Annotated in this window: 47 protein-coding genes and 1 tRNA gene (2 of these 48 only partly in view); 4 read left to right on the forward strand and 44 right to left on the reverse strand. The window is 53.6% G+C overall.

Annotated features, from left to right (window positions below):
- The 4 genes from HF945_RS09675 to HF945_RS09690 all read left to right on the forward strand — a co-directional run.
- Positions 1-121 carry the final stretch of a pyridoxal phosphate-dependent aminotransferase gene (locus tag HF945_RS09675; protein WP_290522408.1) on the forward strand. 1,070 nt of this gene lie to the left of the window's left edge, so the window shows 121 of its 1,191 coding nt (coding positions 1,071-1,191); its start codon lies beyond the left edge, outside the window; it ends in the stop codon at positions 119-121.
- Between the two features lie 68 nt (positions 122-189).
- Positions 190-265: transfer RNA gene (locus HF945_RS09680), tRNA-Asn, on the forward strand.
- 328 nt (positions 266-593) lie between these two features.
- Positions 594-1,880 carry an exopolysaccharide biosynthesis polyprenyl glycosylphosphotransferase gene (locus tag HF945_RS09685; protein WP_290522409.1) on the forward strand — a complete coding sequence of 429 codons (1,287 nt, stop codon included), beginning with the start codon at positions 594-596 and terminating at the stop codon, positions 1,878-1,880.
- A gap of 89 nt (positions 1,881-1,969) precedes the next feature.
- Positions 1,970-2,788, forward strand: coding sequence for a glycosyltransferase (locus tag HF945_RS09690; RefSeq protein WP_290522410.1), 819 nt, complete (start codon positions 1,970-1,972; stop codon positions 2,786-2,788).
- A gap of 52 nt (positions 2,789-2,840) precedes the next feature.
- On the opposite strand, the gene HF945_RS09695 is transcribed toward HF945_RS09690, so the two are convergent.
- The 44 genes from HF945_RS09695 to pbpC form a co-directional block, all read right to left on the reverse strand.
- Positions 2,841-3,701: a hypothetical protein gene (locus HF945_RS09695; protein WP_290522411.1), complete on the reverse strand. Its 861-nt coding sequence runs from the start codon at positions 3,699-3,701 to the stop codon at positions 2,841-2,843.
- The gene (locus tag HF945_RS09700; RefSeq protein WP_290522412.1) at positions 3,698-4,435 is read right to left on the reverse strand and encodes a glycosyltransferase; all 738 of its coding nucleotides are present in this window, start codon (positions 4,433-4,435) and stop codon (positions 3,698-3,700) included. Before HF945_RS09700 ends, HF945_RS09695 begins: the two co-directional genes overlap by 4 nt.
- A 178-nt stretch (positions 4,436-4,613) precedes the next feature.
- On the reverse strand, positions 4,614-5,624 hold the full coding sequence (galE, locus tag HF945_RS09705) for a UDP-glucose 4-epimerase GalE (protein ID WP_290522413.1): 1,011 nt from the start codon (positions 5,622-5,624) through the stop codon (positions 4,614-4,616).
- 125 nt (positions 5,625-5,749) lie between these two features.
- Positions 5,750-7,123, reverse strand: a complete 1,374-nt coding sequence (locus tag HF945_RS09710) for a phosphomannomutase/phosphoglucomutase (RefSeq protein WP_290522414.1) — start codon at positions 7,121-7,123, stop codon at positions 5,750-5,752.
- Positions 7,124-7,888: 765 nt separating this feature from the next.
- Positions 7,889-8,338 carry a transposase gene (locus HF945_RS09715; RefSeq protein WP_290522415.1) on the reverse strand — a complete coding sequence of 150 codons (450 nt, stop codon included), beginning with the start codon at positions 8,336-8,338 and terminating at the stop codon, positions 7,889-7,891.
- Between the two features lie 206 nt (positions 8,339-8,544).
- Complete coding sequence (gene pgi / locus HF945_RS09720) at positions 8,545-10,185, reverse strand: glucose-6-phosphate isomerase (protein ID WP_290522416.1); 1,641 nt, start codon at positions 10,183-10,185, stop codon at positions 8,545-8,547.
- A gap of 2 nt (positions 10,186-10,187) precedes the next feature.
- Positions 10,188-11,465: a nucleotide sugar dehydrogenase gene (locus HF945_RS09725; protein ID WP_290522417.1), complete on the reverse strand. Its 1,278-nt coding sequence runs from the start codon at positions 11,463-11,465 to the stop codon at positions 10,188-10,190.
- Positions 11,466-11,963: 498 nt separating this feature from the next.
- Positions 11,964-12,857, reverse strand: a complete 894-nt coding sequence (gene galU, locus HF945_RS09730) for a UTP--glucose-1-phosphate uridylyltransferase GalU (RefSeq protein WP_290522418.1) — start codon at positions 12,855-12,857, stop codon at positions 11,964-11,966.
- Positions 12,850-13,218, reverse strand: coding sequence for a VanZ family protein (locus HF945_RS09735; protein WP_290522419.1), 369 nt, complete (start codon positions 13,216-13,218; stop codon positions 12,850-12,852). Before HF945_RS09735 ends, galU begins: the two co-directional genes overlap by 8 nt.
- 494 nt (positions 13,219-13,712) lie before the next feature.
- Complete coding sequence (gene cysC, locus HF945_RS09740) at positions 13,713-14,330, reverse strand: adenylyl-sulfate kinase (protein WP_290522420.1); 618 nt, start codon at positions 14,328-14,330, stop codon at positions 13,713-13,715.
- Between the two features lie 52 nt (positions 14,331-14,382).
- A complete protein-coding gene (locus tag HF945_RS09745) occupies positions 14,383-14,742 on the reverse strand; it encodes a four helix bundle protein (RefSeq protein ID WP_290522421.1) in 360 nt (119 codons plus the stop codon).
- Positions 14,743-14,856: 114 nt separating this feature from the next.
- A complete protein-coding gene (locus tag HF945_RS09750; protein WP_290522422.1) occupies positions 14,857-16,629 on the reverse strand; it encodes an SLC13 family permease in 1,773 nt (590 codons plus the stop codon).
- 779 nt (positions 16,630-17,408) lie between these two features.
- Positions 17,409-19,367: a nucleoside-diphosphate sugar epimerase/dehydratase gene (locus tag HF945_RS09755; RefSeq protein WP_290522423.1), complete on the reverse strand. Its 1,959-nt coding sequence runs from the start codon at positions 19,365-19,367 to the stop codon at positions 17,409-17,411.
- A 997-nt stretch (positions 19,368-20,364) separates the two neighbouring features.
- Positions 20,365-21,792, reverse strand: coding sequence for an MBL fold metallo-hydrolase (locus tag HF945_RS09760; RefSeq protein WP_290522424.1), 1,428 nt, complete (start codon positions 21,790-21,792; stop codon positions 20,365-20,367).
- A gap of 891 nt (positions 21,793-22,683) precedes the next feature.
- A complete protein-coding gene (locus tag HF945_RS09765) occupies positions 22,684-24,036 on the reverse strand; it encodes an oligosaccharide flippase family protein (protein ID WP_290522425.1) in 1,353 nt (450 codons plus the stop codon).
- 1 nt (position 24,037) lies between these two features.
- Entirely contained in the window at positions 24,038-25,234 is a 1,197-nt protein-coding gene (locus HF945_RS09770) for a DegT/DnrJ/EryC1/StrS aminotransferase family protein (RefSeq protein ID WP_290522426.1), read from the reverse strand.
- Positions 25,235-25,237: 3 nt separating this feature from the next.
- A complete protein-coding gene (locus HF945_RS09775) occupies positions 25,238-25,870 on the reverse strand; it encodes an acetyltransferase (protein WP_290522427.1) in 633 nt (210 codons plus the stop codon).
- Between the two features lie 12 nt (positions 25,871-25,882).
- Positions 25,883-26,494: a sugar transferase gene (locus HF945_RS09780; protein ID WP_366491823.1), complete on the reverse strand. Its 612-nt coding sequence runs from the start codon at positions 26,492-26,494 to the stop codon at positions 25,883-25,885.
- Complete coding sequence (locus tag HF945_RS09785) at positions 26,494-27,621, reverse strand: glycosyltransferase family 4 protein (protein WP_290522429.1); 1,128 nt, start codon at positions 27,619-27,621, stop codon at positions 26,494-26,496. Before HF945_RS09785 ends, HF945_RS09780 begins: the two co-directional genes overlap by 1 nt.
- A complete protein-coding gene (locus tag HF945_RS09790) occupies positions 27,618-28,799 on the reverse strand; it encodes a hypothetical protein (protein WP_290522430.1) in 1,182 nt (393 codons plus the stop codon). Before HF945_RS09790 ends, HF945_RS09785 begins: the two co-directional genes overlap by 4 nt.
- 9 nt (positions 28,800-28,808) lie before the next feature.
- Positions 28,809-29,879, reverse strand: a complete 1,071-nt coding sequence (locus HF945_RS09795; protein ID WP_290522431.1) for a glycosyltransferase family 4 protein — start codon at positions 29,877-29,879, stop codon at positions 28,809-28,811.
- A gap of 17 nt (positions 29,880-29,896) precedes the next feature.
- A complete protein-coding gene (locus HF945_RS09800) occupies positions 29,897-30,532 on the reverse strand; it encodes a sulfotransferase family 2 domain-containing protein (protein ID WP_290522432.1) in 636 nt (211 codons plus the stop codon).
- The gene (locus HF945_RS09805) at positions 30,526-31,623 is read right to left on the reverse strand and encodes a glycosyltransferase (protein WP_290522433.1); all 1,098 of its coding nucleotides are present in this window, start codon (positions 31,621-31,623) and stop codon (positions 30,526-30,528) included. The genes HF945_RS09800 and HF945_RS09805 overlap by 7 nt, the downstream gene beginning before the upstream one ends.
- Entirely contained in the window at positions 31,620-32,603 is a 984-nt protein-coding gene (locus HF945_RS09810) for a glycosyltransferase (RefSeq protein ID WP_290522434.1), read from the reverse strand. The genes HF945_RS09805 and HF945_RS09810 overlap by 4 nt, the downstream gene beginning before the upstream one ends.
- A gap of 13 nt (positions 32,604-32,616) precedes the next feature.
- Entirely contained in the window at positions 32,617-33,576 is a 960-nt protein-coding gene (locus HF945_RS09815) for a glycosyltransferase family 2 protein (protein ID WP_290522435.1), read from the reverse strand.
- Positions 33,577-33,604: 28 nt separating this feature from the next.
- Complete coding sequence (locus HF945_RS09820; protein WP_290522436.1) at positions 33,605-34,603, reverse strand: glycosyltransferase; 999 nt, start codon at positions 34,601-34,603, stop codon at positions 33,605-33,607.
- A 6-nt stretch (positions 34,604-34,609) separates the two neighbouring features.
- On the reverse strand, positions 34,610-36,061 hold the full coding sequence (locus HF945_RS09825) for a lipopolysaccharide biosynthesis protein (protein ID WP_290522437.1): 1,452 nt from the start codon (positions 36,059-36,061) through the stop codon (positions 34,610-34,612).
- Positions 36,062-36,730, reverse strand: a complete 669-nt coding sequence (locus HF945_RS09830; RefSeq protein WP_366492908.1) for a sulfotransferase — start codon at positions 36,728-36,730, stop codon at positions 36,062-36,064.
- A gap of 40 nt (positions 36,731-36,770) precedes the next feature.
- Positions 36,771-37,790: a sulfotransferase gene (locus tag HF945_RS09835; RefSeq protein ID WP_290522438.1), complete on the reverse strand. Its 1,020-nt coding sequence runs from the start codon at positions 37,788-37,790 to the stop codon at positions 36,771-36,773.
- A gap of 12 nt (positions 37,791-37,802) precedes the next feature.
- Positions 37,803-38,789 (reverse strand): hypothetical protein, encoded by a 987-nt coding sequence (locus HF945_RS09840; RefSeq protein ID WP_290522439.1) that lies wholly within the window; start codon positions 38,787-38,789, stop codon positions 37,803-37,805.
- Positions 38,764-39,057: a hypothetical protein gene (locus tag HF945_RS09845; protein WP_290522440.1), complete on the reverse strand. Its 294-nt coding sequence runs from the start codon at positions 39,055-39,057 to the stop codon at positions 38,764-38,766. The genes HF945_RS09840 and HF945_RS09845 overlap by 26 nt, the downstream gene beginning before the upstream one ends.
- A 43-nt stretch (positions 39,058-39,100) precedes the next feature.
- Complete coding sequence (locus HF945_RS09850; RefSeq protein WP_290522441.1) at positions 39,101-39,868, reverse strand: WbqC family protein; 768 nt, start codon at positions 39,866-39,868, stop codon at positions 39,101-39,103.
- A gap of 94 nt (positions 39,869-39,962) precedes the next feature.
- Positions 39,963-40,886, reverse strand: a complete 924-nt coding sequence (locus HF945_RS09855; RefSeq protein WP_290522442.1) for a DegT/DnrJ/EryC1/StrS family aminotransferase — start codon at positions 40,884-40,886, stop codon at positions 39,963-39,965.
- Positions 40,883-41,755 carry a glucose-1-phosphate thymidylyltransferase RfbA gene (gene rfbA / locus HF945_RS09860; RefSeq protein ID WP_290522443.1) on the reverse strand — a complete coding sequence of 291 codons (873 nt, stop codon included), beginning with the start codon at positions 41,753-41,755 and terminating at the stop codon, positions 40,883-40,885. Before rfbA ends, HF945_RS09855 begins: the two co-directional genes overlap by 4 nt.
- Positions 41,756-41,757: 2 nt before the next feature.
- The gene (gene rfbB, locus HF945_RS09865; protein ID WP_290522444.1) at positions 41,758-42,822 is read right to left on the reverse strand and encodes a dTDP-glucose 4,6-dehydratase; all 1,065 of its coding nucleotides are present in this window, start codon (positions 42,820-42,822) and stop codon (positions 41,758-41,760) included.
- 8 nt (positions 42,823-42,830) lie between these two features.
- Complete coding sequence (locus HF945_RS09870) at positions 42,831-43,859, reverse strand: NAD-dependent epimerase/dehydratase family protein (protein WP_290522445.1); 1,029 nt, start codon at positions 43,857-43,859, stop codon at positions 42,831-42,833.
- A 373-nt stretch (positions 43,860-44,232) separates the two neighbouring features.
- Positions 44,233-45,507 (reverse strand): Vi polysaccharide biosynthesis UDP-N-acetylglucosamine C-6 dehydrogenase TviB, encoded by a 1,275-nt coding sequence (gene tviB / locus HF945_RS09875; RefSeq protein ID WP_290522446.1) that lies wholly within the window; start codon positions 45,505-45,507, stop codon positions 44,233-44,235.
- A 687-nt stretch (positions 45,508-46,194) separates the two neighbouring features.
- On the reverse strand, positions 46,195-48,411 hold the full coding sequence (locus HF945_RS09880) for a polysaccharide biosynthesis tyrosine autokinase (protein WP_290522447.1): 2,217 nt from the start codon (positions 48,409-48,411) through the stop codon (positions 46,195-46,197).
- A gap of 449 nt (positions 48,412-48,860) precedes the next feature.
- On the reverse strand, positions 48,861-49,289 hold the full coding sequence (locus HF945_RS09885) for a low molecular weight protein-tyrosine-phosphatase (RefSeq protein WP_290522448.1): 429 nt from the start codon (positions 49,287-49,289) through the stop codon (positions 48,861-48,863).
- Between the two features lie 2 nt (positions 49,290-49,291).
- Positions 49,292-50,419 carry a polysaccharide export protein gene (locus HF945_RS09890; RefSeq protein WP_290522449.1) on the reverse strand — a complete coding sequence of 376 codons (1,128 nt, stop codon included), beginning with the start codon at positions 50,417-50,419 and terminating at the stop codon, positions 49,292-49,294.
- A 24-nt stretch (positions 50,420-50,443) separates the two neighbouring features.
- Entirely contained in the window at positions 50,444-51,961 is a 1,518-nt protein-coding gene (locus HF945_RS09895) for a capsule assembly Wzi family protein (protein WP_290522450.1), read from the reverse strand.
- A gap of 839 nt (positions 51,962-52,800) precedes the next feature.
- Entirely contained in the window at positions 52,801-53,298 is a 498-nt protein-coding gene (locus HF945_RS09900) for a lipocalin family protein (RefSeq protein ID WP_290522451.1), read from the reverse strand.
- Between the two features lie 390 nt (positions 53,299-53,688).
- Entirely contained in the window at positions 53,689-55,962 is a 2,274-nt protein-coding gene (locus HF945_RS09905; RefSeq protein WP_290522452.1) for a molybdopterin-dependent oxidoreductase, read from the reverse strand.
- A 1,525-nt stretch (positions 55,963-57,487) separates the two neighbouring features.
- Positions 57,488-57,671, reverse strand: the 3' end of a protein-coding gene (gene pbpC / locus HF945_RS09910) for a penicillin-binding protein 1C (RefSeq protein WP_290522453.1). It continues 2,144 nt past the right edge of the window; the window shows 184 of its 2,328 coding nt (coding positions 2,145-2,328); the start codon falls outside the window, past its right edge — the gene reads right to left on this strand; its stop codon occupies positions 57,488-57,490.

Raw genomic sequence — 57,671 nt, forward strand, 5'->3', positions numbered from 1 at the left:
AGTGGCCCTGGTACCCGGTTCCGCCTTCGGCGCCCCCGGCTGCATGCGCCTGTCTTTTGCTGTCGGCATGGACACCCTGAAGGAAGCCGTAAGCCGAATTGAGAAAGCGCTGGCTAAATAATCGGCAAACGCACCACGGGGGTGTTGACGACCCCCGGGTGCGTCACTAATATACGCGCCTCAAGACATTCCGCCTTAGCTCAGTTGGTAGAGCAAATGACTGTTAATCATTGGGTCGCTGGTTCGAGCCCAGCAGGCGGAGCCAAATAAGAAAAGGGCTTATCCATCGGGTAAGCCCTTTTTCTTTGTCCAATGATTGGTCGCCCTGCGGTCGACTGTTAATCAAACGCAATAGTGGCGACACCGAAGGTGGGGCCAGATAGATAAAACTTCTACCTCAGCGAGCAAAACCTTCGCTTTAGAAGCGCCCCCCCTCAGGGACGCTCCACCCACTCTCCAACCTGACTTAAACGACTTGCCGTACCCATCGCTCAAAATTGTGGATAGCCTGTGACGTGGTAGAATCACATCCGGCCTAACAGTTACCCAACACGGAGACAGGCCTTGTCACTGCCCACCAAAATGAGCTGAGCATGCATCAGGATCCGATCACCCTATCCCCCTCACGCCACAACCGCTGGTATGAACGCTTGCTGTTAAACTCAGCGCTTGGCCACCTGATGGCACTGGCAAGCATAATCCTGGGCGCGCAGTTCATCAGTTATCAGGCCTGGGTACAAAACGATAACCAGGCGATCACGCTCGGCTTGCTGGGCATGACCTATCTGATCTGCGTCTATCTGGGCAAGAACATCTCAAAATTTGCCGGCGGGAAAGCCATGTCCCATATCTTGGGGACATGCCTGGTTTCTGTAGCACTGGTTATTGCCATCGTTCTACTGTTGAGGCTGGAATATGCCCGTAGCTCACTGGTGGTTGGCGTCGGCGTCCTGCTCAGCACCCAGGTGCTGGCAGTGGTAATTAACCGCCGTTTCAAAAATCTGAAACTGGCGTTTGTTCCTTCCGATAATATTGAGATTCTTCTGCCCCGCAACGCCAGAAACCTTGAATGTCGCCTCCTGCAGACCCCCGATCTTGGTGATAGCCGCTTTGACGGAATTGCGGTAGACATGGACGCAAAACTCACAGCGGAATGGATTCGCTTCATCAGTCACTGCAACATTTCAGGCATTCCGGTTTTCAACGCCCGAAAAGTAACCGAAACTCTGGACGGCAAGGTGAACCTTTCCAGCCTGCAGAGCACAGACCTTGCTAACCTCCAACCACAACCCGTGTACCTTGCCGCCAAGCGCGCATTCGACATAATGTTAACGCTGGTTATTGCTCCACTTTTACTACCTGCGTGCCTGCTAGTAGCCATCCTGATTCGGCTCGACTCACCAGGCCCTGCGATTTTCGTTCAGCACCGTATCGGCAAGGGAAACACCGTCTTTCGCATGTACAAATTTCGCTCCATGCGCCCCCAAAGCGATGACAACCACGGCCCACAATTTGCGGACCAGGACGCACACAGGATTACTCGCCTGGGAGCGTTTATACGCAAATTTCGTATCGATGAACTCCCTCAGTTCTTTAACGTAATAAAGGGCGACATGAGCCTTATAGGCCCACGCCCAGAGCAACCGGGTTTCGTGGAAAAGTTTGAGGAAGAGGTCCCCTACTACAGCTACCGACATATCGTACGCCCGGGCATTACTGGCTGGGCACAGGTAAACCATGGCTATGCCGCGGACACAGAAACTACCAGGGAAAAAGTCGAGCATGACTTTTACTATATCAAGAACCTTTCACCTGCTTTGGACTTCCTGGTAATCATTCGCACAATGAAAACCATAGCAACAGGATTTGGTGCGATGTAGTTCCACTAGACAGACAGTCCGCAATGTTTACTCATGGAGATCATTTCTCTCTCATTTCAGTCCTGTCAGCACATAACCCGGATTATTGAATGCAATCTGATTTTTGTTTCTCTGTATTGATGTCGCTCTACGCCAAAGAAAACCCAGTGTCGTTCAGGAACGCATTCAAATCCATTTATCACCAACAAACAACCAAGCCCAATCAGATTGTACTTGTTCTGGACGGCCCACTCACGCCCGAGCTTTATGCAGAGATAGAATCATTTCAGCAGCAACTTGGTTCTGTACTGACACGGGTAGAACTACCTATCAACAAAGGCTTAGCCCACGCACTCAACACTGGGCTTGAATATTGTCGCCATGAATGGGTATTCAGAATGGACACCGATGATCTTTCGCTAAAGACAAGATTTGAAAGTCAGGCTGGATTTCTCAAACAACACAGAGATGTGGATGTCCTGGGCGCACTTATTCAGGAGTTCGACCCCGACGACGAGAGCTACCAGGTAATCAGGAACGTACCGGAGCAACACGATGACATCGTCCAGTTTGCAAAATCACGAAACCCCATCAATCACCCTGTATCCTGCTTCAGAAAAGCTGCCGTTATTGATTTGGGAGGCTACCCTCCGGTTTATCCTGAAGACTACTTACTATGGGTGAAAATGATCCAGTCAGGCAAAAAGTTCCACAACCAACAAACCGTTTTGCTAAAAATGCGAACAGGAAGCGACTTTATAAAACGGCGGGGGAGAGGGTTTCTAAAAGGAGAAATCAACACCTATCGGCATATGCTAAATAGCGGATTCATATCACTCCCGGAATTCGTTAAGACCGTAGTGCTAAGGTCGGCGGTGAGGCTAGCACCGGCGTCATTAAAGGTTCTTGCATATCGTCATTTGCGATAGCCTAATCAAGAAATCGTCACAGGATATGCATCTTATGCAGGGGTCTAGTGGACTATTTTTTCAGAAAACCAGCCCCCCACAAGTAGAGGCGAAGCACCAAACAACGAACTCGATAACGGACGCCTTTTGAATATCTTTCAACCTTAATATCCTTATAGCCAAGATCTCCAGACTCAGAATAATACGCGCAACTTAACACTCTCGGCTCAACACTTACGCGCCTCACTCTCCAATAGCGCTTGAATATATCGAGCCTGTTAGATTCCTCCCCCTTGCTGGAGTACGAGTTGACATGATTGGCCCCAAGCACAGATTCAACCTGTGAAGCATCCTCCATAAGGGAACCAATCCTCTGGTAAATATCCCCATAGGGCAGCATATCAATCTTGATACGCCCCTGTTCCTTCAAAGCATGAAGCTTTTCAATGGACGCTGATTTTCTTTGATAAAAGTCATAGGGATCAAACAGAATCTTCGCGCCCTGATTGGAATAAACCTCCTTCAAGTGAGACTCATAGAGAGCCTCCACTTCCCGATTAGTAAATACAATGACGGGATCATATCTCGCTTTATTCTTCTCAAGAAAAGAGATAAGGCGCTCCAACCCCAAGGTGCTATTTGGATGAAGGAGATTTTCGGCCGACACCAGGACCGTCTTGATGCTTCTACCCTCCCGCTCAATGCGTTCGCATTCTGAATCAAGTTCTGCAAAAAAAATTGTCGGCGCAGCCACTACACCAGAGTGGCCAGACGTCGCCATCCCCTTGTGACTCTCCCATTCGTCATAGCCGGCCTCAGGAAACAATACGCCCAGCTCAATCAGTTCTTGACGCCCTCTTGCAGCAGATAATTGCAGAGAGGTACTTCCTGTTTTATGAAACCCAGCATGAATGACAATTCTGCGCTTGTTCATTTCTTCACAAGTCTCTTCAAGTGAATAATCGCAGCCCCCCACACGAAACCGGCAAAAGAAGAAAAAAAACGAGGCGGCGAATCGAATTTCAGGACCTCAAACTCGTCGCTGTCTACAAAGTACCAACCCTTATTCTGGAATAGCAGAGGCTCATAACCATGGTTCCTGCCAAAAACGTCAATAATCTTGAGTTTCACCACAGGTAACTGCTTATTGATTTTTCTTTCAATGATCTCTTTCTTGGCAGGAAGAAAAAGGTAATGAGCATCCATCTTCATCAAATAAGCCTGATTACCGTGAGAAAACGCAAACTCATAGAACTCCGACAATGGCGGAAAACCGGCATTCAAATCAGCAAGGTAATTCTCACCCGCTCTAGCGTATGTTACATCATGTTGCACATATTGAAATTTGACATCTGGAAAAGAATTCGCCACCGTTTCAAAAATTTCACGTGTTCGGTCTTCAGAGCCATTGTCTATGAGGACAATTTCCTTCGCGAAATAAGCAACAGACTCAAGTGAAAGCCTCAGATAAGCCCCCCCATTTTTGACCCGATAAATCACCGATATAGGCAAACGGTGGATTTCACTTTGATTTCGGAATTGGTCAATCTGCCTGTCAAATTCATCTCTAGTAAGGTTCACTTCCCCAACGGCGCGCAAATTCACATAACGTGAATAAAGCAATATCTTAATTATTTTTTTGAGGAAATGAGTGACCTTCTTCTTCATACTTTTGTACCAATACCAGCGCCAGAAGATTGACAGAGAATAACCTGTGACACTTTCTGCGTTTTTAATGAAATTGAGGAGTAGCTTGAATCAAATCAAGGAGTGTTCGGCTCATAATTGCATGATCAGAGCCAGGTTATATAGCCGCGGGGAGGGTCTGTCATTATTCTGGCACAGTTTAGAATCCGTTAGGGTTATTCTTCTGCCATCGCCAATGATCCATGCACATATCATTCAAATCACGAACCGCTTTCCATCCAAGTTTGTTGCGGGCCTCAATCGGGTCGGCATAACACACAGCCACATCACCGGGTCGACGCTGAACTATCTCGAAATTGACAGAGCAGCCAGAAGCCGATTCGAAAGCCTTCACCATATCCAACACAGAATAGCCATTTCCGGTCCCTAGATTTACCGTAATCAATCCGTTCGCCTTCGATAAAACATCAACCGCTCTGATATGACCCTCAGCAAGATCCATCACGTGGATATAATCACGGACTCCAGTGCCATCCGGTGTCGGGTAGTCCCCCCCGAACACACTTAGCTTGTCTCGCTTTCCAACAGCCACTTGGGCGATGTACGGCATCAGGTTATTAGGGATCCCCGAAGGATCTTCTCCGATTTCACCGCTTTCGTGCGCGCCAACAGGGTTGAAGTAACGAAGCAAGGCGATACGCCACTGCTGATCCGCCTGGTGCAGATCCCGGAGCATATCCTCAATATGGAGTTTGGTAGCCCCATATGGATTTGTTGCGCCAAGAGGGAAATCCTCCTTGATTGGTACAGAGGCCGGGTCGCCATAAACCGTAGCAGAGGAGCTGAAAACCAACTGTTTTACACCCGCTCGTTCCATGGCCTCAAGCAAACGGATAGTCCCCACCACATTGAAGTCATAATATCGCAGCGGCTGAGCCACCGACTCTCCCACCGCTTTCAAGCCGGCAAAATGAATCACAGAGGCAATCTCGTGGTTCCCAAACAACCGATTCAGACAATCAACGTCACGAATATCCCCGTTGATAAATGTCAGGCTTTTACCGGTCAGCTTCTGTACACGGCGCAAGCTCTCCTCACTGCTGTTACAGAGGTTATCCAGTACAACAACGTCGCACCCCGCCTCCAGGAGAAGCAGGACGGTGTGAGAACCGATATAGCCGGCACCGCCGGTGACAAGCACTTTTTTCATTGATGACATCCTGATCTACAGCTCATTCCTGGCCAGCTCAAACTTTAACGCAGGCGCTTGCCGGCAAGCGATTAACCATCCGTGTTTGGGAATTGGGTTTCGCCTGCAGGCAAGCTTCCACGGCATCAGCCCACCGCCGTCATCGCCCTGGCCACATTGTCCTCAAACAGGGTGCGGATTCGGCCCAGCGCCGCCTCGTTATCCGCCTCGAAGCGCAGCACCAGTTTCGGGGAGGTATTCGATGCCCGGCACAGGCCCCAGCCATCGGAGTAGTCCATACGAATGCCATCAATCACTCGGCGTTCGCCCTCACCAAAATCTGCCTGATTCTGCAGATACTCCACAATGGCAAACTTGTTTTCTTCGGTAACCTCGATATTGATCTCGGGAGTGGTGCACAGCGACGGGAAACGCCCGAACAGGGCATCCGCGTCTCCATCAGAGCGACTGATGATACCGAGGATACGGGCTGCCGCCACAAGGGCATCATCAAACCCATACCAGTCCTCCGCGAAGAAGATATGCCCGCTCATCTCGCCCGCCAACAAGGCACCGGTTTCTTTCATGCGCGCCTTGATCAGGGAGTGACCTGTCTGCCACATCTCCGGCTCGCCGCCAGCCCCACGGATCACATCAAACAGGGTACCGGTGCATTTCACGTCGAAGATCACCTTCGCACCGGGGTTGCGGCTCACCATATCCTCCGCCAAGGCCATCAGCAGAATATCCGGAAATACCACCTCGCCGGAGGGCGTCACCACCCCTACCCGATCGCCATCGCCATCAAAAGCCAGCCCAAGGTCCGCCTTTTCGGACTTCACTGCGGCAATCAGGTCCACCAGATTCTTCATATCGCCAGGATCCGGGTGATGATTGGGGAAGGTCCCATCCACCTCAGTGAACAGGGGCACCACCTCACAGCCCAGTGCCGCCAGTACCTGCGGGGCTTGCAGGCCAGTGATGCCGTTCCCGCAGTCCACCACCACCTTCAAGGATCTGGGAAGAGTGTGATTCTTGAGAAAGGCCTGCTGGTAGCTATCGAGAATCTCCTGCTCCCGGTAATCACCCTCGCCTTCGGCGAGATCGCCATTAATGATGCGTTCCCGCAGCGCCACGATACGCTCGCCGGACAGGGTCACGCCGTTGATCACAATCTTGAAGCCGTTGTAGTTGCCCGGGTTGTGGCTACCGGTGAGCATCACGCCGGAATTGAGACCTTCAATGTTGTAGGTGGCGTAATACAGCGTCGGCGTGGGCACCATCCCCACATTCACCACGTCACAGCCGGTCGCTCTGACCCCGTCACTCAACGCCTGCACCAGTGCCGGTCCAGACAAACGACCATCGCGCCCGATCGCTATCGCACTCTGCCCCTGTGCCAGCACCTCGGAGCCAATGGCCCGCCCCACCAGAAAAGCCGTTTCATCAGAAAGCGTATCGCCATAAATACCGCGAATGTCATAGGCACGAAAAATGGAGGCGGGAACGGGGTTACTCATTGGGGACTCATCCTGATAGTCAGCCAGATGCTAAAGGGGAAATCATACGTGAAAACAGGCGTAATCGCAGGTACCAGAGCGCAGAGGGATCGCGGTGGAACCACCGCTCCTACAAAAACACACCCAACTCCACCGTAGGAGCGGTCGTCCGACCGCGAAAAGCCTCACCAACCCTCAACCACCATCGCGGTGGAACCACCGCTCCTACAAAAACACACTCAACTCCACCGTAGGAGCGGTCGTCCGACCGCGAAAGCCTCGCCAACCCGCAACCTCATCGCGGTGGAACCACCGCTCCTACAAAAACACACCCAACCCCGCCGTAGGAGCGGTCGTTCGACCGCGAAAGCCTCGCCAACCCGCAACCTCATCGCGGTGGAACCACCGCTCCTACAAAAACACACCCACCCCCACGTAGGAGCGGTCGTTCGACCGCGAAAAGCCTCACCAACCCGCAACAACCATCGCGGTGGAACCACCGCTCCTACAAAAACACACCCAACCCCGCCGTAGGAGCGGTCGTTCGACCGCGAAAGCCTCGCCAACCCGCAACCACATCGCGGTGGAACCACCGCTCCTACAAAAACACACCCAACCCCGCCGTAGAAGCGGTCGTTCGACCGCGAAAGCCTCGCCAAGCCGCCACCACATCGCGATGGAACCACCGCTCCTACAAAAACACACCCAACTCCACCGTAGGAGCGGTCGTCCGACCGCGAAAAGCCTCACCAACCCGCAACAACCATCGCGGTGGAACCACCGCTCCTACAACCAAACGGCATCCCAGAAAGGGTAATCCCGGACACTCTCGACCAAACCTGCTCTCAGCGGGTTGGCCACGATATACCGGGCTGCAGGCAACACATCTCCTTCTCTGCGAATAGCCCGGTCATGAAAGCCCGGCTGCCAGATTGACTTACCCAATGCCCGGGCACTGTTATTCTTTGCCAAACGCACCACCGCAGACAGCTCCCGCTTGCCCCCCAGAGAAAACAGCCAATGCAGATGATCCGGCATCACCACAAAACAGAGATTACGAACCAGCTCCAGCTCATCCAGCCGGGATAACGTCTGACAAAGGGAACAACCCGCCTCGAAATCATCAAAATATCGGTAACGATCACGGGTGGTGGTGGTCACCAGATAGATCTGACCAGGAATCGAAACCCGGCCCTTCCTGAGGCGGGCATTACCGGGGGGATAAGGTAAAGTCATGCACAGGATAGTGGGACACAACCCGAAACGGAGCTATCAGCGGCTTGACATTGATTCTGTCAGCCATCGCCGATCGCGGCCGAACGACCGCTCCTACGGTGGAGGTGGGTGCGGCGCTGTAGGAGCGGTGGTTCCACCGCGAAAAGCCCCTGACCCTACCCGCCCAACATCGCGGTGGAACCACCGCTCCTACGGGTTATTGAGGCTCATTTCTGCTTTTCAGCCACGTGCCGGGCCAGCGCCAGAGAAGAGGCATCCAGCCCTTCAGCGCTGTCCGGGTCCGCCAGCACCGCAAGCATATCCGTAGCAATCACCTTGCCCATCTCCACGCCCCACTGATCAAAGGGATTAATCCCCCAGATCACCGCCTGTACGAACACCTTGTGCTCATACATGGCCAACAGGGCACCGAGCACACGCGGGCTCAGCGCTTCCAGCACCAATGTGGTGCTGGGCTGGTTGCCGTGATATCGCTTGTAAGAAGGCAGTGCCACTTTCGGATCCAGTGCCCGTTCGCCCAGCGCCAGCAGGCGCGACTGGGCCAGGCAATTGGCATTGGAAAGCGCATGCTGCGCCTCCAGCTCGGCCGCCGCCTCAGAATGCATGTCCTCGGTATAGCGCCGTGCAGTCATCAGGAATTCACAGGCAATAGGCTGGGTGCCCTGGTGCAACAGCTGAAAGAAGGCGTGCTGGGCATTGGGGCCCACTTCCCCCCAAATCACCGGGCAGGTGTCATAGTCCACCGGCTCGCCCGCCCGCGACACACTCTTGCCATTGGACTCCATCTCCAATTGCTCAAGATAGGCGGGAAGATGCTTCAGACGACCATCGTAAGGCAGTACCGCCCGGGCCCGAATATCCAGAAAGTTGATATTCCACACATCCACCAGCGCCAACATCACCGGCAGATTGTCCTGCCAGGGTTGCAAACGGCAGTGCTGATCCATGTCATGGGCCCCGGCCAGCAGCTCCCGAAATCCGTCCATGCCGACGGTCAGCGCAATAGGCAACCCGATGGCCGACCACAGCGAATAACGGCCGCCCACCCATTCCCAGAACTGCAGCTGATTGGTCGGCGTGATACCCCACGCCGACATGCGCTCGGCATTCGCCGAAATACCGATGAAATGACAACGCAACAGCGAGGCATCGTCATAATCCAGCCCCAACCCCCGTGCCAGCCACTGGCGGGCGGTTTTGGCATTATGCAGGGTGTCTACCGTGGTAAACGACTTGGAAGACACCAGAAACAGCGTGGTGCGAGGATTCAGCTCCTGCAGTACCTGAGAAACCTGGCTGCCGTCCATGGACGAGGCAAAATGAATCCGCGGGCGGGTCTGGCCTGCCGGCGGGAGGCTGGATTGCAGCGCAAACGCGGCCATCAAGGGCCCCAGGTCAGAGCCCCCCACCCCCACATTCACCACATCGGTAATGGCATCACCCAGCACGCCCCGCCAGTGGCCTTTGAGAATCCGCTCCACCATCCCTTCCATGGCATCCAGCTGCTCATGGACCTGCGGTGCCTGGTCGTCAGGCTCACGCAAACACCAGTGTTTGGCCGCCCGTCCTTCCGTGCAGTTCACTTCTGCACCGGTAAACAAGGCATCCAGCCAATGGCGCAGCTGACGCTCATCCGCCAGCTTCACCAGTAAGTCCCGGCTCTCGTCACTCATGCGCTGCTTGCTGAAATCCGCCAGCAGCCCGCAGGCATCCAGGCTGAAGCGCTCAAAGCGCGTCTGATCCGCCGCAAACCAGTCCGCCAGATGCCGTGATTTTTCCTGTCCGGCACGCTGTGCCAGTTGAGACCAGATCGTACTGATAGTGAGAACGTCCTGTTCCGGTACCATGTTTAGCGCCCTATTCCTCTATACACCAGCCCCTGTTCCCTGACAAAGGCAGGCTCATAAATATTGCGGCCATCCAGGATCAGCGGCTCGCGCATCACCCGCTTCAGTCGCTGCCAGTCCGGGCTCCAGTAGGGCTTCCACTCCGTGATCAGCATCAGCGCATCCGCGCCTTCTGCGGCTTCATAGGGGTCGTCACACAGGGTCAATGCACCCCGCCCCTGCGCCCACTGGCCAAGATCCGCCAGCGCCTTGGGATCATGGGCCGTCACCTTAACCCCCTGAGCCCACAAGGCCTCAATCACTTTCAGGGCCGGGGCATTGTCTACCCGGTGCGTCCCCGGCTTGAAAGCAACGCCCCAGAGTGCCACCTTCTTGCCCGCCACATTACCCTGATGAAACTGCCAGAACTTGCGGAACAGCACTTCCTTCTGGCGCTCGTTGGTCTGCAACACACGTTCCAGCAAGCCAGGCTCGGCGGCGCGTTCATTCAAGGCATCCACCAGCGCCAGCACGTTGCTGCTCAGGCCCGGGCCACCAAAACCACAGCCGGGGTACAGGTAAGCCTCACCAATACGCGGATCCGCGCCCATGGCCACCCGCACCACATCAATATCGACCCCCAGGGATTCAGACAGGCTGGCCATGTCATTCATGTAACTGATACGGGTTGCCAGAATCCCGCTGATCGCCAACTTGGCGAATTCAGCCTCACGCAGGCTCATTACCTGGATCACGTCCTTGCGACGATTAAAGGGGCGCAGCAGCTCACGCACCAGCGCCTCACCTTCGCCCTCTTCGCACCCCAGCAGAATGCTGTCCGGGCGGGTAAAGGTCTGGAAGGCGTTCCCTTCCTGGATCAAATCCGGCAACGCCACCAGCACCGCGCGGGCATCGATCTCTTTAACGATGTTGCGCAACAGCTCGGCGGAACCCACCGGTCCCACAGTCTGATTCACAATCACGCCACAGCCGGTGGAAGACGCCAGGCGCCGTACCAGCGCCTCTGCTACGCCCTGCTCACCAGGCTGCAAGGCCAGAAACACCGCATCCGGAATCTCCTGCGGTACATCCTCCCAGAACCCCGGCATCAAACGGCCGCTTTCCAGCTGGTCCGCAAAGAGACGATCCAGGCCCTGCTCCCGGAACAACGGCCGGCCATCCGCCAACCGCTCTCGAGACAGCGGCTCCACCACACACCAGTGCACCTGATGCCCCGTCTGGGCCAACGCCGTCGCCGTCACCTGGGCACACAAAGTGTCGCCATAAACCGTTATTTGCATAAAACCTCAGCTGTGAACTGCAAGCTGCAAGCTACAAGCTTCAAGCTGCAAGGAAAACCAAACCGGACTTCTGGCCCGGCATCACTATTCAATCACTGCATTTCTCGGATGAGGAGACCTGCGTATCACAAGGAACCCATGCGTGCTTGGCCATCTAGCCTTCCCCAGTAGGAGAGCCAACTTGTTGGCCGAATGGGGCCTGGACCATTCTGCAGTGGCAGCAGCAACCTGAAAGCCCTTCGGCCAACAAGTTGGCTTTATTCGCTGCGCTCCCCCCTTCGGGGCCGCACTGAGTCCGTTACTCCGCTGCGCTACTTTCCCAGACCTACAGGTCAAACAGCGTTTCTGGAATCCATACCTCGCTTAGGCTCGGATCGCTTGCAGGCAAGCTCCTACAGCGGCTTTCGTAGCTCCGTGAGACTCGGAACTTTTTGGATTTTCCCATCCAATCAAGCGTAGCTCGTGCTTGCCTTTGACTTCCCTTTCAACTTTAAACTTTCAACTTTCAACTGCTTTTCCGATTTCCGCCGCCATCATCGCTTTCGCCTGCTCGCCCAAATCGGGGTGTCGCGCGGCGAAGTGAAGAATCGCCTGCAGATAACCGGCCTTGTTGCCACAATCGAAAGTCTGCCCACGCATGGCATAGGCTTCCACTGGTGCGCGCTCCATCAGGGTGGCAATGGCATCAGTGAGCTGGATTTCGTTCCCCGCCCCGGGCGGGGTCTCAGCCAGAATGCCCATGATCTCTCCGGGCAGCACATAACGCCCCACCACAGAAAGGCGTGATGGTGCATCTTCAACCGCGGGCTTCTCGACCACCGCGGTCATGGGCGCACTCTCACCAGGGGGCGGCACGTCACCCTTCAGGGCCACAATACCGTATTGGTCCACACGCGCTTCCGGCACTTCCTCCACCATGATCTGGGCTGCACCACGGGCATGGTATTTCTCCACCATGACACCGAGATCCTCGTCCTGACCAGCACAGTCAACCAACACATCCGGCAACAGCACCGCAAAAGGCTCATCGCCGACCACGGGGGCGGCACAGGCCACCGCATGCCCCAGGCCCAGCGCCCGATGCTGACGTACAGAAATCACACTCACATCCGCGGGCAGAATATCGCGCACCTCGGCGAGCAGCGCATCCTTGCCCTTGGCTTCCAGCTGGTGCTCCAGCTCGAACTGGGTATCAAAGTAGTCTTCAATGGCCGTCTTGGCAGAATGGGAAACCAGAATAATGTCCTTGATCCCTGCCCTCACCGCTTCCTTCACGACATATTCAATGGCGGGCCGGTCCACAATGGGCAGCATTTCCTTGGGAATGGACTTGGACGCCGGCAACATACGCGAACCGAAGCCCGCCACCGGTAAAACCGCTTTTTTAACCATCACTCCCTCTTTTCAACAGCTGTTTACCCAGCCACAAAATTAACAGTCCAATAATCGTGCCAACCGCGTTGCCGGCCACGTCATTCCAGCTGGTTGAGCGATAGGGAATCCATAGCTGGGCCAGCTCAATCAGACCACCCAGCACCATCACCAGCGCAAAGGTCCATATGGCAGCCACCCCGTTCCAGCCTAGCAACAGGGCAATCAAGGCACAAAAGAACAGATGCGCGTACACATCAATCCCGCCCAGCGAAAGAGCCTTGCTGACCGTTTCCCTCATCTCACCCGGCAACATGGCACCACAGACAAACAACAGGGTGATGACAGACAACAGAGACATTCGCCAAACGCTATTCATCATTCACTTAACCGTTTTAACGCACGCCTCAACGCCCAAACCATACAACGCAGGCATACTCATCTATCCACGCAGGATTCAGTCCGTCAGTATACTGCCCTGCAGTCTCAACCAACACCGCCATACGCCACGCCAACCCCATCGCGGTAGAACCACCGCTCCTACAAAACACCAAGCCCCGGCTGCGGCTCATTGTGGGAGCGTGCTTGCACGCGAATAGCCAAAACCTTCGTCTGCAAGCAGACTCCCACAAAATGCCCCCCTAGACGGCCCCTCCCGCTTTGGCCTTTGATCTTCCTTGCAACTTGAAACTTGCCCCTGATCTTCCGCCTTTCCTTGCAGCTTGTAGCTCTCATACGCCTTTACCTAGAAGCTAGCCACCCCCATCGCGGTGGACGGCTGAGTCTCAGACCACAAAAAAAGCCGCCCCCGACACCGGGAGCGGCTTGGTTCTGGCTCCTCGCGTGTTGCGTGGAGCGTGCAGCCTGTTGCGTTACTTACACAATCGCGGCGATCAGCTGCTTCACACAGGCTTCGATATCATTCTCAGCGGTATTCACCACCACCTCCGGCTTTTCCGGGGCCTCGTAGGGGCTGTCGATACCGGTGAATTCCTTGATGATGCCCTGGCGCGCCTTCTGGTACAGACCCTTGGGATCACGCTTCTCGCACTCTTCCAGCGGCGCATCCACAAACACTTCCACGAACTCGCCGTCCTCAAACAGCTCACGGGCCGCATCGCGATCCGCACGGAAGGGGCTGATAAACGCCGTCACAACGATCAGGCCGGCATCGACCATCAGCTTGGCTACTTCGGATACACGACGAATGTTCTCGGTGCGGTCCTCGTCGCTCATGCCCAGGTTCTTGTTCAGGCCATGACGCACGTTATCGCCATCCAGCAGATAGGTGTGCTTACCCTGCTCGGTCAGCGCCACTTCCAGCGCATTCGCCAGGGTAGACTTGCCAGAGCCAGACAGCCCGGTCAGCCAGATACACTTCGGCTTCTGGTCCTTCACCTTGGCACGATCCGCCTTGGAGATATTGGACTCATGCCACACGACGTGGGCTTTGGATTCGTTGGCTTTTTCCTGGTAGGGAGACTTGTCAGACATGCGAGATTCCTTCAGTTGAAAGTTCAAAGTTGAAAGTTGAAAAGGACAACCCTCAACCCCGGGTTTCAGTGTGCTGAATACCTTTGATCATGGACGCCAGCATCTTTGAAAGCTGCTCAGACTCAGAGAGCCAGCGACCGGCTTTTTCCTCGGCTATATAGCCGATCTCCTGGCCTATGTAGATCTGCGTTCTCAACTCGCCCACAGACCCTTTCGCATAGCTCCAGAAGCGCGCTCTTTCCTTTGTGGAAAAGCGCTCAAATCCCTCTGCGATATTGCTAGGCACAGACAGGGCTGAACGGGTGATCTGATCCCGAAACCCAAAGTCCTTGTGCCCGTAAAAATACCGGTACATTTCTACACAAAGCGCAGATCCACGCTTCCATACATCCAGATTTTCAAATCGAAGCATCCATGCTCTCCTTGCGGTTGTTGTGCTTCATCCTTGAAGCACCTAATTGTTTTGCTCTTCCTTTCAACTTTGAACTTTAAACTTTCAACTCAAAGCCAACCGGGAAGGCCGCGGCTAAAACCCCCAAACCACCGGAATCACCGCCAAACTAATCCCCCCCACCACCAAACTCATCGGCAACCCGATCCGTACATAATCCCGGAAGGTATAGCCGCCGGGGCCCATGACCATCAGATTGGTCTGGTATCCCAGTGGGGTCATGAAGCTCGCGGAGGCGGCAAACATCACGGCGACGATAAACGGCATGGGGCTCACGCCCAGCTGTTCCGCCACACCGAGAGCAATGGGGAACACCAGCACCGCGGCGGCGTTGTTGGTGATCATCTCGGTGAAGGCCGCCGTCAGCAGGTACACGATGACCAGCGCCATGAACGGCGACACGCCATTGTCCGGAAAGGCTTCCTGCACAATCCAGGCAGCGGCACCACTGGCCTCCATGGCCTTGCCCAGCGCAAACGAGGCGCCAATCACCACCAGCACGGGCAGGTTCACACTCACGTTCATACGCGAACGGTTCACCGTCACACAGCGAAAGGCCAGCATCAGCCCGGCCGCCACCATAGCGGCTTCCAGCGTGGACGCAACCCCCGCCACATTGGCCAACACCATGGCCACCAGAATACCCACCGCAATGGGCGCCCGGCGGAAGTCTGGCGGGGTGGAATCCTTCAACGGGCTCACCAGCATGAAATCGCGACGGTAGCGATATTGCTCCACAAACTGTTCGCTGGTTTCCAGCAACAGGGTATCGCCCACCCGCAGCATCTGCTCCCCCACCTTGCCGGCCATGCGCTGACCATTGCGGCTGATACTGAGAATCGCCGCCTGGTAACGGGTGCGGAAGCCGGTTTCCTTGACGGTTTTGCCAATGCCCGGGAATTCCGGGCTCAGCACCACCTCCACCAGATGGCGTTGATGATTGTTCAGGCCCAGCTTGTGCACAGCCCCATGGGCCGACTGCAGCCCACTGATACGCTGCAACTCACGGGCGCACTCGGGCACCCCAACAAAGGCCAGCAGATCGCCCTCTTGCAGGGTCATCTCCGGCCCCACCGCGGTAAACAGCTTCTCGCCCCGCTGGATTTCGGTGAGGTAGCCGTAGGTGAGATTACGCAAGCCAGCATCCTGGATAGTCCGCCCCGCCAGATTACTGCCCTTGGCCACGATCATTTCCACATGGTATTCACGGGCATGCTCCCACTGGGCCACCATGCCCTCACGCTCCGGCAGCAGATAACGGCCCACCAACAGCATGAACAGCCCGCCACCCAACAGCACCGGAATGCCCACCCAGGCCACATCGAAAATGCCGAATGCCGGCAGGCCTTTCTCCTGCACCAACCCATCCACCACCAGGTTGGTACTGGTGCCAATCAGGGTACAGGTACCGCCCAGAATCGCCGCATAGCTCAACGGCAACAGCAACTTGGACGCCGACAGCTTCAATCGCTGGGCCCACTCCTGCACCGCCGGAATCATCATCGCTACTACGGTAGTGTTATTGAGGAAGGCACTGAGCAGAGAGGCAGGCGCAATCAGCCGCAGCTGGCTGGAAAACACGGATTTGGGCTGCCCGAGCAAACGATGAGCTACCCAGTAAATCGCCCCGGTATCCCGCAGCGCGGCGGCCACCACATACAGGGCGGCAATGGTCATCAAACCCGGGTTGGCAAAGCCGGACAGTGCCTCCCCAGGGGTAATGATCCCCGCCACCAGCACTGCCACCAGCGCGGCCATCATGGTGAGATCCGCCGGCACACGATTGGTCGCCAGCGCGCCCAACACAGAGGCCACAATCAGCAGGGTTATCAGAATATCCAGGCTCACTCAGCGAATCCTTCCGGCGAAGCACATAAAAGAATGATTGCCGCATTTTACAGCGAAAAAGAGATATAAGAAGGGGTTATTGATTCGATATTGATATAAGGAAAGAGCGCGACCATCCCATCCACCGGGCCATTGTGGGCGTGCTTGCACGCGAATAGCCCAAACTTTCGCCTGCAAGCAGACTCCCACAAAAGCCCTCCTCTGGACGGCAACGCCATCGCGGTGGAACCACCGCTCCTACAAAAGCACGCCAGCCCCTTGTCGGAACGTAGCGCAGCAGAGTAACGCACGAAGTGCGACCCCGAAGGGGTGAGCGGAGCGAATAGCGGTGGTTCCACCGCGAAAAAAGGGTTCAACGCGGATTAACGGGAAGTTACTGCTACCAAGACCTTCCCGTAGGAGCGTCGCTCGCGGCGCGATTCCAGAGCAGGATAAAAAAGATCTCATCACAGAGGTCTGAGAGGAAACCCATTGTTTTAACTCAGTGATCTCTGCGAGCTCCGTGGTAAAACTGGCTTTGCTGCTTGTGTGGGAAGTTCAGCTTGCTGAACGAATGCGGCTATCGACCAGGGCATGCTACCAGATTCTTCGTTCAGCAAGCTGAATCTCCCACCAGAGATCGATTTTACCGAAGGCGCAGTAAAGCGCTGGAATCGCGCCGCGAGCGACGCTCCTACGGGACAGGCTTTGTGTAAAGCATTCCCTCAATTCCGCGATGAACCGAAAAAAAGGCGCTTCACGCCTTTGCATTGACCTTCCTTGTAGCTTGTAACTGCTTTTCAATCCGGCAGTGACAGAGCACCCACCGCACGGCGCGGTAATTCACGGGTAGGCATGGTGGCGGTCTGTTCGCTACCCACAGACCCGGGGGCATAGCCAGCCACATAGCTACGCAGCAATGCCTTCATGGCATCATTGTCACCACGCTCAAGCGCCTTGCGGAACGCCTCAAGGGCAAAGTGGATTTCATCCCAGCTCAACGTCTCCTCGCTGGCCTGCATGATCATGTCATGCTCGGTGCGGACGCTGCATTCACCGATGATCAACTCTTCGTACAGCTTCTCGCCCGGTCGCAGACCGGTGAACTCCAGCGCGATATCCCCATGAGGGTTAGCCTCATCCTTCACAGACATTCCCATCAGATGGATCATGGTGCTTGCCAGGTCCACAATTCGCACCGGCTCGCCCATATCCAGCACGAACACTTCCCCGCCTTTTGCCATGGCCCCTGCCTGGATTACCAACTGGGACGCCTCCGGGATGGTCATGAAATACCGGATCACATCCGGATGGGTCACCGTTACCGGCCCACCACGGCGAATCTGATCGCGAAACAGTGGCACCACGGAGCCGGACGAGCCCAGCACATTGCCAAACCGCACCATGGAAAACACCGTGCCGGATTCGCGGGAGGCCATGGCCTGCAACACCAGCTCGGCAAAGCGCTTGGTGGCACCCATCACATTCGTCGGCCGCACCGCCTTATCCGTGGACACCAGAATAAAGTGCTTCACCCCTGCCGCCTCGGCACCTTGTGCCGACTCCAGGGTACCCAGAATATTGTTACGTACGCCGGAAGCCGGATTGGCCTCCACAATGGGGACATGTTTATAGGCTGCAGCGTGATATACCGTATCAATCCGGTGCATCCGGCAATGATGCTCCATGAGCCCCCGGTTCACCACCGAACCCAGGACCGGCACAACCTCAACCTTGAGCTTGCGCTCAGCCACTATCTGCCGCAGCTCTTTCTCGATCGCGTAGAGTGAAAACTCGCTCTGCTCGAACAGCACCAGGCGAGAGGGAGACAGCTTCAGGATCTGGCGACATAACTCGCTGCCAATGGATCCCCCTGCACCAGTGACCAAAACATGCTTGCCGCTGATGCAGCGGTGCAAGAGATCCTTGCGGGGAGGCACAGAGTCGCGGCCAAGCAAATCTTCAATGGCCACATCTCGCACCTCTTCAAGGCGCGCTTTGCCCATGGCGATATCCACCAGGGCCGGCACGGTCTGGACCCGCACATTCAGGGTTTCCAGCCAGCGAACAATCGCCATACGGCGAGAGCGGCTGATGGAGGGCAGCGCCATTAACACCGCAGACACTTTCTTTTGTTTCGCCGCCTGTTCCAGCGCGTCGCGAGACACAATCGGGACCCCGGCAAGCAAGGTACCGTGCTTGCTGGCATCATCATCTACCACCAGCGACGGGAAAAACTCCGTGCTGGACTGCAGGCCGGACACCAACTGGGCACCAGCGCCGCCAGCCCCGAACACCGCTACCGGCTGGCGATTCAGGCCACCGCCCAATACATTCACCAGAAAACGGCGCATCAGGAAACGGCTACCCCCCAGGTACAAAATGGCCAACATACCCCAGATCAGGAATACCGAGCGCGGCACCGACGCCTCCGGCACCATATAAGACAGGGCCGCCAAGGCACTAACGGAGACCAACACACCGACAAGCAGCGACCAGGCCACCTCGGCCCCCAAATAACGCACAATGGAGCGGTAGAAGCCCGCCAGGTAAAGCACCGGCACCGCCACCAGCGGAGTGGCCACAAACAACCAGATATCATCGAAGTGGGGGGTGAAGGTATTCAGACGCAGAGCATATGCCACCGCCACCAGCACCGGCAGCGCCACCAGGTCGGCGCCCAGCATGATGCAGCGCTTGAAAAAGCGCGATATAGATACCAGTCGGTATACAGAAGGGTAAAGCCACTTATTAGGCATTTGGGTCCATCCATGTGACCAGGAAACACAGTATTTCCAAAGTTGCACTGTGACTTAATTCACACTATCGAGTGTCAGGCATTATAGCCAAGCTGTCATATATTCCAACGAACAAGTGACACTTGAGTGTCATCGGAGGCACATTTTAACAGCCGTTTCTCCGCCTCACATACCCCATTTGGGGGTAAGGACACATTAAATGCCTAGCCGAAAGCATTGCTTTGCAATCCAATGTGCGCCGGAGTGCATAGCCAGAGCGCCGGTTTCGTAGTTGAACGCAATTCTGGCCAGTCTACCGCGTACAGACTCACACGGACGGTCATTTTTTCGACTTTATTACGATTGCACCAAGCCGCATTTCGCTTGGGGAAGAACGCCCTGTCCGTGGAAAGATCGCCTGCAGGCAGGCTCCTACGGGAAACCGCGGCCCTCATAAAGACGGAGGAACGCCAATCTTGCAGGCATCCACCCAGCAGGAGCAGCAGTTCCACCGCACCCACAAAACAAAGCCTCCCGGCCACGGGGTCATTGTGGGAGCCTGCTTGCACGCGAATAGCCAAAACCTTCGTCTGCAAGCAGACTCCCACAAAAGCTCCCCACCTGGACCACTGCTGCCCCACATTTTCAGGCCCCATCTTCTTTTGTGGGAGCTTGCTTGCAAGCGAAGCTTTTGTGTCGACCCCCGGTCCGGCTTTTGATTACCCTCACAGCTCGAAGCTCATATCTCAACGCTGCCTTTTTCTTTCCTTGTAGCTTATGGCTTGAAACTCCAATCGCGGTGGAACCACCGCTCCCCCCGACTGCGGTACACTGTGGGAGCGTGCTTGCACGCGAATAGCCCAAACCTTCGTCTGCAAGCAGACTCCCACAAAAAGCTCTCCCTTTGACGGCCCCTCCCGATTTGGCCTTTGATCTTCCTTGCGGCTTGAAGCTTGTAGCTTGAAGCTCTTTTACGCCTTCACCTCGAAGCTAGCCGCTAGAAGCTCGCCGCTGCCTTTCAAGGACACCACACCCTCACCTCCAGCCCCCAACGCCCATACCACGCCTCCAGCGCCGTCTTGAGCCCGGCCTTGGCATGATCATCGCCATGCACCACACGCACTTCAGTGGGAAATTCCTGCATCCCGCCCACAAAATCCAGCAGATCCTGCTGGTCGCCATGGGCGGAATAACCACTGATGGAGGTCACCGGCAAGGAAATCGGGTAACGCTCGCCATCCAGTTCCACCTCGCCCCCCTGCCCCTGCTGCTGGATAGTACGCCCAGGCGTCCCCCAGGCCTGATAGCCCACAAACAGCAAATTGTGCCGGGCATCGCCCAGCATGGCTTTCAGGTAATTCATGATACGCCCGCCGGCACACATGCCACTGGCGGCAATCACCACCGCCGGGCGGGCACTTTCCGCCAGGTGCCGCACCATGCGCACATGGGCCCCGTGGTCATCCACCGTCAGCAGCTGCTCAAACCCCAGCGGATTGCGCCCCTCGCCCAGCCGTTCCCGGGCCTCCACATCCCAGAAAGCATCCAGCTCCCGGTACACACGGGTAAAACGGCTGGCCAGCGGCGAGTCCAGAATGATGGGCAGTGCATCCCAGTCCAGATCCGGGTTGATGGCCTTGTCACGGTGCTTGTGGATCAACCCCTCAAGCTCGTAGAGCAACTCCTGGGTACGGCCAATGCTGAAGGCCGGAATCAGCAATGTGCCTCTGTCTTCCATGGCCCGCACCAGGGCCCGTTCCAGGCGAGCAGAACGGGCCGCACGGCCCTCATGCAGCCGATCCCCATAGGTGCTCTCAATCACCAGGCAATCTGCCCGGTAAGGCGATTGGGCAGAGCGCAGAATCGGCGCAAGCCGCGCCCCCAGATCACCGGAAAACACCGTCACATGCCCCTGCGAATCCCGGCATGACACCGACGCCGAGCCCAGAATATGGCCCGCTGGCAGCAACTGAATGAAGGCGGACTCCCCCGCCAGCGGCAACGGCTGCCACTTCTCATAGGGCACCGCCACTAGCCGCTGTTCCAGCAGGGTCAAAAAAGCCTCGACCCGGTCCGGCTGACGACTGATGCCCAGCTTGAACGCATCTTCCAGCACAATGGGCAGTAGCCGCGCAGAGGGCTCACTGCAGAACACAGGCCCGTCATAGCCCGCTGCAAACAGCCACGGCAGCCGCCCCACGTGATCAATGTGCACATGGGTCAGCACCACCGCCTGAATCCGGGAAATATCAAAATCAATAGACAGGTCCGACGCCGACGCGCCATCCGGACCCACATCACGGCCCTGAAACAACCCACAGTCAATCAGTACCGAGGCTGACTCACTCACCACCCACTCGTGGGCGGAGCCTGTCACCCCCTGAACCGCACCGTGGTGCACCACATAGGGAAACGCCCCCTCCAGGGCAGCATCACGACGATCCATGTCTTTAAACCCCGTTTCATTCAGCAACCACACACCTCACGCAAAACACGCGCAAACGTGACCGCTGCTATTCACATCCATGTTCATGCTGTATTTCGTAGGGCGGAAATGGGCGCAAGCCCATCTCCGCCGATCCCTGGTTTCAGTGGGAGCTTTCTTGCACGCAAATCGGCGCCATAAACAAGGGCTTCGCTTGCAAGCAAGCTCCCACCAGAACCCAAAACCACTACCAAAGTGAACAGCCTCACCCGAAGGAGCGGCGCTAACTATGCTCCCGCGCCCGGCGCCAATCCACGCATCTTTCCCAGCAGAGCCGGAACGATCGCTGCGACCGAGCGAGTAAGCCTTTCCTTTGTGGGAGCTTGCTGGCAAGCGAAGCTACCACCAACCAGGTTAGGGCACCTTCACCAGGCAAGCCCTATCCCACAGCGATTAAGGGGCGACAACATTGGTAAAATAGGAGGCATGAGGCTGGCGGCGCGACACAAATTCAATCATCGCCCCGCGGCATCACCACGCCAGCACTCACTCCCGGTGGGAGATTCAGCTTGCTGTACGAACAAACCCAGGCCTTGATGGTCTCTGTCTCAGCGCTCCCCCACTCACTTGCTACAGCTTATGTACTTCCCCCCGGAGCGCACATCCCCCAAAAGGTGAAGTCCGTTGAGGCTTAATACCTCCTCATTTCTAGTTCGTGGACTCTATGCCACACAAACACAGGCAGCGTCCCACAAAGACACCGACCATCCTGTCACTTGCAGACAACACAGAATCAATTAAAAGAGAGGCGTAAAATGAAATAACCTACCGGCCACCAAGGGCGACTTACCTGATCCGGCCGAAAACCGGTTGCATCAGCGGCTACACCCGGTAATTTCTGCTGTAAACCGACTACCGAATCCGGGGTTTGACACCCAGCCATGCCAATACATTAGGGCCGGGCAAGGTCCAGATACCCAATTTCATCCAGACCATAATCATGGCGACCAGATTCTGCGCCACCAATACAAAGGCAAGTGCCAAGGCAGCCCCCAAAGCACCCAACCATTGAGGCAACAAGATGAACCCCAGCAACCCCAGACTATTACAGAGCAATGCAATACTTCGCATTATGCGGTCGTACCCTGTCATGTTGAGCAGGAAGCCCACCGAACCGGTGGCGACATTTACCAGCTGAGCCAGCGCCAGAATCCGCAACAAGTTGGCAGCAGGGGCAAACCCATCGCCCAACAAGCCCAAAACCCACTCCGGGACCAGCAGACAAACCAACATGAAGGGAGACGACAGCACCAGACCAAGCAGGGCTGCCCTTCGTACAGTATGGCCTAGTGCCTCCATCTTGCCTTCATGAAACAGTGATGCAAAACGGGGAGGAAAAATGGCATTGATGACCATCAACACAAAAGCAACTGAGATCGCAATTTGTTGTGCTGACTTGAACAAGCCCAATTCCCCGGCGCTGAGCAACTTACCGGCAATAAGGATGCTGAGAACGGACTGTATGAAGACAGCAATCCCAATAATGAAAAAGGACCGGGACGCCGCCCGAAAATCATGTTGGGCTTCAGGCTCAATAACTTGCCAGTAGGCCGCACCAGACCGGGCGAGCCATAGCCAAATGACCACCTGCCCTTTGGCCGCAATCACAGCCGCAGCAATAAGGTATACCCAGCCAATATGTCCGATCTCTTGTTCCTCCGCCGGAAAATAGGCCCCGCTTAACAACAGTAACCCAGCAGCAACAAGAGAAATCGCACCATTTTCCTGCAAGCCAGCCGTGGCGGGTTTACGCACGCCTTTAAAAAAACCCGCCAGAATCAAGCTCCAGGTATAAAACGGGATCGCCAAACCGATACCCAAAAGCACATTGGCAAGCCCGGGCATAGCAAAGAAGGCTTCAATGTGCCCACGCATGAGACAGACCGCCACTCCCAGAGGAAGGCTGACGACCAGGCTGCGACGAGCGGCAAGATAGAGATAATCACGCACCTGAGGGGATTGATAGTCTCGTCCCACAAACCGAATAAGGGCGTTATCCATCCCCCTGCGCGCCAAGATACCAGCCCCTAACAACAAACCTTGGGCCAAGGCATAGACCCCAACACCACTGGGTCCATAGAGCTGCCCCATCACCACCACCAGGCCAAGCGAACCAAACGCCGAAACCCCCTTGGCAATAAAGGTACGGATCAGGGCCCCACCTGTTTCACCCTTTAATGCTTTCCAGAAGTTGGAGGCCGTCATATCAGGTGCCCATCTTGGCACCGGCAAGCAACATTGAGATCACCCGCTTGAGTACCTCACAGGTCTTGCCAACCTCATGGACAGTCAGCGTCGGGTGCACCAAAAACATCAGCGACGAATCCCCCAGCGCCCTGGCCACAGGCAACCGTTCCTTAGGCCCCAGCCCCAGATCGGTAAAGGCCTTTTCCCGGTACACCTCGGAACAAGACCCGGAAAAGCAAGGCACCCCTTCAGCCACCATGGCATTCATGATCTGATCCCGCACAGCCGCTACATCTTCCACGCCCTGCTCATCCACGAACACATAACACTTGTAACCCGCGTGGCCGATATCGTCCGGGACCGCCGGCACCCGCAAGCCAGGAAGCGATGCCGCCGTTTCCCAGATCGCCCGGCAATGGGCTTGCCTGGCGGCAGTCCAATCTGCCATGCGCTGTAACTGTATTCGCCCAATGGCCGACTGCATCTCCGTCAGCCGCCAATTAGTGCCCACGGATTCATGCAGCCAGCGAAACCCTGGCGGATGGTCACGCTCATAAACAGCGTCCCAGCTCTTGCCATGATCCTTGAAACTCCACATGCGAGACCACAGGGCGCGGTCATTCGTGGTCACCATGCCACCTTCACCGCCGGTAGACATAATCTTGTCCTGGCAGAACGACCAACACCCCACATGCCCCAACCCGCCGACTGGTTGGCCCTTATAAGTCGCCCCATGGGCCTGGGCACAGTCTTCAATCACAAACAGACCATGCTGATCGGCCAGGGCCATCATGCCGTCCATATCACAGGGCCAACCGGCCAAATGGACACAGATAACCGCCTTGGTCTTCGGGGTAATCACCGCAGCAACAGTTTCTGGGGAAATGTTCTGGGTATCCGGATCCACATCCGCAAACACCGGTGTGGCACCAGCGTTGATCACCGACGTTGCCGACGCCAGGAACGTGCGCGGCGTTACCACCACTTCATCACCAGCACCAATACCCAGCCCCTGCAAGGCCAGATCCAGCGCCAAGGTGCCGTTGGCAACAGCAATGGCATACTCGGTACCGGCAAAGGCCGCAAACTCGCGCTCGAATTCACGCCCCTCCTGGCCAGTCCAGTAATTCACCTTGTTGGAAAGCAACACACGTGAAACCGCATCGGCCTCTTCTTGGGTAAAAGCAGGCCAGGGAGAAAAAGGGCCGTTAAGCATAATTCAATTAAACTCAGGTAATGGTTTGAAAGCTTTTGCAGGAGAGCCAATATAAATGGTGTTCTTCTCAGTATTTTTTGTGAGAACCCCACCCATTCCCAGCATTGAGCCAGCGGCCATTTCAACGCCTTGCCGGATTGCAGCACCTGTCCCAACTTCCACGCCAGGGGATAACGTCACATTGCCGGAAAGCGCCACCATGGGGGCAACCGTCACAAAATCATGAATGATGCAATCATGCCCAACTGTAACATTAAGATTGAGAATGACATGTTCGCCGATATTGATATCGACCGTTGCTATAGTGCCGGCACAAATCAACGAGCCCTGGCCAACGTGTACGCTTTCGTCCATCCTCACGGAAGGATGGATCAATGTAGCGAATGCTGTCAGGCCTTCAGAAGCAAGTACATTGACAACTTTTTTCCTGACTCTCGGGCTACCAATCGCCACAACAAACTCTGCATCAGAAAATTTCGTCCAATCACAGGCTTTACCAAGCAGCCTATGTGCTCCATGCAATCCCGGCTCTACATTGTCATCCAAAAAACCGAGCACCGTTCTTCCACAGTCTTTGGCTAGCCACGCGATCTCGCGACCAAAACCTCCGAAACCGATAATCACAAGTTCCTTCATACTTTTACCTGCTTATTCGCCAGACGTACTCTGCACCTTTGATCCTGTAAATCTTGACATCGTCGCCTCACCATCCTGGCTGATGCCATCGCGCTTAACCACCTTCCACACAGTGAGAAACAGGATCTTGATATCCAGCCACAAGGTACGGTTTTCCACATACCACACATCCAGCTCGAATTTTTCTTCCCAGCTCAACGCATTACGGCCATTGATCTGTGCCCAGCCGGTCACACCCGGGCGCACTTCATGGCGACGCGCCTGGCGCTCTGAATACAGCGGCAGGTACTCCATCAACAAAGGGCGTGGCCCTACAAGGCTCATATCCCCCTTCAGCACGTTCCAAAGTTCAGGTAGCTCATCCAGGCTACTGGAACGAAGAAACTGACCAAAGCCTGTCAGTCGATCCGCATCCGGCAGCAGGTCACCGCTGGCATCACGAGCATCCGTCATGGTGCGGAATTTGGCCATTGCAAAGGCTCGACCATCCATTCCAGGGCGGACCTGCCGAAACAACACTGGGCTACCCAGTTTTATCCTGACCAGCACGGCCAATAGCAAAATCACCGGGCCAAGCACCAGCAGCCCACACAGGGCACCAGCGATATCCATCAACCGTTTCATCACAGCGCCATTTCCTTGAGCATTACCGCATTCACCTTATGTACATCGTACTTCTCTTCGGCAATCTGGCGTGATCGCGCGCCCATCGTGGCAACTCGATCCGGGCTCTCAATCAGCTTCGTCATGGCATTCGCCAACGATGCAACGTCCTGCACCGGCACAAGATAACCGTTATCGCCATCCAACACGGTTTCACGGCACCCTGGGGCATCGGTGGTAATAACTGCCCGCCCCATGGCCATGGCCTCCAGCACGGTGCGTGGCGTCCCTTCACGGTAAGAAGGCAACACATACACACTACAACTGGCAATAGCAGGGCGAACATCCGCAAGCTTGCCAAGAAACTCCACCGTACCCGATGCCACCCACTCATCCAGCTCCTGCTGGCGTATAGCGTCCGGATTATCATCAATCCAGCCCACTAGCCGGAACACCGATTCAGGATACTGCGCTTTTACCAAGGCAGCAGCTTGTGCGTACTCGCGAACCCCCTTGTCTCCAAGCAGTCGCGCAATAAGAAGGAATGCCGGTGCCTCTGGCAAAGGCGACACTGAATATTCCGCCACATCGACACCGGAGCCATTCACCACACGGGAAGGGATGGCGGGCTTCAACAGGTTCAACTGCCTGAACAACGACTCATCATCCGGGTTCTGGAAAAACACCAGACGATTTCGAGACAGGGAAAACCTATACAGCTTCTGAATCAACAGCCGCAGCACTTTACGCAAGCCTGTCGCCTCACCAGTAAAGGCATAGCCCAGGCCGGTAATCAGGGCAAAGCGGTGACGAACCCCACCCAACCATGCCGCCAAGGTACCGTAAATGACCGGCTTGATCGTATAGCCAAGCACGTAATCCGCCCGGATCTGCCCGACCAGCTTGCGCAATGCCAGCAACGCAGAAAGATCCTTCACGGGATTCAGCCCTGTACGTTCGAGAGGAATATCGTGAACCGTCACCTCCAAGCCCATAAGGCGCAAAGCAATATCAGATTCAGCCTCCAGCCCCGGCACCGCCACATGCACCGTGCAACCTGCCTGAATCAGTGCCTCGATCAACGGGCCACGAAACTTGATCAATGAATCCGGGAAACTGGCCACCAGCAAAAAGACCGGCTTTGTCATCGGTTGCTCCCTTCAATAGGCGGAGCGTCAGACTCGGCTGGGTACCGTGAACGGCCAATCACCGAAATCAGCAAAAAAATCAACATCGGAGTAAACATCCATTTCTGTCGCAGGGCGATACCCAGGTTCGCCGTCGTCATGGCAAGAATCAGCCAGGCACAGAACGAGTAGATCCAGAGGAACATGCGGTTGTGAGCCAGCAAATGAGGAGGCAGTGGCTTTTTAACAAGTGCCCAGCCACCCGCAACAAACAGAAACAGCAAGATAGTGTTATCCAGCGCCGCCGCCAGCGAAAACAGGTTGCGGGCCTCAATCAACGTGGGGCGGAACAGGTAAGTAAACATCTGCACAGGCGGACTCATACTGGAAATATCAACCGCCCCGCCGCCCTTAAGGTTATGTCCCTGGCGGCCTTCAATATATTCCATGACATCACTGGCATCAGCCTCACCACCAACGCCTGCGTAACTCAGGCCGATGGGAACAAGCGCAACAGCTGCAGCCAATGCACACGACCCGAAAACCACTCTCTGGGGCAAAGGTATTCCTTTCTGAAACACGAAAGAACCCGCAAGCCCAATACCAAGCAAGCCTGCCATATGCGGGCGCACTATTAACATCACAAGCATGGACACTGCCAGCAAAAACCAACGACTCTTCAAACTCAAGGCGGCCCATAGGGCCAACCCCATTGAGAAAAAGGATAATGCGTCCTTACCTAGCGCCGAGGACCAGAAACTAACAGAAGGCAAAAAAACAATCACCGTCGCCAAAAGACGTAAACTTCGCGTTTTATGCCACGTCACCTCTCGTAAAGCCGCATCAAAGGCAATCAATCCGATTGCGCCAAAAATCTGGAAAACCAGAAAGCATCCAAGAAATGAAAGATTCAAACCCTGAGTCAAAAAAGATGTGATAAACCGGATTCCACCCGTACCAAATGAGAACTGCAGATCAGTCGAGAAGCTATAGCGGAAATAAGCAATCGCATCGCCACCGAAATTAGTAATGTATAGATAGGTAACAATCGAGAACAAGGAGTGCCAACAATAGATAAGCAAGGCTCGGGAAGATGGGCAGCAAAAAACTCGCCTTAAAGCAAGACAAATAATGGCTCCCAAAATGAAGACAAAAAGAGAAGAGACAAGCTGGATAGCAGAAGAACCGAGATCACCCACAGAATAACCTCAAGATCGAACCAATTGGTCATAAAGGGCTAAATGCCTTTCAGCAGAATACTGGATACTGTATTTACTGGAATAGCGAGAAGCATTATCCCCATAAAAGCAACGAGAAGCATGAGATTCAATCAGGGAGCCCAAGGCGTGCGCATATTCAAGCGGGGTCGGATCATCGACAACCACGCCACTCTGGCAGGAGTGAATCACTTCCGAGCACCCACCTACATTGGTAACAATTGAAGGCAGTCCAGCCGCAGTCGCCTCCAGGAGTGAAATCGGCAATCCTTCCCACGAGGACGACATGGCAAAAATATCAGCCCCTGCCAACAGTTCCTTTACATTGGAGATATTACCCAGAAAGGTAACTTTACGAGAAAGCCCAAGATCGTCAGCCTTTTTCAACAGACGGGACTGATCCTCACCTTCGCCGGCAATGGAAACCGAAAAATCAAGATCAGCCAGCAACGAAACAGCCTCAAGAAAAAGGTCGTAATTCTTCTGTTCACATAACGTACCGACCATTGCGACATGTGGAACCGAGTCACGCCTGCCAACCACCGGCAATATACGGTCAAAATCGACGCCATTATCAATACGATGAACCGACTTTGCCGAAACTGAGCGCAACAGGTTAGCGCAAGCTTGAGAAATACCGATATAAGCCGCAACCCTGTAGTCGAAAATCCGATACAAAAATGAGGGCACCTTAAGAAGGATATTATGGTGCGTATAGACAACAGGAATTGAAGTAACAAAAAAAGCAAACAGCAACGAGTAATAAAGGTGACAATGAAGTAGATCCGGAGAATAGTCACTTACAATATTTCTGAGATGCCGCCCAGAATTAAAAGGTCGTCGCCTTGATCCCGGCGGCATAAACGAATAGGTAATTCCTGCAGAGTCAATTTCGCTAAGGTAACGCTCCTGATAATCAGGATCACGACCAATCTCCTCTGCGCGGCTAAGAAACACCAAGTGCACATCATGCCCCTGCCCAGCCATCGCCTTGCAAAGATCCTTGACGTACACCTCCGCACCACCGGCTGCAGGGGCAGCTATAAAATGCATCAACTTCATATTAACAACCTGCAGCCCTAAAACTCATATCCAAAAAGATCAATGTCATCCTTATAAACTGAACGCACTGTTTCTATCATTTCATTGTTGACATAAGCATCACGATAATTTTTATCCTGGGGAGCGGTTGAGTTTGCCATCTTCACATCAAGGGGACGTCCAAGACGCGCCTCAACAAAGCAGATAGTCTCTGCCAACCGCTCTACATAGCCCAAATGATCAACCATGACTTTCATGTTCTCATCACAAACAAAAGAATGTTGGGGCTGAAAAATAAAGTCACACTTTGAGAGATCTCTTGAGGGAAGCCAATCACAGACAAAACGTTCAAAACTGGAAAATTCAGGAATCTGATACTGTTCCGGCTTGCGAACACCCATTGATTCAGTTCGACCAATAAGAGCAAAACGATAGGCAGATAACGCCCTGTCCCAGGGGTTTCTCACCAAAGAAAACGTAAAACACTCCGAAAACAAGGAAGGAAAACGGGATTGTATTTGACTCGCCGAATAATGCCCTAAAGTTCTGCCGTATAAAGCAGTATTGATACTAGTTCCCGCTGCTTTAGGGACATGGATATAAATACAACCAGAGTTACTCCAAAAGCGGTAACGTCTGAAAATATTAATATGAAACTTTAATTCGTTTAACACGTAGAAAACACATCCAGGTAGTGCTGGGCAATCACACTTTCACGGAACTGATGAAGATGTTGATTCAGCTCACAACGATCAACGTCCTTAGGTTGGTTAATAGTGTGCAACACGGCATCAGCAAATAATTTCGAATTAGCAGGCTCGACAAGCGTGCCAAAACGCCCCCAACCAAGAACCTCTTCAGGACCAGATGGACAAGCTGTAGACACGACAGGCAGGCCGCAAGCCAATGCCTCTACAAGCACATTCCCAAACCCTTCCCAGTCAGAAGTTAAAATGAAACAGTCGTACTCAGGCAATACTTTATCTAAATCAGATGAAAAGCCACGGAAAGTTACAACATCTGTCAGTGCCTTTTGCTCAACACATCGCTTTAATTCACCCTCCAATTCACCCTCTCCATAGATATCAAGGGTGAATTCGTGCACCTGGTCACGACAAAGGGTCTCCATCACATCGATCATGAGCGGGTAGTTTTTCTGATCTACGAGCCTACCCACAGCAACCAACCTAATCTGTTTTTTTAGACTATTTTGTGAGACCGCAGGAAGAAGATTAAAATTGTCAGATATCACTGGATTATAGATACAAGAGACTTTCTTGACATCTATTTTGTAATAATCACAAAAACTAACCGCAGCAGACTTTGACACAACAACAACCCTGGAAGCAGACAGGCATGCCAAACGATGAAGATAATAAACAATCGATTTCTTTAATGATGCCTTGACCCTAGAATCTCTTAATTTCAGATCATTGTGGATTGTTGGGACCCTAACGCCAGAATAACCAGCTATTTTCGATGCAAACCAAGCGTCGACATTGGAGACATCTGTAAAACTTAAAATAAAATCTGGGCTTTTACTCCGTACAAGTGAGGCAAGTGAAATTATTCTCGACACCACCATTCTTTTAGATGGATGAATGATCCTCACCCTTGAATCAACCGGGTATTGTTTCTTACAAGGACGACAAAAAACCGTCACATCATGCCCTAAACCTGAGAAGGCGCTTGCAAGATTCGCAGCGACTTTTTCAGCGCCGCCACCTCCCAGGCTGGAACAAACAATCAATATCTTGATATTCATTTCTGAAAAGCCATTTTGCCGCGAAAAGCCCTTTTCAACCACAAAACAGATTGTGCAAAGCATCCAGCCAGTTTGGAGGGGAGTAAGGCCAATAGCAAAAATATAGAATATTCAAATGGAGATACAGAAAATCGAAAATATTTCAAATCAGATACTCTCAGCTGACCTAATTTGGCTTGGTAAGCCAATCCATACCTGATATGCCGATTGGAAAGCTTGTAAAGTGAACGTCGAACGCCCTGCTCACAACTCTGTGAAGTATAAATATCGGCGCATACGTTATATATCGCATTCCCAGAGATAGAAGGAGCAATTGATTTCGTTACTGTAGAATCCTCTCGGTGATAAATTGCAGTTTCTATTGTTGAACACATGACCGAACAAGAAGCATAAGCAAGCCTGATCCATGTAGCGACATCACCACCACGTGAATACTTGTTTTCGGGAAAACCACCTACTGTGTCAAATAACTCTTTTTTGACAGCAATCGTATTTGTATTAACAAGGCGTTCCTCGACAGAATAAGCTTCAAAAAAATCAGCACACGATAATAACCGCTCTGCCACAGGTCGGCCAACTGTGATTAAGCCCGTTTCATCATACTCCTGCCAACTAGTACAAACTATTTTTGCATTAGATTCCTGAATTAACCGATAATGCTCTGCGAGACTAGAATCAAGCCATTCATCATCTGCATCAAGAAATGTAATCCACTGGCCTTTCGCCATTTTTATGCCCAGATTTCTAGCAGCATAACCACCTGGCCCGGGGTTATCTCTTTCAAAAACGCGGATCCGAGGATCTGTTAGCGACCTCACAATCTCACTGCTTCTATCTGTGGACGGATCAAGAACAACTATAATTTCATAATCAGAATAAGACTGGCTTAGCGCAGACTCAATAGATCTCAAAACCACCTTTTCTTTATTGTAGACAGGAATAATTATAGAAAAAAATGGCAACTCACAGGAATTATTCATTTCTATGCAAACCCTAAGAGCGAACCAATGTAAGCTGACTTTTTAAATAATCAAAGTAAGCCTTGAAAACCAAGACAAAAACCTTGAAACCAAACACACTTAGAAACCCTCTTACCATTATACGGGTCGGCCTTACCCCCCCGAGGAACAGCTGACGCTTAAAACTCGTAACTACCAGACTCCTCATCCTATGTCGCCAGCACTTTCTAAAAAATAAAGAACCCACATTCTGTCTAGCTTTCAATGCAAGCATTGTTTCAATAGCTACACAAATCCCGAAAAGGTGACTTTGAGAGAAACCAGATGACATGATAGAGCCTTCTCTCACCCTCCGGAAAAAAAACACATCGGAAATGCAATAACAATCAACAACGCACATATAAAGAGGGAAAAGAATGTCTTCATCTTCATGAATGATGCTTTTGAATGAAAGGTTATTTTCCACCCAGAGCATCCTTCGGGACACATAAAGACAAGCGCTAGAATACAGGGATCTATTTTTATACAGCTCCCAATAAAGATCCAGGCCACTCTTGTATTTCCCTTCTACCTTCCTTTTATAATCTGGAGGAGAAAATAACTTTGCAGCATGATTTTCAAAAAATGTTTCACCAGAAAAAACAATGAGATCGGCATTAGGACTACAAGAAACATGACGCGCTATATTTTCAACGAAAAATGGTGACAAAATATCGTCTGAGTCAAAAAAATAAATGTAATCTGAACTTGCCAGATCAACACCTGAATTTCTAGCAGGCCCAAGCCCCTCATTATTTTTATCTAAAACTTGAACAATTGGATGGTTTTCATATCTAGAAATCACTTCTCGTGTTCTATCCGTACTGCCATCATTGACTATGATAAGTTCATCAGGAAGTATTGTTTGGGATAAAATCGATTCAATAGCCTCCGCAATGTAGCTCTCGACATTATACGCTGGCACAATTATCGATATACTAAAAGATGTTGTCATGGAGCACACTGATGCATGGTTATTAATTTCAAGAAAGCCTACGCTTTATTGCATTTGCTATTCTTTGTCGAAAATACTGTGCCGTTGCCAAGAGCACCTGCAATGGACCAATCAAATCCAGGACGGTGTAGAGCGATATCTTGAGTTGCTCACTAACATTTACCTCACCGTCATCTACTTGGCTTGCTATAAACAGCCTAGAATCAATCGTCATCCGCGCTTTTTCATAACGACTCTTTTTCGACCACACCCCACCTTCATGATGACGATAAATCGAATATATAGTGTCTCCAAGATAGACAGCTCCACCAAACTGGGAAAGAAACGCAGTTAAGCAAATGTCATTCGCAATAGGGGCATTTGGCAAATCCATCCATGGAAACCCGTAATTTCGAAACATGCGTGTTAGCGTTGGCACAAACGGAGCACACGACAACTCTTCCTTGGATAGCTCCATTTTGCTACATGGGTCCATTTTTCTAATAAACTCCCTCCTTTCATTCACTCTAAGCGCATTGTGGAAACACAAAACAGCTTCAGGATTATTTGAGAGGGCTTCAGCCTGAATTTGTAATTTATTTGGTGATAACCAATAATCATCCCCCTCACACAAAGCCACAAATTTTCCCCTTGCCTCGGGGAGAGTAAATGCCAACGGGCGCCTTCCCATTGAGTACTGATTATGCTTCTGAAAAATTGTCTTGATCACATCGGGAAATCGTTCTTGATAACCCTGAATAATTTCCTGAGTCCTGTCATTTGAAGCATCATCATGAACAATAATTTCAAATGGAAAACTGGTTTTTTGGGCCAAAAAACCATCTAAAGCATTCTCAATATACCGCTCATGATTATAAGAATGGCATATTACAGACACTAAGGGCGACTCAAAACTCCCAACCCATTTAGCAACAACCTCTTCTTGAGAAGAAACTTTTCCTGATTCTGGTACTACATCGCCCACACTTAACCCGTCAATAAAACCAGTTAAATCCTTATGCAGTGAAGACATGCTAGTTGCAACCATTTCCTTTCACCTGCCATCCCATCTAAAATTCCCACTTACTTTGTTACAAACCATAACCCCCCCTTCAACCCTGAACAAAACACTGACAACAACGTATATAGCCCCCCCCATGAGCAAAGCTACGATTAGCATTGGCACGTCAGGCATAAGACCCGTATTCGCTAAATACCAAGCCCCGCCACCGGCCAAAACAGAAGATGCTAGTGGCTTTACTGCGTCCCTAAACTGATTTAGAGGAGAATACCCAACCAAACGAGAAGAGTAATAAGTATTCGGTATAAGTGCCAAACAGGAGCCCAGCACTTGACTACAGACAATACCAAAAACACCATAAGGAACAGCTGCTACTAACATTGAAATATTTACAGATTTCTTGACCAGTCCAACTTTGAATATCAAGTCAGAACGACCTTTCACATTCAAAAGATTCATATTTAACGCATGCAAAGGGTACAGAGCACCGACAATACATAGTAATTGAAGGTACGGAACAGCCCCACCCCATCGATCATCAAAAAACACAGCAAATAGAACAGGAGAGACACCAGCCATCAGCCCCATTACGGGGGCAATGACAAACATCATCAACTGCATGATCTTTCGATACTTTAGCAGCAGGGCGGCATTATCATCTTGCAATGTGGAAAGTGCAGGATATGTTGCCTGCTGGACCGCACCCGTTAGCTGCTGAGAAAGAAGATTGCTGATTTTTTTAGCAATGAAATAGAGGCCGGTAATCTCTGCGCTAAAAAAGCGCCCAATCACAAGAACAAATGAGTTTTGATAAATGACGTCAAGCAATCCCTCTGCCAACAAGTTCTTTCCAAATCTGAACAGGCGCCAAAATGATTCGCCGCTGACCTGCAAGGAAGGCCGCCAAGCGCTTGCAAACCAAAGCACAATTGCACTTATCAGTGCTGAACCAAGCATCTGAACGACCAGACTCCAAACACCCCAGCCTATCCAGGCAGCCACCAGAGCCAGGCAACCCGAAACAATCACGCCAAGCGTATTGGCCTTCATCTGGTGCTTGAAGTTCATGTTGCGGCTTAAAATGGCAACTTGAACAATTTTGGTTGCATTGATAAACACAACCAGCCCCATCACCCGCACTAGAGGCGTCAATTCAGATTGCGAATAAAACACCGATATATATGGAGCACCAAAGTAGATAAGCAAATACGCCAGCAAGCTCAGTACAAGATTCATGTAAAACACCGTACTGAGATCCACATCCGAAACATTCTTGCTTCGAATCAGCGCCGCACCGAGGCCTGAGCTGACGAAAGCATTGGCCAGCTCAAACACAACAGTGACCATCGCCACAAGACCAAAAGCCTCCGGCGCAAGAATCCGCGCCAAAAAAAGCATGAACAGTGTACTTGCGCCACGACTCACCAACAGGCCTGTCAGATTCCACAACACTCCAACGCCGATTTTTCGATTCATCGCTTTCATTCAGTGAAAACCAGCATCATATTTATTTTCCCAGGAAAAATCATTACACGAAGAGTCTACACCCAGAAAATCAACGAATTTCCGATAGGCGCCTTTTTCTGCCACGTTAATCACCAGCAAGTCATTCGGGCGGTCTTTAAAATATTCCATGACTTCCTGATTATATCTCTCATAGTGTGCAATCATAATCTCTTTGTTATAAGGGTCATCATCTTGGGTTCCATGTACGCGGACCACGTTGTACATGAATCCGGACCAAACATAAGACGCGTTCTTCAGATCCTCAACGGTAGGAACGCGCCCCTCTTTCCCGAACATTTTTGCGTGGAAGCGAGTAATTGAGCGATACCACTGTTCGGGGCTATCTCGCACGGTCAGGATGAATTTACTTCCAGGATAAGCTTTGTCCAGATGTTTATAGGTTTCCGGATAGCTGAATGGAACATCCTGAAAAACCTGTGCTGTTTTGCAGTAGTCAATGATGGGCTGGAATTTCCCTTCAAAGTAATACTTGCCAGCGAGGATTTCGGCCTTTCTCTGGTTACCTACCGGGTAGCCCAAATCCTCAAAAACACGTTTCAAGGAAGTCGTACCAGTCTTGTTGCGGCCTATACAGAAAAACTTTACCTTCCCTGCAGCGTTTCGCTGATTACTAAACTCAGTTACTATCCGTGTAACTCGATTTTTATTTTACTTAACACGATCACGCTTATCCTTTGCTCTTGGCAAGTGCTTCAAACGCCCGTTCCGCATCACCCTGGGAATACTCCTTCATCCGCCACCGGTTAGTACTCGAGAAACTCGCCTCACCGGAATATGCATCCACCTTCTCAGCACTCAAGCCTTCGTGTTCAATCAGGCGGCGCGTAATCTCTTCGTAGTAATGTCGTGGGCGTTGACAGAAATCTTCATACTGCACCACTAACTTCTTATGCCCTGGCAACGACTTGATGCCCTGCTCCACACTATGATTGATGGCTGCAATTTGCCCTGCCACAGATTCCAGCGGATCCAGGCCTTTTAAATGTGGGTATTCTTTGATCTTGAAGGAGTACCAGGTATTGATGTCTCCGTACTGTCGTTTTCTTGCTTCCAATGCAGACTGGATATTGAATATCGGATCACGCCGAACCCAAATAAACAGGGACTTATCAAACTGTTCAGCCAGTTCTGCTATATTCTGGTTCATAATCATGGCTTTCATGGCGAATGGTTTTTCAAAGATGTTCGCCAATGCATTCAATTCATCACGCAAACCTTTTAGATTGCCTTTTGCCTGTAACTCCCTTCCAGGCATGTAATCCAGCTCATCAAAAGGCAAGAAACGACGCCAGAAGTACCAAAATTCGTTTGGAGCAAGCGCCCCTTTGGTTTTACCGTTATCAGAGCCAAATTCAATATCTGAGTTGAAATCCAGAATTTCATTACGGAAGTTATAGCGTGGATCCGTCAGTAGTTGCTGTATTTTTGCGCCCACCAAAGGGGCACCAAAGAAACGAGATAGCATATTCGTCGGATAAGCTACAAGGCCCGTCTGAGCTAACCACTGAATGAATAGCGTACTACCAGAGCGATGCGGCCCCATCAGAAAAATTTTTGAGAAACGCTCATCCGAGTCATTTAGATATCGCTTATTAGCGCTTTCTAAATTACCATTCAATTCATATAGTAATTCTTCGAGCGCAGAAACTCTTGCGTATTTCTCCGTCCGATTCTCAGGTGCAGCCATAGTTAAAACCTTTCACTTTATTTCGAGAAGAGAGATGAGTTTTTCCATATCAGTTTCGTTGTAGCGCTGATCACAGGGCAGGAACAAGCCTCTATTTATAAGGGCCCATTCAAAACCACCTTCCTCAACGCGGCATAACGCTTCAGTCCAGTAGCAGGGCAAAAAGACCCGTTTTCTTATAAGCTCTTCTCTAGTCGATGTTTCTACCTTCGGGAGGAACGGGTAGCATAGAGGGACGGAGTCCTCATTAATCGTGAAATTTAGTTGATTATACTCACGCAAATACTTGTTCAGGTGGCGAGCGTTACCAAGTCGGATAATTTTGGCCCTCTCGTAATCGATTGAGCGAAGCAGTCGTTCCGTTAATCGAGACATCCTCTTAATTTGCAACTTCGAAATTGCTTTCTCTGCCTCAAGGTATTGCTGATAAGCGGCTTCAGGGCTATTCGAAAGTCGGCTTATCAAGTGAGACATCCGCGTTTCTGAAGAGGCATCCCTTTGCTCAGGGAGCTGAATATTGCCTCCGTTTATGTAGAGCAACCCGCCATCAGGAACCCCAAAATATTTTCTAGGGGAGTAAATGGTAGCCAGGCTCTCAAATGGCTTATTAAAAAATGCCTGAGAATTGTCTATAACGACGTTGGCCGCACCATATCTCTCAATTACTTTATGTGCTTGACGAGAGCATAGACCAAAATAGTTTACGTACAAGAGCAACGAATGAGGATCAAGCCCGATCTCAGTCGTTATTTCAAATTCATCATTTATATCATAGAAGGTTATCTCAGTGCCCTGGCTACTCAAAAAGTCAATCATCGTATTGCAGATATAGCGGGGCAGCCAGACTTTCCCTATATTCAGCTGAGTAACAAAATGAGCAAACGCCGCCCTTGCTGAATTGAATTTATAGGCCTTATCCAGCCATTCAGCAGGATGTTCTGCTAACTCTAATCCCAAATAGCCACCGAAGGCTTCAGTCGACAACAGCACGAATGTCACGCTCCATATTGTCCAGCATTTCTTCTTGGCTTGAATACTTGAGAATCAAAGTACCAAGAGTGTCATATGAAACGCTGAATGCATTCACCTTATCACCAAATTTCACATGGATATCTTTCTCGACTGTATATTGGTTTGGAGACTTTTCGTGACAATCATTCAAATATCGATCATTCTCGCCTGCAAGGTTTCCATTTAACTTTGTTTGTAATTTTTCGAGATCTGAAAATCGAGAGAACTCTTTGGCCCGCTTTTCATGTTCATTCATAATGTAAGTTTAATTTTCATCAAGAATTATTGCAGATGGCAGACTAATCCAACTCAAATCGACCGAGCAGTGACTTGACTTCTACCGGGCAACAATTCATCAAAACATCTATTATCGATAGGTTTGGAATGAATTTTTCACCCGATTGACAATACTCAAGCGCTAATGTGTTAACGAATTTAAGATCGATTCCAGCCTTAGCGAAGTCCTGTTTCTTGTATAGCTCTCGACCACCTGGTGCATTGATATATTGATCGGCTCCGACAATATTACACAGCTCAATCAAGCGATCACGAGCATTAAAAGATCTGTCATAATTAATTTCACTCGTTTTCTTTAATGCTTTTTCAATATCCAAATACGAAAAAATCATCTCATAACTTTTCTTGCATACTGCCGCGATTGAGCGATCTTCGTTCTCGATAGTCTCACGAACGATCGGGAAAACGGACTCAAAATACGGTTTCTTTGAATAACTCTGTTCAATGGTTTTTAAAAACTTTGAAACATCCGATGAGAAGGCTAATTCCGATATCAATTTGTTCGATGATGCGCCAAGCACCGGCACAGTAAACCTTGATGCTCCATTCTGTGATAGGACCCTGTTTCGGTTAATGTAACCCTGCTTGATAAAAGAAACATCATCGTAGATCAGAAAAAGATCAGCTGCATAAATAAGCTGAAAGTAACCGATGTAAGGAAATAGATACGGCTGCATAACTGCCAACTTCATGCTTTCAGCTCCGCCTTTATCAAATTGACTATTTTCCTCTGACCCGCCTGGAATAATTGCTCGAAAATCGGCAAACACAAAATCCGACTAGCAATATCCTTAGAAATTGCCTGCTCTTCCGCCCCCCCCAGAAACGTCACACTTTCCAGCGACGGATAAAAATACCGCCGGGCTAACACTCCATTTTTTTGAGGGTAGAAGCTACACGTATCGCTTGCTTTTCGGTTTCGAACACCACGGGAAAATAGGCATAATTGTAGCCGAGCGCTTCGTTCTTGGCCTGTAGTCGTAGGCTATTTGGCAGTGCTTTTAGGTAACGATGCCAAACTTTCTCTCTGGCTTTGAGGTTGCCTGCCATTTCATCCAAAACGCACAACCCCATTGCCGCCTGCATTTCATTCATTTTGGCATTAATGCCAAGCTCTTCAATGCTCTCTGGCCTTGTGATTCCGAAGTTGATCATTTTCTTCGCCCGCTCCAGGTCTTCCCTGCGCTTGAAGATAATGGCTCCGCCCTCTCCGGTGTGAAACAGTTTGGTGGCGTGAAAGCTGAGGGTTGCGGCATCACCGTATTTAAGCAGGCTTTTGCCTTTATATTTAACGGCAAACGCATGGGAGGCATCGTAGATGACCTTAAGCCCATGGCGGCTGGCTATTTCATCAATGGCTTCTACGTCGCAGGCATTGCCAAAAACATGTACGGGCACAATCGCTCTGGTATTCGACGTTATCGCTTGCTCAATATTTTCCGGGCTTATGCACCAGGTGTTCGGATCGATGTCCGCAAAGACCGGTTGGACTCCATCCCATTTCAGGGAGCTGGCGGTAGCGATGAAGGTGAATGGTGTTGTGATGGCCTCTGGCTGCTCGCCATGCTCGTTACCACTTACCCCTAAGGCTCTGTATGCAATCTGAAGTGCCAGGGTACCGTTAGCCACCAGAAGCAGGTTCTCCACACCCAGATATTCTTCCAGGCGGTCAGTAAGCTTTTGCACCAGAGGACCGTTGTTCGTCAGCCAGGCGCGTTCATAAATACCGTCAAGATACTTGTCCAGTTTTTCCCGACTTGGCAGGTATGGCTTTACGACGGGTATCACTGTGGCCCCCTGATGATATCGAGCAAGTACTGGCCGTAGCCGTTCTTCGAGAGGGCCTTGCCTGTCTCCTCCACTTGATCAGTACTTAGCCAGCCATTACGCCACGCGATTTCTTCCAGGCAGGCAATCTTGTAGCCCTGACGTCTTTCGATGGTTTCTACGAACTGGGCCGCTTCCAGCAGGCTTTCGTGGGTGCCGGTATCCAGCCATGCGAATCCCCTGCCCAGTTGCTCAACCGTTAGATCGCCGCGCTCCAGGTAGGCCTGGTTTATACTGGTAATTTCCAGTTCCCCTCGATCGGAGGGCTTCACGGACTTGGCGATTTCAATGACATCGTTGTCATAGAAGTACAACCCCGTTACAGCGTAATTGGATTTAGGGCTTGCCGGTTTTTCCTCGATGGAGATAGCGCGTTTGTTTTCATCAAAGGCAACGACTCCGAACCGCTCAGGGTCTTTCACCTGATAACCAAACACGGTTGCGCCTGATGTTCTGGCTTCTGCGGCTTTCAGCTTGGGACTGAAATTCTGACCATAGAAGATATTGTCTCCGAGTACCAGGCAAACGCTGTCATCACCGATGAAGTCTTCACCAAGAATAAAAGCCTGTGCCAGGCCATCGGGGCTTGGTTGTACGATGTAACTCAGTTGCACTCCGAACTGGCTGCCGTCACCCAGCAAGCGCTGATAACTGGCCTGCTCTTCTGGCGTAGTGATGATCAAGACGTCTCGTATCCCTGCCAGCATCAGCACGGACAACGGGTAGTAAATCATTGGCTTGTCGTAAATTGGCAGCAGCTGCTTGGAGACCCCCATGGTGATGGGGTAGAGCCGTGTACCGGAGCCTCCGGCCAGAATAATACCTTTCATCTTTATTCTCCTTTGCCCAAGCGCTCACGCCGGTAACTGCCGTCCTGCACTCGCTGGCACCATTCGCTGTTTTCGAGATACCACTGCACGGTCTTGCGGATGCCGGTTTCGAAGGTTTCTTCTGGGGCCCAGCCCAGTTCGCGTTCGATCTTACTGGCGTCGATGGCGTAGCGCAGGTCGTGGCCGGGACGATCCTGAACGTGGGTGATCAGGTCGCGGTACTGATTCAGGCCTTCGGGCTTGTTGGGTACCAGCTCTTCGAGCAGGTCGCAGAGAGTGTGCACCACGTCGATGTTCTGCTTCTCGTTATGGCCGCCGATGTTGTAGGTCTCCCCCACTTTGCCTTCGGTTGCCACCTTATAGAGGGCACGGGCATGGTCTTCCACGTAGAGCCAGTCGCGCACCTGGGTGCCCTGCCCGTACACCGGCAGGGGTTTGCCTTCCAGGGCGTTGAGGATCATCAGCGGGATGAGTTTTTCCGGGAAGTGGTACGGCCCGTAGTTGTTGGAGCAGTTGGTGATGACCGTGGGGAAGCCGTAGGTGCGCAACCAGGCGCGGACCAGATGATCGGAGCTGGCCTTGCTGGCCGAATACGGCGAGCTGGGGGCGTAGGGGGTGGTTTCGGTGAACAGGTCTTCCGGGCCGTCCAGATCGCCGTAGACTTCATCGGTGGAGATATGGTGGAAGCGGAAGGCCTGTTGGGCGGCTTCCGGGAGCGTGGACCAGTATTGGCGTGCCGCTTCCAGCAAGGTGTAAGTGCCGATGATGTTGGTTTCCATGAAGGCTGCCGGGCCATCAATGGAACGGTCTACGTGGCTTTCTGCGGCGAGATGCATCACCGCATCAGGACGGTGAGTTTTGAACACCCGGTCCAGCTCAGCCTGATTACAGATATCTACCGGCTCAAAAACATAGCGGTCGCTGTCGCTGACTTCCGACAGGCTTTCCAGGTTGCCGGCATAGGTGAGCTTGTCCACGTTGACCACGCTGTCGTCCGTGCTCTCGATGATGTGGCGGATAACGGCGGAGCCGATAAAGCCGGCGCCGCCGGTGACCAGAATCTTCATGCTTTCTCTCATGCTTGCAGCGTTTTTACATACCAGGGCATGGCCTTTCCGATGCCGTCATAGATGCGGAATTGGGGCTCATAACCGAGCAGGTCTTGTGCCTTGCTGATGTCGGCCTGGGAGTGACGCACATCACCGGCACGGAAGTCCCGGTAGCTTGGGGAGGCTTCGTAGGTGACGTTGCTGTCTTTCAGCGCGGTTTTTAGGGCATCGAACAGGGTGTTGAGTGTGGTTCTGTCCCCCAGGGCCACGTTGTACACCTGGTTCCTGGCGTCAGCTTCTGCGGTAGCAGCCAGGATGTTGATCTGCACCACGTTTTCGATGAAGCAGAAGTCGCGACTGGTTTCACCGTCGCCGTTGATGAAGACTTCTTCGCTCTTGATCATGGCGGCGGTCCATTTGGGGATCACCGCGGCGTAGGCGCCGTTGGGGTCTTGCCGTTTACCGAACACGTTGAAGTAGCGCAGGCCAATGGTGTTGAAATCGTAGGTGCGGGCGAACACGTCGGCGTAGAGTTCGTTGACGTATTTGGTCACGGCATAGGGAGACAGGGGTTTTCCGATACGGTCTTCAATCTTGGGCAGGCCCGGGTGGTCGCCGTAGGTGGAGCTGGAGGCGGCGTAGGTGAAGCTTTGTACGCCTTCGTCCTTGGCGGCCACCAACATGTTCAGGAAACCGTCGATATTGGCCTGGTTGGTGCTGATGGGGTCGTTGATGGAACGGGGGACGGAGCCCAAGGCGGCCTGGTGGAGGACGTAGTCTGCGCCGGTGACGGCTTTTGTGCAGTCTTCCAGGTTGCGGATGTCGCCTTCGATGAAGGTGAAGCGGGCCCATTGGTCGGCGGTGACGGTTTGTTGGACTTCGTCCAGGTTGTGCTGGTGGCCGGTGGCGAAGTTGTCCAGGCCGATGACGGTTTGGTCCAGTTGAAGGAGGGTTTCCAGCAGGTTGGAACCGATGAAGCCTGCTACGCCGGTGATTAGCCAGGTTTTGGGGCTGGCTTTTAGGTCTTGCTGTATTTGTTCGTAGCGGGTTGTCATGGTGGTTCCGTTTGATCCGTGTATTGTTCGTTTACAAGCCTTTAGCTGTGAGCTATGAGCCGTGAGCTACAAGCCTCAAGCCTCAAGCTGCAAGGAAAGGCAAAAACCGGGCTTCACCCTGTTTTTCCTGGCCCTTCGGGCCTCCGCCTTCGGCGGTTCGCTCAACGAGTTGAGCTCCTACAGGGGGCTGTGCTGCTTGCCTTTTGTAGGAGCGGTGGTTCCACCGCGATGTGTTGCGGCAGCGGCCCTTTCGCGGTCGAACGACCGCTCCTACGGTGAAGCTTCGCCTGCAGGCAGGCTCCTACGGCGTTGTTCGCTCCTCGAGAGGAGCTCCTACAGGTTTTTGTCTTTTCCTCGCCGCTCGCAGCTGCCTTTACAACCTGAGGTCTACTTCCTCCTTCGGGAGGGTGTATTTCAGGTCGTAGAGGATGTGTTCGGGTTTGCCGTAACCTCGGATGTCCTGGGCGCCCATGGCTTTGAACTGGTTGTGGCCGACGGCCAGGAGGATGGCGTCGTAGGCGCCCTGCTCCGGTTTTTCTACCGGGGTGATGCCGTATTCGTGTTCGGATTCTGCCGGGTTGATCCAGGGGTCGTGCACATCCACCTGGATGTTGTATTCCTGCAGTTCTTTCACCACATCCACCACGCGGGTGTTGCGCAGGTCCGGGCAGTTTTCCTTGAAGGTGAGGCCCATGACCAGTACCCGGGCGCCATTCACCTGAATGCTGCGGGCCAGCATGGCCTTGACCAGTTCGCTGGCCACGTGGCGGCCCATGCCGTCGTTGATACGGCGGCCGGAGAGGATGATTTCCGGGTGGTAGCCGATGGCCTGTGCCTTGTGAGTGAGGTAGTACGGGTCGACCCCGATGCAGTGCCCGCCCACCAGGCCGGGGCGGAACGGCAGGAAGTTCCATTTGGTGCCGGCGGCTTGCAGCACTTCTTCGGTGTCGATGCCCATGCGGCTGAAGATCATGGACAGTTCGTTGATCAGGGCGATATTCAGGTCCCGTTGGGTATTTTCGATCACCTTGGCGGCTTCCGCCACGCGAATGCTGGACGCCTTGTGGGTGCCGGCGGTGATGATGGAGCGGTAGAGGCTGTCCACGGTTTCAGCGATGTCCGGGGTGGAGCCGGAAGTCACCTTGGTAATGGTGGTAACGCGGTGTTCCTTGTCGCCCGGGTTGATGCGTTCCGGGCTGTAGCCGGCGAAGAAGTCTTTGTTGAAGGTAAAGCCGGAGACCTGCTCCAACACCGGAACACAGTCTTCTTCGGTGGCACCGGGGTAGACGGTGGACTCGTAGATGACGATGTCACCCTGCTTCAGGGTCTTGCCGATGGTTTCGGAGGCCTTGATCAATGGCGTCAGGTCCGGGCGCTTGTGCTCATCGATAGGGGTGGGCACGGTAACGATATAGACATTGCAGTCGTTCAAGGCGGTGGGATCGGCACTGAAGGTCAGCTGGGTAGCGCTGGCCAGTTCGGCGTCATCCACCTCCAGAGTGGCATCGTGGCCGTTGTTGAGGGCATCGATACGGGGCTGATTGATGTCGAAGCCTACCACCGGGCGGTGTTTGCCGAATTCGACGGCCAGGGGTAAGCCCACGTAGCCCAGGCCGATGACGGCCAGTTTGATGTCTTGCAGTTCCATTTGGTCTCTCTTTACCGAATCTCTTTACCGGGTTTGCGTGCCGGTTTCTGTAGGAGCGGTGGTTCCACCGCGATTTCCCTGGTTTTCTGCCATTTCGCGGTCGAACGACCGCTCCTACATTACATTCTTCGCTTGCAAGCAAGCTCCCACGAAGACGCTATGGGGGAGGTTTTCCCTTAGGCGATCCGTCTGCGGGACGAGCCCGGCGTGGGATCGCCTGCAGGCGTGCTCCCACGGGGTGGGATTAATTCTTTAGGACTATGTCCATATTTTACCGCTTTACCCGTTTGGGCACGTCCCCCATTTGGGGTATTCCTCTGCCTGTATCACTGTTTCTTTGTCTCTTTTTGTCGGTGTTCCGCTTGAGAAACGTAAGGAGCCCAGCTGCAAGCTACAAGCTGGAGGGGAAGTCAAAGGCGGGCTCCCGCCTTGGGCTGCGCCCTGTTTGTCCTGGCCCCTCGGGCCCCGCCTTCGGCGGTTCGCGTCTCAAGCGACGCTCCTACATTTTGTGACTTTGCAGGAGTGGTGGTTCCACCGCGATTTCCTGGTTTCTGTCATTTCGCGGTGGAACCACCGCTCCTACAAAAAATCTTTCGCTTGCAGGCAAGCTCCTACGGTTTTGCCTTTCCTTGTAGCTTGTAGCTTGTAGCTTGTAGCTTGAGGCTTGTAGCCTACAGCTGCTTTTCCTCAATCGCTGCTTTTGCTGTATTCGTAGGCATAGTAGCCGTATTCGTTGGTGGCGCGGCGTTCCATGCAGTTGAGGATGGCGCCTTTGATTTCCACCTTGTTCTGGGCGAAGCGGGTGAGGGCTGCGTCCACTTCTTTCACCGAGTTCATCCCGAAACGGGTCACCAACAGGCTGCTGCCTGCTACCTGGCCAACGATGGCGGCATCGGTAACGGCCAGAATCGGTGGGGTGTCCACCAGGATCAGGTCGTACTCATCACTGAGGGAATCCATCAGCGCCTTGAAGCGTTCGTGCATGAGCAGTTCGGACGGATTCGGTGGCGCCTTGCCGCGAGTAATAAAGTCCAGATTATCAATGCTGGATGACTGAATGATGTCTTCCTTGCTGCTTTGCCCTGCGAGGTAAGCGGACAGCCCAATTTTGTTGTCGGACTGGAAGTAACGGTGCAGATGGCCTTTGCGCATGTCCGCATCGATCACCAGCACTTTCTGGCCTGTTTGGGCCAGCACCGCGCCCAGGTTGGCGGACACGAAGGACTTACCCACTTCCGGGCTGGGGCCGGTGATCATCAGGATCTTGTTGCTCGCATCCATCATGGCGAAGTGCAGGCTGGTACGCAGGCTGCGCAGGGCTTCGATGGCCAGATCAGTTGGATCATCCTGGGCCAGCAGCGGAATGGATAAGGCTGATCCCTTGAGCCTGCGGCTGCGGCGCTGCTTGAGTTCCGTTGTCCGGTTGGCCTTGACCTGCTTTTCAGACAGGGGGATAGAGGCATAGACGGAGACGCCCTGCTCTTCCAGTTTTTCCGGGGACTCGATGCCTTTTTTCAAGAGCGCCTGCAGCAAGAGAATACCCGCAGAGCCGATGGCACCGAGGAAACCGGCAATCAGCGCTATAACCGCTTTTTTCGGCTTGATAGGCGCCGGCTGCACCAGCGCCTTGTCGATAATGCGCACGCTGCCCACGGTGCCTGCCTTGAGGATGCGTAGTTCCTGGGTCTTGTTGAGCAGGCCCACATAGATTTGTTGAGTGACTTGTACATCCCGTGTCAGGCGCAGGATTTCCTGCTGGGTTTCCGGGAGCGCCTTGATCTGCTTGTCCAGATTTTGCTTCTGCTCAATCAGGGAAGCTTTTTGCCGCAACAAGCTCTGGTAGGCCGGGTGCTCGCGGGTAAAGCGGGTTGCCAGTTCGCCCTCTTTGCCCTTCAATTCTGTGATGCGAGACTCAATCGCCACGCTCCTCTCGAGTACAGAACGGGTTTCCATGGATAGATCTACTGATTCACTTTGCAAGCGATAGGCATTGAGGCGCTCTTCAAACTCGGTGAGCTTTTCCTTGATCTTGGGTAGCTGCTCGCCGAGAAACTCCAGGCTGTTCTCTGCCTCGGCAGTGCGCCGCTCGACATTCTGTAGCAGGAAAGCCTGACTAATTGCGTCCAGGGTTCGCTTGATGCGCTCCTTGTTCGGGCCGGTCATTTCCAGGTTGATCATCCCCGTTTCACCCACTGGTTTGACGGTCAGGGCTGAACGTAACCCATTGACTGACTGGACCTCTGTGAGCTTTATCAAACTCAGCGGCTCATTGCCGTACTGCCATTCGTTCAATTCCAGCTGGACACGGCCATCTTCACTTTGAAGGGGCTGGGTTGCCGGTCCTGTAGCAACCCGACTCTCGCCCAGATATAAAGCCGGCAGACCATCTTCTTCGCGTAGGGTGAACGCCCTGCCTCTCAAATCTTCTGGAACAGTAAATCTGGATATCGTGACAAACGTTTCGCTGTCTCGATAACCGGCAAACAGAGGCTTGGGCACAAATGCAGGAGCGGGATCCGGAGCGGTGAAACGGCCAATATACGGTATCCGCTGCGGAGACACCCTGATGTTCATTCGCAGGTCGTCGATGACTTCACCCAGCACCATGCGGGAAAGCAGAATCTGAATCTCTGCGCCGGCAGACGCTTCCTGTTTAAATATATTATTAAGCTCAGACAACCCAGGCACACCACTGCTCTTCTTTTCCAGCTGAAGCAGAGCGTCGCCTTTATATATCGGAGTGGCAAACATGCCATAGAGCACACCCAGGCCCAACGCCAGCAGGGCCGTGGCGATGATCAGCCATTTATTGTCCAGCAGGATGCCGAACAGGTAGCCGAAATCGATGTCGTCGTCACCGGGGTTGGCTTGCTGCCGTTGTGTCATGGTGCTGTTGTTTGCCATTGGTTATCCGTTATTTATGTACCGTAGGAGCCTGCCTGCAGGCGATCCTGGTCAAGCTGCTAGCTTCGAGCTGTGAGCTTCGAGCTGTTAGAAAAAGCAAATGCAGGGCTATCGCCTTGTTCGCCATACAATGTTCGCTTTGCTCACCCCTTCGGGGTATTCGCCTCTCAAGCGAGGCTCCTACATTTAAAGGCTTTGCTTCTTTCTGGTCTTGCTAAAACATCGCCTGCAGGCAGGCTCCTTGGGGGGCAACCCCATGTAGGAGTTCCGCTTGAGGGACGAAGGTTTTGCTTTTACCCGTTTTGCGGGTGAAAGCCTGGCCCTTTGGGCCCCGCCTTCGGCGGTTCGCGCCCCAAGTGGCGCTCCTACAGTTACTTCTTCGCCTGCAGGCAGGCTCCTACGGGTTTTGTCTTTTCCTCACAGCTGATAGCTGATAGCTCACCGCTGCCTTACAGTTTTTTTGCCCAAGCCTGGGTGGCGGCTTCCATCATTGGGTAGATCCGTTCGAAGGCGTCTCTGCCGCGCTTGTAGGGATCGGGTATGTCGTGCTTGCCGTTCCAGTTGGTGAGCAGGAAGGCCTTGCCGCTGGCTTCCGGGAAGGTTTTGCTGAGCCGGTCTTTCTGACTGCTTTCCATCACCAGAATCAGGTCGCTGTCCCTGCACATTTCGCTGGTGAGCTTGCGTGCAATATGGGGGCCACATTCCAGGCCGTGCTGCTGCGCCACGTCCCGGGCTGTGGGCTCCATGTCCTGCCCTTCCAAGCCGATCAACCCTGCGGATGCAATGGACAGGCCCGGCTTTAGCTCGCTCAGCATGGCCGCCACGGTAGGGCTGCGGCAGATATTGCCGTCGCAGACGACAAGAATTCGCTCAAACATGGTTAGTCCGCTAGCGCCTCTTGAGTTCGATTACCGAGATAGAGCGCGGTCACCGACGGCAAGATGAGGCTAAGCACCCGGTTCCACCTGGCCAATGGCGCCGCCGTGACATAGACAATATCTCGTTCCTGAAGCCGGAAACTGTCTGCCATGACTAAGGCGGCAGCGTCCTTGGCATTGAGCTGATAAATATCAATACCATGCTCGGATCCCTCAGGTGCCTTGCGGAACACGAATACGCCGGAGGCATCGGATTGACGCTGGTTAAAACTGCCATTATTTGCCAGTGCTTCTGCCAGCGTGATGCCATTGCGGCCCATCTGCATACTGGAAGACTTGCCCACTTCCCCCAGCACGAACACCTTCGCATCATTCACCGGGTTTACATTGATCACGTCGTTCGGCTGCAACAACACGTTCTGGCTTGTGTTGCCATACTGATAGATGTCCCGCAGGGAAAGCCGATAATCTTTACCCTTGCGCGTCAGCACCACGCTAGTCCAGTCAGCACTTTCCGTGAGCCCGCCGGCTTCGCCGATGGCATCGATCAGGCGGGTGGGCACGTTGGTGACTGGATAGAGGCCCGGCTCGTCCACTTCGCCGGTAACATAGATCCGCTTGTGCCGGAAGGCCGCTACGGAGACATCCACCTGGGGGTTTTCGATATAGCGGGACAGACGCTCGGTGATCATGTCACGGATCTCGGTGACCTTGAGCCCTTCCACATTGATGATGCCCACATAGGGGTAAAAGATGGTGCCGTCATTGTGGACCCAGTTACCGGATTCTTCCGAGCTGCGCAGGGAGCCTGCCGGGATAGTCAGCTCCGGGTGATCCCAGACGGTGATCTGCAGTACATCGCCAGGGCCCACCTGATAATCGTACTGGTCGTCGGAAAGATTGATCTCTTCCGGTACGCCCTTGTCCACCGGGTGAATGCGCTGCTGCTTGAGAATGGCCGTGCCAATGGCGTGCACTTCCACCACGTCCGGCAGCGGCTCGCCTTCGGATATTTCGTCCTCGTCGAGGAACCAGCCGGGGGTCGGCGAATGGTAGGAACCGGGCACCACAGTACACCCCGCCATGAGGGCAATCCCCAGTGCCACAAAACATTTAACCGATGCGTTCATTGAAGCCTTCATTGTGTTCATCTATTACCAGGCGAAATCCCGGGTCCATTCAGCCCCTGCCGTCCAACGCTCACGTTCTTCAAAGGGCGTGACGATGGGCTCGTCGCTGGCGGACACCAACCAGTGGAAGGTGCCGCCCAGTAGGGGGTGGCCAATACGGAGTTCTGCCAGTGTTACATCCTGCTCTTCGATGGATTGCAGGATTTGATTGCCGTCCTCTGGCACCTGGGCACGCGTCACACCCTCCTGGTTGAGCGTGGCCTGGGTCAGATGCAGGGCGAGGGTAACATTGCTACGAAAATATTGTTGTATGCCAAAAGTAACCGCACGGGCATCTCCTTCCCAGGTACTGGCGATGTTTCGGCCATGGTGACGGAAGCCACTTTTGTAGGTGCCGTGCTCGTACATGGTGTTATAGCGGCGTTCGCTGATCCAGCTACCGGCCACGGTTTCAGTCGCCTCCACGAACCAGCGCTGGGAGCCATTGCCCAGGCCCGAGACCAGATCGAAACCCGCCAGCGAGGAGAACTTTGAGGGCAACCCGCCCGCTTCATCTTCCCCCATGAACTGGCCGTACAGGCCCATGGGGGTATTCCAGGGGCTGAATGAGTAACGGAAGTCGAACCCGGCGATCTGGTTGCTGGGGTCGTCATCGTCGTCAAAGCCGGTACTTTCGCCGTTATCCTTGCCGATAAAGGCATCCCAGAACGCCTCCAGATCCTGGGGGCGGCCTTCCCCGCCCCATTGGGCCAGGCGTGACAGCCCGATTTGCAGGGAATCCAGCGGCTGAAACACGAAGCGGGCCCCCAGCACTTTGGCGTCCGGGATGGCGCGGTCATGCTCCAGCTGCCCAGCGATGAGCTGCAGGTCCCAGGGGCCGATCCAGCGCAACCAGGGGGTCTCCGGGGCGGTGAGCATGTGGCGGGACAGCCACAGGCCCGGCACCGGACGGGCATTATTGGACAGCGCCAGGGAGCTTTGCCAGCCCGGCCCCCACCAACGGTCAATAGCCCCCACGCCCAGCTGCCAGTTCCCCATGATGCCGGCGATGTAGGAATCATCGAAGCGCAGGTGCTGGTCGTCCCGGTCGCCGTCGGCGTAGCTCACGGCCAGCCGGCCGGACCAGTGCTGGCCGGTGGTATAGAGCGCAACCTGCCCGGTAAAGGAGTCTTCAGGCTGGGTATCAAAGGCGGTGTACAGCGGCTCCTGATTGGCGCCGCCCAGGGTAACGGTGGCACCACGGGTGTTATTGCGGGCCAGACGTTCTGCGGTTTGCAGGTACTGGTAATGATCGCTGGTCTGGCAGGCCCGGGCCTGGGCATCCGGTAGCTGTTGCTGGCTCAGGCGCAGGGCGCGGTCAACGGCGGCCCAGCTAATCGGCCAGCTCAATGTCAGGCCTTTCAGACAGCCTTGCGTCTGCAACACTTCAATGTGGTGGCGTGCGGTCAGGTCGCCAGTGGGTACCCAGGGGGTGGCGCCATGGGCGTTGGACAGGCCAAGCACTAACAGGCTGGCAATCCAGTAACTTGCACGGCGAGACACTCTCACAAAGGACATCCTATCCTGACGGTTGCGACTTAAGGGGCGCATTATGAAGGTTCGATCTTGTCATCTATATGACAAGAAGCCGCATTTTACAGTTTGTTTACCGTAATGCGAACGGTTTGCGGCAGTTCACAACAAGAAACACACAAACGTGGTTGTTCTACCCCCTCGGCGGGACCGGTGTTGAAGGGTTGGCGTCAGCGGGAATCAGAAATAGCCCGCCCCGGGGCCTAATGCTGCTCGTTTCATTAACTGTGGTTATGGCGTCTTGTGGGAGCGTGCTTGCACGCGAATGACGCGCCGTGAAATAAAGGCTTCGCGTGCAAGCACGCTCCCACAGCTTAAATGAACAGCATTACGGCGTGGGGCCGGCCTTGTATAAGAAAGCAGGCAGGCTACTTGCTGGCCTTTCCACTAAAGACCTCACCCTTGAGGGCCGAATCCGGCGGGGATCGCCTGCAGGCAGGCTCCTACCGAAAATCGTCGCTTTCGGCCATGCCCTGAAGAGGACAGCTCTCCCACAGCGAACCTTGCCTGTTTGTCCTTGTGGGAGACTCAGCTTGCTGAGCGAATGGGGTCTTTCTTGGTCTGGAAACAGAATTGTATGGAGAGAGTTATCCGGGCGCCTGCTATCGCGGTCGAACGACCGCTCCTACGGTTATCTCCCGCTCGCGGGAGAGGGGTTGGGGAGAGGGAGGCCAGTCTTACGGGGCACTCCAAGCTATTGAAATAAAAAGAAATGCCCTTCGCTCTCCTTCCCACGCAAACCGCAAAGGAGACCTTTCTTGCTAGATGGGAGCGGCATTGCGCCATGCCCTGCCCCGGTTTCGGCAGGATCAGCGGGCATCAAGTGGCTGTTGGGGAACCCTGTTCAGGTTTTCCAGGGTATAACCTTGCTCCACGGCCACCGCCTTGAGCGCTTCCAGGGTTTGTTCACTGATCTGCGGCTCGCGGGCCATGATCCACAGGTAATCCCGTTTCTGGCGGCCGATGACGGTGTAGCGGTAATCCTCATCCACATACAGCACCCGGTAGTCAGCCTTGAAGGGCCAGATAAAGCGCATGCCCCAGATGGCGGGGTTCTCCCGGCTGACAAACCCAGTGGGGGTCATCTGCTTGAACTCCCCGTTGAAGCTGTTCTTGCGGAAGGTGAAGGTGGTCGCCACCTTGTTGGGGCCAACCCGCTGATAACGCTCCACGGCATTATGGGCGCCCTTCTCCGGCAAGGTGGGGATGTTGGCGATCACATACCAATCCCCCATGAAGCGGTCGAGATCAAAGGGGGACGCGACTTTTACCGGGTCTTCAGGAACCGTTTGGCAGGCTTGCAGCATAAGAAAACTCGCGATCAATAGTATCCAGCGCATTATGAACTCCAATGTTGAACACAGTATTGCGGCGCACGGGACAAGGCGGGGTGAAGGAGCGGGATAGTGGCAGACAGCGCCTGGAGGGGGCAGCTGTGGGGCGTCAGGAGGCAGCGAGGCGCTTATGGGAAATTCAGCTTGCTGAATGAAGATCCTTTAGCTCCCGGCGAAGCCAGCCCGTTCGGCCAGCAAGCTGGCTCTCCCACAGACAAGACGCCCTGCTTGTTATGTGGGAGCTCTCTGTGCCCTTTGGGTAGGCTTGCAAGCGAATCCTACACCGGCAACACCTAATCGCTTGCAGGCAAGTGCCTACAGCGAACGACCGCTCCCAATGTTGATGGAAGTGGCCGGGAGCGGTCAGGCGTCGGCGGTGGCTTTTCTGGTGGCGGTGCGTTTTTTCGATTTGGGTTTGGCCGCAGCCTCGACCTTCACTGGCACGCCATTGATTTGCGCCATGGCGGTGACGGATTCTACCCGCGAGCTGGTAATCACGTCGTTGATGCTGGCGCCGCCGGCCCGGCGGGCCACATCCAGCTGCACGCCCTGGCGATCATGGCCCCAGCCATGGGGAACGCTGATCACACCGGGCATGATGTCATCACCCACCCAGGCTGGCAGGGTGATGCTGCCGGCCTCAGTGCTGAGCACCAGCTCGTCCCCTTCCTGGACTCCCAGCCTGTCGGCGTCCTGGGAGTGAATCAGGACGTTGCAACGGCTTTTGCCTTTCACCAGCCGCTGGCTGTTGTGCATCCAGGAGTTGTTACTGCGAATATGTCGGCGCCCCACCACCAGCATTTCATCCGGGTTGGCCGCCTTGGGCACCGGCAGCCCCTGAAGTGCACGGAAGTACAGTGCCGGCACCAGGTTGATGCGCTGGTCGCGGGTAAATAACCGCTCCGGCAATGCCGGTTGCAGCGGCCCCAGATCGATGCCGTGGGGATTGTCCTTCAGGCTCTGCAGGGTAAGCCCTTTGTGTTTGCCACGCAGGAGCTTCCAGGCCTGACTGGGCAGGGTATGCAGGCCATCACGCTTGAGCGCCTCCATGACCTTGCCCCCGGCCCCGTACGGACCCAACCGCAGGCCCAGATCGATGATGCCTGTGTCCTTGATCTTGCGCATAAAGCGGTCGGCGGCGGCGATCTGAAGCCGGTCGCGGGCGGTTCGGGCTTTCAATCGGTTCAACCGGCTCGCCAATCCGTTGAGTATCTCCCAGTCATGCAGTGCGCCTTCCGGCTTTTCGAACAATGGCGGGGTGTACTTGACCACGTTGCGCACCGCCACCGCCTGGAACACCGGGTCGAACTGACCATGCTCCAGCTGCCCGGTAGGGGGCAGGATGATATCCGCATGACGGGTAGTTTCATTGATGTACAGGTCGATACTGACCATGAACTCCAGGCCTTCCAGGGCGGTGTCCAGTTTGTTGCCATCCGGGCAGGACATCACCGGATTGCCTGCATGGGAAACAAAGGCCTTTACCTGCCCCTTGCCCGGCGTCAGCATTTCGTCGGCCAGGGTGGTGACCGGAAACTCACCGGAGAATTCCGGGTAACCGTGCACCCGGCTGCGGTAGCGATCAAAGCTGCCCGCCTCGCCGCCCAGCGCACCCAGGGCCACAATGTCGAAGGCCGGCTTGGTAAACATGACGCCGCCTTCGCGGTCCAGGTTGCCGGTAATGATATTCAGCACGTACACCAACCAGGCGCTCAGGGTACTGTGCGGGCTGGTGGTGAGTCCCACCCGGCCATAAATTGCCGCGCGCGGCGCCGCAGCGATATCCCGGGCCAGCTTGCGGATGGCTTCCGGGCTGATACCCACCGCCTCGCTGACTTTCTCCGGGGTCCAGTTCTCGGTGAGCTTCTGCAGGTCACCCTTGCCATCCAGCAGAGGGTCCAGCCGCCCCGGCGCCACCAGTAACTCTTTATAGAGCACCTGAATCAACGCCAGCAGCAGATACACGTCGGTGCCCGGACGAATGAAATGGTGTTCGTCGGCCACGGCCGCCGTTTCAGTGCGACGGGGATCCACCACCACCAGTTTGCCACCGCGCTGCTTCAGGGCCTTGAGGCGGTTTTTCACGTCCGGCACCGTCATGATGGAGCCATTGGAGGCCAGCGGGTTGCCGCCAATCACCATAAAGTAATCGGTGTGGTCGATATCCGGGATGGGGAACATGGCCTGATTGCCAAACAACTGCCAGGCCGCCAGCTGGTGGGGCAATTGATCAACAGAAGTGGCGCTGTAGCGCTGACGGGTACCGATGGCCTTGATCAGCGGCAGCAAGCTGAACAGCGCGCCATGGTTGTGGGCAGTGGGATTGCCGAAATACATCGCCACCGAATTCTTGCCATGCCGCTGCTGGACGGCGTGCAATCGCTGGGCGGTCTCGTCCAGCGCTTGCTCCCAACTGATGGGCACCCAGCCATCCACGGTGCGCTTTACGGGGTGGCGCAGCCGATCAGGGTCATGATGAAGATCCTGCAGCGCCACGGCTTTGGGGCACACATGCCCGCGACTGAACGGATCATCCTTGTCACCTCGGATAGCGAGAATCTCGTCGCCGCGGTGCTCAACCTCAATGCCGCACATGGCTTCACACAAATTACAGGTGTGGTAGTGGGTGGTTTTCATCCTTGACCTCTTTTCGGGGGGCCGGGCTGGCACAGCATTGGCTGGCGCCGATCTCGCCCCTTTATAGATGACCTACGTTGATACCAGAGCTGCTATCAGGATGCCATGATTTGGCGCAAGAGAGCAGCATCAACCATGGGCTCCCAAAGGAAAGGCAGGGGCTCAATGTGGGAGCTTGCTTGCAAGCGAATGCGGGCCGGGCCCCTTCGTCTGCAAGCAGACTCCTGCGAGGCCGGGAGAGTTTTCAAAATGCTGCCAGGAAGCGCCATATAAGTGCACCCGACATTGCTTTTCCCTTTTAATAACCAAGAACCGAAAGCCTAAATCCCCGCACCGCGGCGCTGTACTGTGAATAAAACCTTTTGGCTGCCCCCACTGCGCGTTCGTCACCCTTAACGGGGATTAAAATAATTGCTTAACCTCAAGGTTGGCCTGCTTTGTGCAGAACGCAATGAGAGCGTCACCCTTGGTAACACTCCCTCGCCCCAATTTTGTACACAGAAATCTGTCAATGGGCTTTTTCTGATTTCAAAATGTGACCCGCGTGTGAAATACGCATAAATTTAAGCGTAAGACATTGATTTAATGTACCTTTACAGGCTGTTCATTTTTTAACCGCACTGTCATTCACCCAGAATTTACAGCGATTTTGAGGGCTTCGGCACCAGCTATACACAGAGATATCCACAGATACTGTGGAAAACCAAACTTAACCCCAGCCGGATATAACTGTATTGGAAGACAATTAGCACGAATCGCAATATCTACTTGACGGTTTTGCACAATGGCTGTTTGCCCTGGATCGACACACTGTCACCTTCCGGTCACAAGTCGCGGAGCAAATTTCAACCCCTAACCTATTGAAATGGGTAGAAATTATTCAACGAACAAAAAAGGACCAAAGTGCGAAAAGCGCCGCTATTGCTGGGCTCCGGCCGGTTGTTGCCAGCTTATCAACATTTTTATCCACAGGATTTGTGCACGCTTTTCGATGACTTATTAATCAACACACTTTTCGCTCCGCTGTGAGGGAATTTTGACCTGGTGAAAAACCATCCAAAACGCCAGAACCCCCATGAATAAAAGGCTTCAGCACTTTATTCGGCATTCCCTAACAGTGTTATCCACAGCGTCCGGGGATAGTTTCAGGGGTGTGGATACACAGTGTTGCCTCCAGTAGCCCACAGGATAGACGACAGCGAGCCCATCAACGTCCCTTTCTGCATCCTCTAACCACCGGTACCAACCGGCATTAACATGCCTATACCTCGGGATAGGTTGTTACCGAACCGGACCTGGGACTGAAATCTCTGGGGAGGTTCCTGTGAGAGCGGCCGTTCGACCGCGATAGCAGCCACCCGGACAACCCTTGCTATCTAACACTGCGACCACAATCGAGAAGTAAAGCCCGTTCGCTCAGCAAGCTGAGTCTCCTACAGAAGACAGTGTGAGATTGCGTTGCGAAAGGCGTTTCCGGTTTTGATTTTCTTCGTCCGGCGTCAGGTGTCCAGCGTCGCGCGCCCCTTCATCGTCCCAACACCTTGAAGCGTTGGCGCAGGCGAAAGCCTTGATCATCGATCAGGGTCAGGGTATGCCAGCCGGGATCTGCAGTGATGGCCTTCTCATGAAAGTGTCGGGTCTGCCCCAGGAAGTGGTCATCCAAATGCCAGTACAGGGAGGCAGACGGGTTATGGTGAACCGCACGGAAG

The sequence above is a fragment of the Alcanivorax sp. genome (assembly GCF_017794965.1).
Taxonomy (GTDB): domain Bacteria; phylum Pseudomonadota; class Gammaproteobacteria; order Pseudomonadales; family Alcanivoracaceae; genus Alcanivorax.

Excerpts from the sequence above, each read along its gene's own strand:
- HF945_RS09690 (WP_290522410.1), top strand. The coding sequence starts at position 1,970 with ATGCAATCTGATTTTTGTTTCTCTGTATTGATGTCGCTCTACGCCAAA.
- HF945_RS09810 (WP_290522434.1), bottom strand. The coding sequence starts at position 32,603 with ATGAATAATTCCTGTGAGTTGCCATTTTTTTCTATAATTATTCCTGTC.
- rfbB (WP_290522444.1), bottom strand. The coding sequence starts at position 42,822 with ATGAAGATTCTGGTCACCGGCGGCGCCGGCTTTATCGGCTCCGCCGTT.
- HF945_RS09745 (WP_290522421.1), bottom strand. The coding sequence starts at position 14,742 with ATGCTTCGATTTGAAAATCTGGATGTATGGAAGCGTGGATCTGCGCTT.
- HF945_RS09905 (WP_290522452.1), bottom strand. The coding sequence starts at position 55,962 with ATGAAAACCACCCACTACCACACCTGTAATTTGTGTGAAGCCATGTGC.
- HF945_RS09785 (WP_290522429.1), bottom strand. The coding sequence starts at position 27,621 with ATGACAAAGCCGGTCTTTTTGCTGGTGGCCAGTTTCCCGGATTCATTG.
- HF945_RS09885 (WP_290522448.1), bottom strand. The coding sequence starts at position 49,289 with ATGTTTGAGCGAATTCTTGTCGTCTGCGACGGCAATATCTGCCGCAGC.
- rfbA (WP_290522443.1), bottom strand. The coding sequence starts at position 41,755 with ATGAAAGGTATTATTCTGGCCGGAGGCTCCGGTACACGGCTCTACCCC.
- HF945_RS09725 (WP_290522417.1), bottom strand. The coding sequence starts at position 11,465 with ATGCAAATAACGGTTTATGGCGACACTTTGTGTGCCCAGGTGACGGCG.
- HF945_RS09835 (WP_290522438.1), bottom strand. The coding sequence starts at position 37,790 with ATGGCTGCACCTGAGAATCGGACGGAGAAATACGCAAGAGTTTCTGCG.
- HF945_RS09765 (WP_290522425.1), bottom strand. The coding sequence starts at position 24,036 with ATGACGGCCTCCAACTTCTGGAAAGCATTAAAGGGTGAAACAGGTGGG.
- HF945_RS09870 (WP_290522445.1), bottom strand. The coding sequence starts at position 43,859 with ATGACAACCCGCTACGAACAAATACAGCAAGACCTAAAAGCCAGCCCC.
- HF945_RS09735 (WP_290522419.1), bottom strand. The coding sequence starts at position 13,218 with ATGATGAATAGCGTTTGGCGAATGTCTCTGTTGTCTGTCATCACCCTG.
- HF945_RS09880 (WP_290522447.1), bottom strand. The coding sequence starts at position 48,411 with ATGGCAAACAACAGCACCATGACACAACGGCAGCAAGCCAACCCCGGT.
- HF945_RS09770 (WP_290522426.1), bottom strand. The coding sequence starts at position 25,234 with ATGCTTAACGGCCCTTTTTCTCCCTGGCCTGCTTTTACCCAAGAAGAG.
- HF945_RS09685 (WP_290522409.1), top strand. The coding sequence starts at position 594 with ATGCATCAGGATCCGATCACCCTATCCCCCTCACGCCACAACCGCTGG.
- HF945_RS09780 (WP_366491823.1), bottom strand. The coding sequence starts at position 26,494 with ATGAAACGGTTGATGGATATCGCTGGTGCCCTGTGTGGGCTGCTGGTG.
- cysC (WP_290522420.1), bottom strand. The coding sequence starts at position 14,330 with ATGTCTGACAAGTCTCCCTACCAGGAAAAAGCCAACGAATCCAAAGCC.
- pgi (WP_290522416.1), bottom strand. The coding sequence starts at position 10,185 with ATGGTACCGGAACAGGACGTTCTCACTATCAGTACGATCTGGTCTCAA.
- HF945_RS09755 (WP_290522423.1), bottom strand. The coding sequence starts at position 19,367 with ATGCCTAATAAGTGGCTTTACCCTTCTGTATACCGACTGGTATCTATA.
- tviB (WP_290522446.1), bottom strand. The coding sequence starts at position 45,507 with ATGGAACTGCAAGACATCAAACTGGCCGTCATCGGCCTGGGCTACGTG.
- HF945_RS09890 (WP_290522449.1), bottom strand. The coding sequence starts at position 50,419 with ATGAACGCATCGGTTAAATGTTTTGTGGCACTGGGGATTGCCCTCATG.
- HF945_RS09815 (WP_290522435.1), bottom strand. The coding sequence starts at position 33,576 with ATGACAACATCTTTTAGTATATCGATAATTGTGCCAGCGTATAATGTC.
- HF945_RS09805 (WP_290522433.1), bottom strand. The coding sequence starts at position 31,623 with ATGAATATCAAGATATTGATTGTTTGTTCCAGCCTGGGAGGTGGCGGC.
- galU (WP_290522418.1), bottom strand. The coding sequence starts at position 12,857 with ATGGTTAAAAAAGCGGTTTTACCGGTGGCGGGCTTCGGTTCGCGTATG.
- HF945_RS09820 (WP_290522436.1), bottom strand. The coding sequence starts at position 34,603 with ATGGTTGCAACTAGCATGTCTTCACTGCATAAGGATTTAACTGGTTTT.
- HF945_RS09775 (WP_290522427.1), bottom strand. The coding sequence starts at position 25,870 with ATGAAGGAACTTGTGATTATCGGTTTCGGAGGTTTTGGTCGCGAGATC.
- HF945_RS09900 (WP_290522451.1), bottom strand. The coding sequence starts at position 53,298 with ATGCTGCAAGCCTGCCAAACGGTTCCTGAAGACCCGGTAAAAGTCGCG.
- HF945_RS09710 (WP_290522414.1), bottom strand. The coding sequence starts at position 7,123 with ATGAGTAACCCCGTTCCCGCCTCCATTTTTCGTGCCTATGACATTCGC.
- HF945_RS09825 (WP_290522437.1), bottom strand. The coding sequence starts at position 36,061 with ATGAAAGCGATGAATCGAAAAATCGGCGTTGGAGTGTTGTGGAATCTG.
- galE (WP_290522413.1), bottom strand. The coding sequence starts at position 5,624 with ATGAAAAAAGTGCTTGTCACCGGCGGTGCCGGCTATATCGGTTCTCAC.
- HF945_RS09845 (WP_290522440.1), bottom strand. The coding sequence starts at position 39,057 with ATGAATGAACATGAAAAGCGGGCCAAAGAGTTCTCTCGATTTTCAGAT.
- HF945_RS09695 (WP_290522411.1), bottom strand. The coding sequence starts at position 3,701 with ATGAACAAGCGCAGAATTGTCATTCATGCTGGGTTTCATAAAACAGGA.
- HF945_RS09715 (WP_290522415.1), bottom strand. The coding sequence starts at position 8,338 with ATGACTTTACCTTATCCCCCCGGTAATGCCCGCCTCAGGAAGGGCCGG.
- HF945_RS09760 (WP_290522424.1), bottom strand. The coding sequence starts at position 21,792 with ATGGATCGTCGTGATGCTGCCCTGGAGGGGGCGTTTCCCTATGTGGTG.
- HF945_RS09795 (WP_290522431.1), bottom strand. The coding sequence starts at position 29,879 with ATGAAGTTGATGCATTTTATAGCTGCCCCTGCAGCCGGTGGTGCGGAG.
- HF945_RS09700 (WP_290522412.1), bottom strand. The coding sequence starts at position 4,435 with ATGAAGAAGAAGGTCACTCATTTCCTCAAAAAAATAATTAAGATATTG.